At 56.9% G+C, this 57671-nt stretch carries 50 protein-coding genes (2 of these 50 cut by a window edge); 27 read left to right on the top strand and 23 right to left on the bottom strand.

Translation table 11 applies throughout. The features are described from left to right. The 9 genes from metK to HY29_RS01870 all read left to right on the top strand — a co-directional run. Positions 1-656, top strand: the 3' portion of a protein-coding gene (gene metK, locus HY29_RS01910; RefSeq protein ID WP_034791028.1) for a methionine adenosyltransferase. 526 nt of this gene lie to the left of the window's left edge; the window shows 656 of its 1182 coding nt (coding positions 527-1182); its start codon lies off the left edge, out of view; the stop codon is at positions 654-656. A gap of 228 nt (positions 657-884) precedes the next feature. Beyond that, complete coding sequence (locus HY29_RS01905) at positions 885-1679, top strand: ABC transporter permease (RefSeq protein ID WP_034791025.1); 795 nt, start codon at positions 885-887, stop codon at positions 1677-1679. Beyond that, positions 1679-3040 (top strand): ABC transporter ATP-binding protein, encoded by a 1362-nt coding sequence (locus HY29_RS01900; RefSeq protein ID WP_081811181.1) that lies wholly within the window; start codon positions 1679-1681, stop codon positions 3038-3040. The genes HY29_RS01905 and HY29_RS01900 overlap by 1 nt, the downstream gene beginning before the upstream one ends. Beyond that, positions 3037-4608, top strand: coding sequence for an FkbM family methyltransferase (locus HY29_RS18210; RefSeq protein WP_051601041.1), 1572 nt, complete (start codon positions 3037-3039; stop codon positions 4606-4608). The genes HY29_RS01900 and HY29_RS18210 overlap by 4 nt, the downstream gene beginning before the upstream one ends. Then, positions 4605-7529, top strand: coding sequence for a glycosyltransferase family 4 protein (locus HY29_RS01890; RefSeq protein WP_034791022.1), 2925 nt, complete (start codon positions 4605-4607; stop codon positions 7527-7529). Before HY29_RS18210 ends, HY29_RS01890 begins: the two co-directional genes overlap by 4 nt. 188 nt (positions 7530-7717) lie before the next feature. Next, the gene (locus HY29_RS01885) at positions 7718-10024 is read left to right on the top strand and encodes a hypothetical protein (RefSeq protein ID WP_034791019.1); all 2307 of its coding nucleotides are present in this window, start codon (positions 7718-7720) and stop codon (positions 10022-10024) included. Next, a complete protein-coding gene (locus tag HY29_RS01880) occupies positions 10021-10737 on the top strand; it encodes a class I SAM-dependent methyltransferase (RefSeq protein ID WP_081811179.1) in 717 nt (238 codons plus the stop codon). Before HY29_RS01885 ends, HY29_RS01880 begins: the two co-directional genes overlap by 4 nt. Further along, entirely contained in the window at positions 10734-11093 is a 360-nt protein-coding gene (locus tag HY29_RS18205; RefSeq protein WP_051601040.1) for an EamA family transporter, read from the top strand. Before HY29_RS01880 ends, HY29_RS18205 begins: the two co-directional genes overlap by 4 nt. A gap of 4 nt (positions 11094-11097) precedes the next feature. Beyond that, on the top strand, positions 11098-12237 hold the full coding sequence (locus tag HY29_RS01870) for a glycosyltransferase family 4 protein (RefSeq protein ID WP_051601039.1): 1140 nt from the start codon (positions 11098-11100) through the stop codon (positions 12235-12237). A gap of 7 nt (positions 12238-12244) precedes the next feature. Here HY29_RS01870 and HY29_RS01865 read toward each other — a convergent pair whose 3' ends face one another. From HY29_RS01865 to gmd, 4 genes are all read right to left on the bottom strand, one after another. Continuing rightward, positions 12245-13735, bottom strand: a complete 1491-nt coding sequence (locus HY29_RS01865) for a UbiA family prenyltransferase (RefSeq protein ID WP_051601038.1) — start codon at positions 13733-13735, stop codon at positions 12245-12247. Positions 13736-13863: 128 nt separating this feature from the next. Next, positions 13864-14841 (bottom strand): DUF2793 domain-containing protein, encoded by a 978-nt coding sequence (locus tag HY29_RS01860; RefSeq protein WP_051601037.1) that lies wholly within the window; start codon positions 14839-14841, stop codon positions 13864-13866. A 195-nt stretch (positions 14842-15036) separates the two neighbouring features. Next, positions 15037-16011 (bottom strand): GDP-mannose 4,6-dehydratase, encoded by a 975-nt coding sequence (locus tag HY29_RS01855; protein ID WP_034791014.1) that lies wholly within the window; start codon positions 16009-16011, stop codon positions 15037-15039. A gap of 44 nt (positions 16012-16055) precedes the next feature. Beyond that, a complete protein-coding gene (gene gmd / locus HY29_RS01850) occupies positions 16056-17033 on the bottom strand; it encodes a GDP-mannose 4,6-dehydratase (RefSeq protein WP_034791012.1) in 978 nt (325 codons plus the stop codon). Between the two features lie 227 nt (positions 17034-17260). Here gmd and HY29_RS01845 point away from each other — a divergent pair, with 227 nt between their 5' ends. Beyond that, entirely contained in the window at positions 17261-18460 is a 1200-nt protein-coding gene (locus HY29_RS01845; protein ID WP_155838173.1) for a glycosyltransferase family protein, read from the top strand. A gap of 196 nt (positions 18461-18656) precedes the next feature. Next, positions 18657-19727, top strand: coding sequence for a mannose-1-phosphate guanylyltransferase (locus HY29_RS01840; protein WP_034790982.1), 1071 nt, complete (start codon positions 18657-18659; stop codon positions 19725-19727). Between the two features lie 118 nt (positions 19728-19845). Here the strand turns inward: HY29_RS01840 and rfbA are convergent, their stop codons facing one another. From rfbA to glmS, 8 genes are all read right to left on the bottom strand, one after another. Then, positions 19846-20718 (bottom strand): glucose-1-phosphate thymidylyltransferase RfbA, encoded by an 873-nt coding sequence (gene rfbA / locus HY29_RS01835; RefSeq protein WP_034790981.1) that lies wholly within the window; start codon positions 20716-20718, stop codon positions 19846-19848. Continuing rightward, positions 20715-21605, bottom strand: a complete 891-nt coding sequence (gene rfbD / locus HY29_RS01830) for a dTDP-4-dehydrorhamnose reductase (protein ID WP_034790979.1) — start codon at positions 21603-21605, stop codon at positions 20715-20717. The genes rfbA and rfbD overlap by 4 nt, the downstream gene beginning before the upstream one ends. 3 nt (positions 21606-21608) lie before the next feature. Beyond that, positions 21609-22652, bottom strand: a complete 1044-nt coding sequence (gene rfbB, locus HY29_RS01825; RefSeq protein ID WP_034790977.1) for a dTDP-glucose 4,6-dehydratase — start codon at positions 22650-22652, stop codon at positions 21609-21611. After that, on the bottom strand, positions 22649-23236 hold the full coding sequence (gene rfbC, locus HY29_RS01820; RefSeq protein ID WP_034790975.1) for a dTDP-4-dehydrorhamnose 3,5-epimerase: 588 nt from the start codon (positions 23234-23236) through the stop codon (positions 22649-22651). The genes rfbB and rfbC overlap by 4 nt, the downstream gene beginning before the upstream one ends. Positions 23237-23405: 169 nt before the next feature. Continuing rightward, the gene (locus HY29_RS01815) at positions 23406-23717 is read right to left on the bottom strand and encodes a hypothetical protein (protein ID WP_034790973.1); all 312 of its coding nucleotides are present in this window, start codon (positions 23715-23717) and stop codon (positions 23406-23408) included. A 59-nt stretch (positions 23718-23776) separates the two neighbouring features. Then, positions 23777-26275, bottom strand: a complete 2499-nt coding sequence (locus HY29_RS01810) for a S8 family peptidase (RefSeq protein WP_081811178.1) — start codon at positions 26273-26275, stop codon at positions 23777-23779. Between the two features lie 105 nt (positions 26276-26380). Continuing rightward, a complete protein-coding gene (locus HY29_RS01805) occupies positions 26381-27307 on the bottom strand; it encodes a hypothetical protein (RefSeq protein ID WP_034790964.1) in 927 nt (308 codons plus the stop codon). A 119-nt stretch (positions 27308-27426) separates the two neighbouring features. Then, positions 27427-29253, bottom strand: coding sequence for a glutamine--fructose-6-phosphate transaminase (isomerizing) (gene glmS, locus HY29_RS01800; RefSeq protein ID WP_034790962.1), 1827 nt, complete (start codon positions 29251-29253; stop codon positions 27427-27429). A gap of 239 nt (positions 29254-29492) precedes the next feature. Here glmS and cysD point away from each other — a divergent pair, with 239 nt between their 5' ends. From cysD to HY29_RS01785, 3 genes are all read left to right on the top strand, one after another. Beyond that, on the top strand, positions 29493-30398 hold the full coding sequence (gene cysD / locus HY29_RS01795) for a sulfate adenylyltransferase subunit CysD (RefSeq protein WP_034790960.1): 906 nt from the start codon (positions 29493-29495) through the stop codon (positions 30396-30398). Beyond that, complete coding sequence (cysN, locus tag HY29_RS01790; RefSeq protein WP_034790958.1) at positions 30398-32305, top strand: sulfate adenylyltransferase subunit CysN; 1908 nt, start codon at positions 30398-30400, stop codon at positions 32303-32305. Before cysD ends, cysN begins: the two co-directional genes overlap by 1 nt. A 117-nt stretch (positions 32306-32422) precedes the next feature. Continuing rightward, the gene (locus HY29_RS01785; protein WP_034790956.1) at positions 32423-33937 is read left to right on the top strand and encodes an acetyl-CoA acetyltransferase; all 1515 of its coding nucleotides are present in this window, start codon (positions 32423-32425) and stop codon (positions 33935-33937) included. Between the two features lie 6 nt (positions 33938-33943). On the opposite strand, the gene HY29_RS01780 is transcribed toward HY29_RS01785, so the two are convergent. Together HY29_RS01780 and HY29_RS01775 are read right to left on the bottom strand one after the other, a co-directional pair. Then, a complete protein-coding gene (locus tag HY29_RS01780) occupies positions 33944-35152 on the bottom strand; it encodes a PepSY-associated TM helix domain-containing protein (RefSeq protein ID WP_051601036.1) in 1209 nt (402 codons plus the stop codon). A 5-nt stretch (positions 35153-35157) separates the two neighbouring features. Continuing rightward, positions 35158-37302 (bottom strand): TonB-dependent siderophore receptor, encoded by a 2145-nt coding sequence (locus tag HY29_RS01775; RefSeq protein ID WP_034790934.1) that lies wholly within the window; start codon positions 37300-37302, stop codon positions 35158-35160. A 177-nt stretch (positions 37303-37479) separates the two neighbouring features. Here HY29_RS01775 and HY29_RS01770 point away from each other — a divergent pair, with 177 nt between their 5' ends. Both HY29_RS01770 and HY29_RS01765 read left to right on the top strand, forming a co-directional pair. Then, entirely contained in the window at positions 37480-38490 is a 1011-nt protein-coding gene (locus tag HY29_RS01770) for an NAD(P)H-dependent glycerol-3-phosphate dehydrogenase (RefSeq protein WP_034791079.1), read from the top strand. Between the two features lie 2 nt (positions 38491-38492). Further along, positions 38493-39614 carry an NAD(P)/FAD-dependent oxidoreductase gene (locus HY29_RS01765; RefSeq protein WP_034790932.1) on the top strand — a complete coding sequence of 374 codons (1122 nt, stop codon included), beginning with the start codon at positions 38493-38495 and terminating at the stop codon, positions 39612-39614. A 14-nt stretch (positions 39615-39628) separates the two neighbouring features. Here HY29_RS01765 and HY29_RS01760 read toward each other — a convergent pair whose 3' ends face one another. The 3 genes from HY29_RS01760 to HY29_RS01750 form a co-directional block, all read right to left on the bottom strand. Next, entirely contained in the window at positions 39629-40528 is a 900-nt protein-coding gene (locus HY29_RS01760) for an MBL fold metallo-hydrolase (protein ID WP_034790930.1), read from the bottom strand. Positions 40529-40573: 45 nt separating this feature from the next. Beyond that, on the bottom strand, positions 40574-41512 hold the full coding sequence (locus HY29_RS01755) for an ATP-grasp domain-containing protein (protein WP_034790928.1): 939 nt from the start codon (positions 41510-41512) through the stop codon (positions 40574-40576). Between the two features lie 138 nt (positions 41513-41650). Next, the gene (locus tag HY29_RS01750) at positions 41651-42061 is read right to left on the bottom strand and encodes a protein tyrosine phosphatase family protein (RefSeq protein ID WP_034790926.1); all 411 of its coding nucleotides are present in this window, start codon (positions 42059-42061) and stop codon (positions 41651-41653) included. A gap of 134 nt (positions 42062-42195) precedes the next feature. On the opposite strand from HY29_RS01750, the gene HY29_RS01745 reads away from it, so the two are divergent. From HY29_RS01745 to HY29_RS01735, 3 genes are all read left to right on the top strand, one after another. Continuing rightward, entirely contained in the window at positions 42196-43167 is a 972-nt protein-coding gene (locus HY29_RS01745) for an ABC transporter permease (protein WP_277813008.1), read from the top strand. Continuing rightward, complete coding sequence (locus tag HY29_RS01740) at positions 43167-44078, top strand: ABC transporter permease subunit (RefSeq protein ID WP_034790919.1); 912 nt, start codon at positions 43167-43169, stop codon at positions 44076-44078. The genes HY29_RS01745 and HY29_RS01740 overlap by 1 nt, the downstream gene beginning before the upstream one ends. A gap of 190 nt (positions 44079-44268) precedes the next feature. Further along, complete coding sequence (locus HY29_RS01735) at positions 44269-45501, top strand: potassium/proton antiporter (protein WP_034790918.1); 1233 nt, start codon at positions 44269-44271, stop codon at positions 45499-45501. On the opposite strand, the gene HY29_RS01730 is transcribed toward HY29_RS01735, so the two are convergent. Both HY29_RS01730 and HY29_RS01725 read right to left on the bottom strand, forming a co-directional pair. Beyond that, complete coding sequence (locus tag HY29_RS01730) at positions 45498-46370, bottom strand: DUF1499 domain-containing protein (protein ID WP_051601034.1); 873 nt, start codon at positions 46368-46370, stop codon at positions 45498-45500. The genes HY29_RS01735 and HY29_RS01730 overlap by 4 nt on opposite strands. 167 nt (positions 46371-46537) lie before the next feature. After that, a complete protein-coding gene (locus HY29_RS01725) occupies positions 46538-48163 on the bottom strand; it encodes a long-chain-fatty-acid--CoA ligase (RefSeq protein ID WP_034790917.1) in 1626 nt (541 codons plus the stop codon). 101 nt (positions 48164-48264) lie between these two features. On the opposite strand from HY29_RS01725, the gene HY29_RS01720 reads away from it, so the two are divergent. Both HY29_RS01720 and HY29_RS01715 read left to right on the top strand, forming a co-directional pair. After that, the gene (locus tag HY29_RS01720; RefSeq protein ID WP_034790916.1) at positions 48265-49218 is read left to right on the top strand and encodes a glycerophosphodiester phosphodiesterase family protein; all 954 of its coding nucleotides are present in this window, start codon (positions 48265-48267) and stop codon (positions 49216-49218) included. Positions 49219-49418: 200 nt separating this feature from the next. Continuing rightward, entirely contained in the window at positions 49419-49868 is a 450-nt protein-coding gene (locus tag HY29_RS01715; RefSeq protein WP_034791073.1) for a glyoxalase superfamily protein, read from the top strand. Between the two features lie 41 nt (positions 49869-49909). Here the strand turns inward: HY29_RS01715 and pdxH are convergent, their stop codons facing one another. Further along, positions 49910-50575, bottom strand: coding sequence for a pyridoxamine 5'-phosphate oxidase (gene pdxH, locus HY29_RS01710; protein WP_422119908.1), 666 nt, complete (start codon positions 50573-50575; stop codon positions 49910-49912). 167 nt (positions 50576-50742) lie between these two features. Here pdxH and HY29_RS01705 point away from each other — a divergent pair, with 167 nt between their 5' ends. The 3 genes from HY29_RS01705 to HY29_RS01695 all read left to right on the top strand — a co-directional run bounded on the left by HY29_RS01705 (position 50743) and on the right by HY29_RS01695 (position 53610). Continuing rightward, positions 50743-51279, top strand: coding sequence for a hypothetical protein (locus tag HY29_RS01705; protein WP_155838172.1), 537 nt, complete (start codon positions 50743-50745; stop codon positions 51277-51279). Between the two features lie 78 nt (positions 51280-51357). Further along, a complete protein-coding gene (gene aroC / locus HY29_RS01700) occupies positions 51358-52452 on the top strand; it encodes a chorismate synthase (RefSeq protein WP_034790912.1) in 1095 nt (364 codons plus the stop codon). 102 nt (positions 52453-52554) lie between these two features. After that, positions 52555-53610, top strand: a complete 1056-nt coding sequence (locus HY29_RS01695) for a hypothetical protein (protein WP_034790868.1) — start codon at positions 52555-52557, stop codon at positions 53608-53610. Positions 53611-53621: 11 nt separating this feature from the next. Here the strand turns inward: HY29_RS01695 and HY29_RS01690 are convergent, their stop codons facing one another. Continuing rightward, complete coding sequence (locus HY29_RS01690; RefSeq protein ID WP_155838171.1) at positions 53622-53792, bottom strand: hypothetical protein; 171 nt, start codon at positions 53790-53792, stop codon at positions 53622-53624. 160 nt (positions 53793-53952) lie between these two features. Then, on the bottom strand, positions 53953-55020 hold the full coding sequence (locus HY29_RS01685) for a class I SAM-dependent methyltransferase (RefSeq protein WP_034790859.1): 1068 nt from the start codon (positions 55018-55020) through the stop codon (positions 53953-53955). A 119-nt stretch (positions 55021-55139) separates the two neighbouring features. On the opposite strand from HY29_RS01685, the gene HY29_RS01680 reads away from it, so the two are divergent. Beyond that, complete coding sequence (locus tag HY29_RS01680; protein ID WP_034790855.1) at positions 55140-55904, top strand: glycine zipper 2TM domain-containing protein; 765 nt, start codon at positions 55140-55142, stop codon at positions 55902-55904. On the opposite strand, the gene HY29_RS01675 is transcribed toward HY29_RS01680, so the two are convergent. Beyond that, positions 55898-56638, bottom strand: coding sequence for a TlyA family RNA methyltransferase (locus tag HY29_RS01675; protein WP_034790853.1), 741 nt, complete (start codon positions 56636-56638; stop codon positions 55898-55900). The genes HY29_RS01680 and HY29_RS01675 overlap by 7 nt on opposite strands. A gap of 68 nt (positions 56639-56706) precedes the next feature. Here HY29_RS01675 and HY29_RS01670 point away from each other — a divergent pair, with 68 nt between their 5' ends. Both HY29_RS01670 and HY29_RS01665 read left to right on the top strand, forming a co-directional pair. Beyond that, positions 56707-57303 carry a superoxide dismutase family protein gene (locus HY29_RS01670; protein WP_034790844.1) on the top strand — a complete coding sequence of 199 codons (597 nt, stop codon included), beginning with the start codon at positions 56707-56709 and terminating at the stop codon, positions 57301-57303. A gap of 132 nt (positions 57304-57435) precedes the next feature. Then, positions 57436-57671 carry the start of an amidase family protein gene (locus HY29_RS01665; protein WP_034790842.1) on the top strand. 1276 nt of this gene lie beyond the right edge of the window, so only the first 236 of its 1512 coding nucleotides appear in the window; the start codon lies at positions 57436-57438; its stop codon lies beyond the right edge, outside the window.

Raw genomic sequence — 57671 nt, 5'->3', positions numbered from 1 at the left:
TCACGCTGCGCTATGTCGACGAAAAGCCCGTCGGCGTGAACGCCATCGTCGTGTCCACCCAGCACAAGGAGAGCGCAACGCTTGAAGAGCTGCGCGAACTCGTGCGCCCGATCGTGCAGGACGTTCTGCCCGAGGGCTGGTTCCCGCCGGAAGACAAATTCTACGTCAACCCGACCGGCAAGTTCGTCATCGGCGGCCCCGACGGCGATGCAGGCCTCACCGGCCGCAAGATCATCGTCGACACCTATGGCGGCGCAGCGCCCCATGGCGGCGGCGCCTTCTCCGGCAAGGACCCGTCCAAGGTCGACCGCTCCGCGGCTTATGCCACACGCTACCTTGCCAAGAACGTTGTCGCCGCAGGCCTTGCCAAGCGCTGCACGATCCAGGTTTCGTACGCCATCGGCGTGTCGCAGCCCCTGTCGATCTATGTCGACACGCACGGCACAGGCCTGGCTGATGAAGCCCGAATCGCCAAGACTCTGCGGGAACTGTTTGACCTGTCCCCAAAGGGAATCCGCACCCACCTGAAGCTGAATAATCCGATTTATTCAGGCACTGCCGCTTATGGCCATTTCGGCCGCCAGCCGGGCGCGAATGGCACATTTACCTGGGAAAAGACCGATCTCGTCGATGAACTGAAGCGCCTCATCAACTAGGTCCCTTCCAGAAAATTAAATCCAATAGAAACAAAGCACTGTGCGCCGCTGCTTGTCCTGAGACAGGCGGCGGCTCTCGTATGCTTTGCATGTCTGCAAAGCCTGGTGATAATGCTAGCTAAAGGTTGATTTTGACGATGGCGTATTGAATACGTTTGCATGTTGGTTCGCACTTATTCCCGCCTGACAGGCGCTCACAACCAACGGTGGGAGTTTGAAAGGTTTTATATGTTTGAGTTCCTGCGGCCTCTCTGGCGAAATCGTCATTTTGTTCCGGCCGCAATCGGCGGCGAGTTCAAATCCCGCGTCGCACGTTCGAAAATAGGCACACTCTGGTTTGTGCTCCAGCCCCTCGCAATGGCCACGATCTACGCTCTCGTCTTGTCAGAAGTGCTCGGAGCAAAGCTTGGCGGCATCGAACATGCAGGCGCCTATTCGGTCTACCTGCTGGCAGGCATCACGGCCTGGTCCCTGTTCACGGAAATCCTGACACGCTGCATCAACATGTTCCTTGAATATGCGAACGTGCTGAAAAAAATAAGCTTTCCCAAGGTCTATCTGCCGATCGTGGTGCTCGGCGGAGCCTTGATCAATAACGGCCTGCTTTTCTTGACGGTCGCGGTGATCATTGCCCTTTACGGCTTTTTCCCCAGCTTCGCATGGATCAGCCTGATCTTGCCTTTGACTGTCAGCATCATGCTGGCATTTGGAGTGGGCGTCGTACTGGGGGTCATGAACATTTTCACGCGTGACGTTGCCCAGGTCATGACAGTTGTGACCAATCTGTGGTTCTGGCTTACCCCTATCGTGTACACCGATGATCAAGTGGGCTCGTCAGTCGGCAGGCTGCTGGTGTTCAATCCCATGACGCCCGTCGTGAAATTCTATCACGATGTCATCGTGTACCGTGTCACGCCCGATTATGTCTCACTGCTGTATCCGGCCTGTCTCGGCCTCGCGCTGGTGCTTTTATCAGGCTTCGTTTTCTGGCGCGCCAGCCCTGAAATCGTGGATGCCCTGTAATGGACAAGGATATATTGCTGACCGTAAAAGAGCCCAACAGCCCCCCTGCTTATGGCAGCGATGAGGGGGCAAATGGCGAAGACCTCGCGCAATCGGTTGAGGCGCTGGAAAATTCCGTCCGGCCGGTTGTGCTGAGTGTCCAGAACGTCACGAAGAGCTTCACGCTCTACAATTCCGGAATGCACCGCTTCTGGCACTGGATGGGCCTTCCGGTTAAGCCGCGTGAGATTGTTCACATTACAAAGGATGTCTCCTTTGATGTTCGCAAGGGAGAAGCCATTGCGTTGATCGGGCAGAATGGCGCCGGCAAAAGTACCCTCCTGAAACTCATCACGGGGACAATGCGGCCAACCAAGGGCCGTATCGATCATGCCCATTCAATCAGCGCGATCCTTGAACTTGGCCTGGGGTTCAATTCGGAATTTACCGGCCGCGAAAATGTGCGCCTGTCCGGTGGCATGCTGGGCCACTCCCCGTCTGAACTCGAAGCCCTGATGCCGGACATCGAAGCCTTTGCCGAGATCGGCGAATTCTTCGACAAACCTTTAAGAACATATTCCAGCGGCATGCAGGCCCGGCTGGCATTTGCCCTGGCCACGGCCACACAGCCGGACATCCTGATCGTCGATGAAGTCCTCTCTGTCGGGGACGCCTATTTTCAGCACAAGAGCTTCGCCCGGATTCGCGAATTCCGCGACAATGGCTGCACGATCATTCTGGTAACGCACGCCCTGCCCGATGTTCGCGAACTGTGCGACCGGGTCCTTCTTATCGATAAGGGAGTCGTCTTGCGCGACGGCCCACCAGACGAAGTGATCGACTATTACAACGTCCTGATTACAGAAAAGCAAAATGCGATTCTCACTCTCGAACAGCGGCGCAACAAGAATGGTTGGTCTGTTACGCGTTCGGGAGATTTCCGCGCAGTTGTCAATGACATACGGATGTTCTCGGCCCCCAGTGGCAAGGAGATTGCCACCGCACGTGTGGGCGAGAAAGTCTTGCTGAAAACGGAAGTCAACATATTGGACGAAGTGCCTCAACTGGTCCTGGGCCTGATGATACGTGACAGAACCGGGCATGTCGTCTGGGGGACCAATACATGGTTCACGCGCCAGGCGGAGACGGACATATCAGCGGGCGAGAATCTGACCTACACGCTTGAATTTGAATGCAATCTCGGACCCGGATCCTATTCCGTGTCTCCTGCGCTGGTCAGTTCAGATACCCATCTGGAAAACAACTATGAATGGACAGATAATCTATTCGTGTTTGATGTGATCAATGCGGATAAGGATTACTTCATCGGCACCACAATGCTGGATGCCGAGTTCACAGTCAGCCGCGGAAAAGCTGAATGACCGTTTCCTACGCCCAACAATTCGAAGATGTCATTCTATGGCGTGCGCTGAAGCATGTAAGCAACGGCGCATATATTGATATCGGCGCGAACGACCCGGTCGTCGATTCTGTCAGCCTCCTGTTTTATGAAAAGGGCTGGCGCGGCATGCATGTAGAGCCGATGCCGGAATATGCCGAGAAACTGCGCGAGACTCGCGAGGGTGAAGACGTACTTGAAGCGGCAGTTGGTGCATCAGAGGGCGAGATAGAGCTATATTCGTTTGTAGGTACTGGACTGACCACAGGCGTTAGCCAACATGCAAAGCGCCACAAGGAAGATGGCCGCGCAGTAGAGCTTATAAAAGTACCATGCGTTCCCCTATCGAAGATTTTTGAGCGCTTTAACAGGAAGCATATCCATTGGCTCAAGATTGATGTTGAGGGCATGGAGGGTGCTGTGCTCGAAACCTGGGGCGATAGCCAGGTGCGCCCATGGATTGTCGTCGTAGAAAGCACGCTGCCGAATTCACAATCCCCTGCCTATGAGTCGTGGGAGCATGAACTCACTGGGCGAGGATACAGCTTTGTTTATTTCGATGGCTTGAATCGTTTCTATGTACATGAAGACCATCAGGGTCTCGCTGCAGCCTTCAGTCTGCCGCCAAACTTTTTCGACCATTTTTCGCTCAGTGAGCATTCGCCCTTCTCCGCACACGTCGCCGAGAAACTGCATCTTGCGCAGAATGACGTCACGATACTTGAGGCCAGCTTGGCTGATTTGCGCCACCAGCGCGACCATGCCGCAGCCGAGCTCAATGACATAAAGCTCTCGGCCGAAGCGCTTGAGGCTGCGCTGAAGCAACGCGACGGGCACATTGAAAGCATCGAAGCTGTCCTGAAGCAGCGCGACGATCACATTAAAAGCATTGAAGCTGTCCTGAAGCAACGTGACGGACATATTGCCCATATTGAATCCGAACTTGAGGCAGCGAAACACGCAACACTGGTCACCCAACAGCATGTGCAGCATCTGGAAGCAGATCACGACAGAATGCTAAACCAGATTGCGGACCGTGATCGCGAGCTTTCCCAAGTCAGTTCTAGTCTGATCTCCGCACAGTCGATGGCAGCAACAATCCAGACAGCGCTGGAAGTCTCATATTCCGAGAATGCGAAACTCGAGCAGGCTTTGCTCATAAGCCGGAACGATGCAGATCAGGCGCGTGACTGGGCGCACCAAGTGAGGCAGTCGGCATCTTGGCGGCTCTCGGCTCCTATACGGTGGGCTGGCGGACTGGCACGTAGCGGACTCAGAGGCACCAAAGCGCTGCTTCGCCCCCTTCTTGTTGTGGGTCTACGTATCACCCGCAAAGTACCATGGATCAAAAAGCCCGTTCTTGCTGTCGCCAACCTGTCCCCACCGCTGCGGCGAAAAATAGACCACTTTTCACAAGTCAGACGTCCGTCATTTGATGAAAACAGCCTCGTCACACAGCGAAAATGGAACCTGACGCCTGATAAAAGATCCGTGGACGCATGGGAATCGCTGCTCCGCACCACCAAAGGTCACAAGGGACACTCCCTATGAAAATCTGGGTTGATGGCCAATGCCTTCAGACCTCAAGCCGCAATCGTGGTATCGGTCGATATGTATTCGAGTTCCTGCGTGCGCTAGCACAGTCAAAATCTGATATCGACCTGCACGTGTCGCTGAATGCGGTCATGGCAGATGAGGCCATTGCAGCACATCACGAACTGCTCGCCTTCCTGTCTAAGGATCAGATACATGTATGGCATGGCATGGCGTCGACAGGGGAAGCGGAGGCCGGTTACACTGAGGCGCGCGTGAAGAGCCAAATGGCGCTCACGCATCATGTAAACTGTCTTGCCCCGGACATCGCGCTGTGTGCCAGCACATTTGAGGGTTTTTTTGATCCCGCAGTGCCTTTGTTTCCCAATGCCGCGCTCATGCCGCCATTGGCAGCGATCTTCTATGATGCAATTCCGTACAGATACAAGGAGCGGTATCTTCGCAGAAAACTCGAGCTCGACACATATGAGCGCAGGCTGAACCAGCACAGCACATTCGAAAAGCTTCTATCAATCTCAGATTTTTCGCTAAACGAAGCAAAAGAGCTAATTCAAGGATCAAGAGGCACCAATATTTCAGCTGGCGTCTCCTTGCATTTTCTCGATCTGCTTTCCACTGACGCATATGAGCCGAGTGAAGACAGCCGGAAGTCAGTGGTCTATATCGGAGCGCTGGATTGGCGAAAGAATGTTGAGATAATCCCAAAAGCATTCGCATTGCTCAGCAAGCAATTGCGGGATGACACAGACTTCATTCTGGCTGGCGACCATCCTCAGCCTCTCGTCGATGAAATTAGTGCAGCGTGGGCAGATCTGGGATTACCGCCATCATCCCTGAAACAACGCGGGCTAGTCTCTGATCGCGAGTTGATCCGGCTTTACAAGTCAGCCGATATAATACTCCAACCCTCTCATATGGAGGGATTTGGGCTAACCGCACTGGAAGCGCTGATCTGCGGAACTCCTGTCATTGCCTCAAACGCGGGTGCACTACCGGAAGTCGTACAGATTGACGAAATGCTATTCGACCCAAACTCGCCCAAGGAGCTTGCCGAGCGAATTGAGCATATTCTTGCGGGAGCGAACCTGAAGCCTAAAATCGCCCATCTGCGAGACAAACTCTCCCAGACCTTCAGCTGGGAAAAAGTAGCAGACAACGCTGTGCAAGCCCTTAGAGAAATTGCCAGAGAACAAGCTGAACTTCCTGATATTCAAAGCTTGCGTGAACGCATCGCCGTGCAAGTCAAACAGAATCGGCTCGATACCGAGGGGCTCGCTGAAGCGCTCGCCTTGGCCGAGCCATTAACGGATGACAAGAAGCGCCTGTTCATTGATGCAACATCGACGATACAGACACAGTACCGGACAGGGATACAGAGAGTCGTCAGGCAAATTTGCTCGAATTTCAGTGAGCAGAACATTCATGGCGAGACATCTCTGATCACCACCTATTCAGACGATTCCGAGGGATGGTATCGCGCGGACACTTCGCTTGCCAGTAAACCCGACAAAACGACGAGTGACCCAATAATCTTTGGTCCGTCCGATACGGTTTTCATGCTTGATAGCTCTTGGGACAGCGCGAAGGTGCATAAACGTCACCTGATTGAGGCACGCCTTCGGGGCGCTGAAGTTATATCCTGCCTATATGATCTGGTGCCGCTGAAGACGCCTGCGTTCTGTGATGCGGGAATGCCTCCAGTTTTCCGCGACTGGCTTATTTCCGCACTGGAAGTCTCCACGGGATTCGTGTGTATTTCAAAAGCAGTCGCCGATGAACTGTACGAGCTTCTCAAGTCAATCCAGTATCCTCATAGCATGAAAATAGGATACTGGCGGCTCGGGGCCGACTTCTCCCATCTTAATGATCTCGATACCTCAGCTAGCCAGGAGAGGAATCCGCACCCCTCTTTCCTGATGGTCGGAACATTGGAACCTCGCAAGGGTCACAATATCGTTCTTGATGCGTTTGATGCTGGTTGGGCCTCTGGGCTGGATGCAGACCTAACAATCGTAGGCAAGTTTGGTTGGGGCGCCGACGCCATTGCAGAGCGAATCAAAACGCATCCCGAGTTTGGCAATCGTCTTCATTGGCGTAGTACAGTCGATGATGCAGAATTGGTTGAACTCTACAACGCATCTGATGCGTTGATAGCAGCCTCATACGCAGAGGGATTTGGATTACCAATTGTGGAGGCTGGCAGATTTGGCATCCCAGTCATCGCAAGTGATATTCCTGTCTTTAGAGAAGTCTCTGCTGGGGCAGCCCATACGCGCTTTTTTAACACCGGCTCCTCTGATTCTTTGCTGGATACGCTACGTCTCTTTTGTGAGGAGGACTGGGAAGAAGCGGCACTGGAAACTCGCGTGTCACAGCCCATTTGGCCAAATTGGTCTGAGAGCGCAGAAGAGCTTCTAGGGGTTATTGTAGACCAGACCTGGTACAAATCCTACGAGCCGGAATCCGATCATCGTTTCCGTTCCCCCTCTGATCTCGGCTGCCTGCACCATGCGCAGCCTGTCGCGCCATCAGGCCAGGCACATAAATTATTAATCTTGCCAGGTTCCATGTCCAAACTGGAAGATGGTTCAAAAAAATTCACTGTCGCGGTTACCAATAAGTCCGAAGAAACCTGGTTCGGTCAGGGGCTAAATGACGGTCGCTTTGGGGTCGCCCTAGGCTACAGGCTCTATGATGCAGGCGGAAACCTTCTCTTTAGCGAAAATCTGCGCAGTAGAATCGTTATGGCTCTTGCACCGGGTGATACGCATCTACTGCCTGTCACTATTGAGAAAAACTGGATAGAAGAAGGCGCCGCATCAATAGAAGTTGAATTGGTGCAGGATGGCGCAGCCTGGTGGGGATCTCCGCTGGAGCTTCAACTTGGCATGGCGGAACACATTGTTCGTGTGGCCTGAAAACATGGGGGCTTATTCAGAGCACGAACCAACATCCTTCAATGACCACAAGGTCAGCGGTTCAGGCACTAAAGCACGCCAGCATGTCGAGGTGAAAACGACCTGTTTGGCTGGCATGGAGCGAGAGATAACGTTATCAGGTTTAAAAATGCCCCCGCATTGGAATTCGTTTCGAAAGTTATCCTCTTATGTTTGAAGTGATATCGTTAACGAGCCAAGTTTGCGCCGTTGTACTCATTGTTGCGCTCGCCTCACGGTTCCACACAGGCTTGTTGACGTTCTCGCCAAAATGGATCCAGTTTCTGCGCACTGACGACAGTGAGAAGCCGCAATCTGATCGCAGCATAGTACTCATTGTTTTGGGCATGTGCCTGTCAATGGGCACCATTTTGACGCTGAACCAGTTTGTCGGCATTCATATCTTCGCTGTGACACTGGTGCTCTTGCTGGCGTTTTCATGGCACAAGCTGACGTGGCCAAGCTGGCCCGTTTTGGCATCATTTGCTCTTGCCGCAACTATATCTGTTCTATTTGTTGCCTTTGCATTTCACTTGCATGGCATCTGGATGCGCGAGGGCGTCAATCACGATCTCATATTGTACACACGAGGCGGGGAATGGGCGCTTGAGCATGGAACACTCGCGCAAAATTCAATTGTAGAGCGCGCTTACCAGACGGGATCGGGCTATGGTCATTGCCTGTTCTGGATAGGAGATGCCTGTCCATTGAACCGCAGCGGGACACATACTTTTGTTGGACTGATGAGCCTGCTGCGAGATCGCGTTATACCGGTTTCAACGTTTCTGTTGACCCTTCCATTGGCGCTTCTGACAACTGCATCCCTCTGGATGAACGTTCCTCAGTCGCAACGCGACAGGCTCGGCGTCCGCTTTGCTGTCATATCGCTGTTTGGCATTCTCTTGTCGGTTTCGGCTCCCATTTTAGGTGCTTTGTGGAATGGCAATGTCGCAACGGCCTGCGGAGCTCTGGTCCTGGCAAATGCTGTCCTTGTTTTTGTCAGTCCCGCGGCGAGAAACTACAAGGCAGAGACCACAATCATCCTTGGCTGCCTGACAGGCCTGGCAGCGCATTTCTACTCGGAATCCATGTGGTTTGTCGGCCTCATAACGGCTGTGCATGTAGGACTTTGTTCCCTTGATGGACGCAGCCTCTCAACGGGCAAGCGCTTTCTCAAGCTGAGTGTCATGGCCGTGGGATCGTGGGTCCTCGTTGGCAACGCAGCCATTCTCATGGCGTTGGCCAGCCTGCTCACCGTGAGTAATGAAGTTGGCAGAGACCTTCCCTGGCAGAACTACTTCCTGGAAGTCGAAAACTGGCGTTGGCTGTCTATACCCTTCTCCGGACACCTCTACTCCTGGAATGACAAGTATCCATCCATTGTTGGCGCGATTGGAACGGTCCTGATTTGCCTTTTAACCTTGGCATCCCCAAACAGATTTCGGATGTGGATCTCGCTCTCGGTGGTCGCCTTGGCCGTGATCGTGATTGAACGAACTGACTATGAATACGGCGTCCACAAGATCGTGCAAATGTTTGGTCCGATCGTATTAGCCGTCGGCCTAGCTGCCATCATTCAGCAAATACCCTCAAAGCGCAAAAGCAGCACGAAAGTTGGTACAGCTTTCGCAGCGCTGTCTGTTGCGGTAGTTGGCATTCAAATCCATTCCGATTTGAATTTCGCACACCGCAGCCGCGAAGCTGCAAATGCCTTTGCCGCCAAAACCATTAGAATGGGAGACATCGATAAATTCGAACTAATCGGCCCAAATGAAACAGTTGTTCTGAATGATTTAAGTATTCCTCCAAGCGATAGATTCTCCAAAACCAACTGGATCGACTTACTCGTTGCGAGGGAAGGTGCTCATGTGTCCATGGGAAATGTAGAGAACGACCCCTATCGGGGCGCTTATGTCCAGTTCAACATGATCGACAGAATGCAAGGGGAAGACAGGGCAGACTGGGTCATTCAGGGGGCAGAAACAGCCGGACAAACGCCCATCATTGTGTATGAGAATTTGCAGCCTTACGAGGCTGGAAGCCTCAGGCTTTACAATTTGCGAAACGCACATCTACCCGCAGTATTTCAATCGACAGGCTGGTGGGAGCGAGAACCGGGACACGTTTGGACAAGCGGCGCTTTCACACTGGATGTGCTGGGGGAGACGGGATACACGGGCGCGCCAGCGGGGCAGGTTCCTGTTATCGATCTGGAGCTTGGCTTCTACAGCCCACCGCCGGACGGCAGAGTATCCGTCTTACGCAATGGCGAACTGCTGGAAACGTTACCGGCCAGCGTTTCGCAAATCCGGTTGCCAGTTATTGGCGGCTATCAAGTGTTTGAGATCCGGCCTTCGTGGGAAGTTCAATCCCCTGCGGACCTAGGCCATTCGGGTGATACACGAAAACTCTTCGCCGCTATTTCTCGCATAACCAGCCGTTTCGCCTCACCGAATCAAAGCATGCAAACGCAATGACAAAGTCCAGCTCTTCAGACGATACTTATAATGCTGCGTACTACGCCGATAACGGACAGTCCGGAGACCGCCCTGCCCTCTGGATGTATGAACGTTTCTGGAAGCGCTACTGTGACAAGCGCGGACCTGTTCTGGAGTTTGGCGGCGGCGTCGGCTGGTTTGCCAGGCGTCTGACACGGCATGCGAAAGTTTTCGAATGTGAATCGAATGCCTTTGCACGCGAGAGCCTTGCTCAAATTGCTCCTGAAGCGATCGCCGTTGAGGACCTGTCGACGATGGAGACAGACAGCGTTTCAAGCATTGTCGCGCTGCATGTGCTGGAACATATTCCAGATGACGCCCTGTCCGCAATTTTTGCTGAATTTGATCGCATTGCCCGGCCGGGAGCCCGCTTCATGTTTGTCATGCCGGATCTCGATGGCGCGGCCCATCGGGCAAAGGGCGAAGGCTGGAGTGCCTTCACCGATCCGACCCATATAAACCTGAAGGGCCATGACGCCTGGCAGGCATTCTTCAGGTCCGTAGGGCTGAAGCCCGTGCAGACCTTTGCTGATGGTTTCTATGACTTTCCCTATGCGCAGACCTTGGCAGGACGTGCGGTATTTGACTCGCTTCGCCTCGCGCGCACCGGTATCCAATTTCTGCTCGCCCGGCCGCTTCTGAAGTCAGGGGACGGTGAAAACATTGTATTTATTTTGGAGCGAGCCGAATGACCGCTTGGACATATCTTCTAATACTTTTTGGGTCGACGCTCACAGCCTTTGGGGGCATCTGGCTGAAGCGCGGCGCATCCGCAGTTGTGCTGGATCAGGGCCTATGGCCGATGGCACGGACAGCCGCCTTCAACCTGCAGCTGCTGTTCGGCCTGATATGCTATATTCTGCCGATCGGTATCTGGATTTACCTGCTGCGTGCCCATGACTTGAGCAAGATTCAGCCCCTTCTTGCCGTCGTCTATGTCATCACACCCATATTTGCGATCTTCTTTCTTCACGAATCCGTCAGCCTAATGCGCTGGGGGGGAATCTTCTTCATCATCATTGGAGTAGCGCTGGTTTCCCAGTCATAACACAATGCGCATACTGATTGTTCTGAATTATTTCTATCCCTATGTCAGCGGCGTCAGTGAGTATGCGCGCTCGCTTGCGGAGGATCTGGCTGAGGAGCATGAAGTTACAGTCCTGACCGGACAGCACGAATCCGACCTGCCGAAACAGGAAGTGGTGGATGGCTACACGATCGTTCGGGCCCCGATCCTGTTCCGGCTCGACAAAGGGTATCTGTCACCCGGGCTGTTGAAAGAATTCAGACGTCTCCAAAAGCAGGCTGATGTCGTGAACCTGCACTTGCCGATGCTGGAATCCTCACTTCTGGCGGCGCTCACCTCCAAGCCGCTGGCTCTGACCTATCAGTGCGACATGGCTTATGAAGGCTCGCTCCTGTCGAAACTCGCCGTGTGGGGTGTGCGCCGTTCGTGTGCGATGGCTCTGAAGCAAGCCGACCAGGTGGCAACGCTCAGCCTGGATTATGCCGAATCGTCGCCTTTCCTGCGGCCTCACACCGCCAAAACTGTCGAAGTCTGGCCCCCGAACCGCTTTGGCAAACGCGCGCTGAAATCCGTAGACAGCTTGCCGGATGAACCGGGAAGCGTTGCACCGGGCGAGATACGGATCGGTTTTGTCGGACGCTTCGTAAAGGAAAAGGGCATTGATGTCCTGCTTGATTCCATCACGCACCTGTCTGACCTGCCGGTGAAACTCATGCTGGTCGGGGATTTTGCAGGGGTTGCCGGCGGCTCGATCTATGACGAGGTGAAGTCAAAGATCGACGGGCTGGGCAATCGGGTCGAGCTTTTGGGCAAGCTCGACGACGATGCGCTTGAGGCATTTTACGGCAATATCGATATTCTTGCCCTGCCCAGTGTGAACCGGTTTGAGGCCTTCGGCATGGTACAGGTCGAGGCCATGGGCTTTGGCGCCATTCCGGTCGCTTCCGATATGCCTGGTGTGAGGGCGACGGTCCGCACCACAGGGATTGGGTTCCTCGCCAAGCCGGGTGATGCCCAGGCACTCGCCGACGCCTTCCGCAGCGCCATTGAGCAGCGAAACACCCTGTCCCGTAAAACGGTAGCCGAGCGCACTCTGGACATGCAGGCGCGCAGTTTTGGAGAAGCCTATGAGGCGGTCTTCAAAGCGGCCCAGGCTGCCAACTAACGAACGATCACACGATCACAAGCATCAGCAGGATCGCGCCCAGCACAACGCTGAGCCAATCCTTGACGGCGAAATAGATCGGATCGTCGTGCATATCCCCGCGCACTGCCAAATACCACATGCGAAGTAGCCAGAAGGCAAGCACAACGCCGGCCAGCATGGCGAGCCAGGGTGAGGAAAAGAGCGTGAGGTTGGACAGCAGTGAATAGATGAAAAACACATTCAACGACAGCGCAGCCGTTGCCAGTCCGCCGCTGATCACAAAGTCCCGGTCATTGACCGAGTAGCCCCTGCCGGCAAGTGTTTCACCCCATTGTGCTACGGGCACCGTATCCCGCTTCCTGTTCAGTTCGACCACCCGCTTTGCCAGCGCCAGGGACAGGAAGAAAAAGAACATGAATGACAATAGCCAGGGGCTTGGCGCCACCGCGATGATCGCGCCACCCGCAATCACGCGTAACGAGAAAAGCGAAGCCAGGCAGAAGACGTCGACGATTGCGAAGCGCTTCAATATGAACGAATAGCACAATGTGAGCGCGCAATAACCGGCAATGACGAGACAGAAAAGCGGCGCAATAAAATACGCCGCAACGTGCGCAATCACGATCAGGCTGAGTGCCAGTGCAAGCGCTACAGGCACAGCAAGCGCGCCTGAGGCAAGGGCCCTGTCTCGCTTCGTGGCGTGGCGCCTGTCCGCTTCAATATCGAGCAGGTCATTGATGACATAGGTTCCGCTCGCCACCATACCCAGCAGCACGAAACCGATGCCCGTTTCCAGCAGCGGCCCCAAACCATAGGCGGGATAGGTGATCGCAAAAATAGTGAAGATGAGAAGGTTCTTGGCCCATTGGTGCAGCCGCAGCGCCTTGATCATCGGCTTCAGCATTCTCTCTGGCGGCGTCAGACGTTCAAGCGTCATGCCTTTGCTGATAACACGGCGTTCGAGGCCGCCTGATACACCTGCGCCATAGCGCACGCCTGCAGCCTTCCAGACAGCGATATCCGCTGATGAATTGCCGATATAGTCAAATCCATTAGGAAAGGATCTCACCAGCCTCTCCGCCTTGCGCGAGGATGTCAGATTTACGCCGACTGAAGATCCAAAGTGTGGCCCTTCCAGCTCCAAATGTTTCGCCACGCTGTCGACAAAACGGGCATCAGAGCCGGAGGCCAGAATGATGGGGCGCCCTGCTTGCGCTGCCTGCTCAATGAAACTGCGAACTTCAGGGCGATAAGGCAGGAAATCAGGGCTGACATATTCGCCGCCATATTCGTACAGCCGCGATTTGAGATAAGCCTTGCCGCGGAGAACCCAGAAGATCAGCGCCAGGATCGTCCATGGCTTGTGCTTAACGCACTGAAGCAGGCACTCATAGAAGAAATCAGACCGTATGAGCGTGCCGTCTATATCGACCACGAGAGGACGGAGCTTTTCCTCGACGGGTGAGCTGACGTCATGGGAAGACTGCATGGAATGCTCATCAGCGGTTTTTGTCATGCCAGCGCTCCGGTCATATTCTCAATCGGTAATTGCCAACAACACTGAAGCATACCCGTCAACCAGAAGAGGCTTAACACGTGGCCGTCAGTCACAATAGCCATCATATGCCAGTGGCGATGCCCACCTCAGGCCGCGTCACGCGCGCGCAGTAGAAGAAACCTGTAAGCACTGGCTCCCCCGGTCGTATTCGTGAAAACATAGCGGTTTGGCGAGCTTGCAAAGCTGAGCGTCCCGGGCAGGCTGGTCACTGAAGCCACCGTCTCGGTCATTCCGCCGCCGCATATATACTGGGCGAGCCCGCCGGTCGTCATGTTGACCACGAAGATCAGCCCACTGAAGTCGAGTATGTCGATAGATTCGCCCGGTCCCAGAATGGTATCACTGTCTGCATTGGTCAGGTGCGGCTGACCGGCTGGGCTGGCTGAGCGTATGGTTCCATTTACGTCAAGCCGCACGGATGGCGCCGTGGTCCCTACTCCGACAAACCCTGAAGCAGACGAGACGCATATTCCGCTGGTCCAGTCGCTGCCATCAGGACTGACCTTGATCTGGAAATCATCACTACCTGCCAGACCAAGCTCGGCGCGTCCGGAGTACCCCGTCTGGAACAGCTGGGAAGCTGTCTGGCTGGCCGCTTCCTTGTTCAACTTCAGCTGCACATTCCCGGCCTCGGGCGTTCCGCTGTCATAGGAGAACAGCACGCCGTCGCTGTGGACCGTAAGCCGGTTTGAGGAATCCGGGGCGCCATTGATACCCAGTCGACGCAGTGGGCCCCACTGCCCTGCTTCGAAGACGATAATTTCCTCAGCATCGACAACATAGGCCAGCCAGCCCGGTGTGGGGGTGTGACCAATCCAGACGCCGTCATTGAAACTGACGACGGAACCAGCAGCGAACTCATCCCAGGACATGCCACTCGCGCCAAAGGGAAGGATATAGCGGTCCCCCTCCCCAGGCGATGTTGGCTGCGTGCCGACCGAGGCCGACAAAACGGCCAGCTGGATCAGAGAATCGAGCCGCCGGGTATTTTCGTTGACGGTCACATGTCGCTGGGCTTGATTTGGCAGGAGATAATCAAGCTGAAGATTTGGCGTGTAGTCCATGGTTCGGGCTTCCTTGTCGGTTCAAGGTCAGCCTAATCCTCATGACATTCACGTCGGATTCCCGCACTTCCCCTGGCCACAGCAAAGCCCTGCACCACCAGCTATTACTGGGGCACAGTATGGTCCCCAGCATGACCCGGCGCGTTGAAGATGGAGGATAAGGGCGGCTATTTTCGACAGACGGCGCGTCAATACCTAGGAAACAAACTGCTCTCGCCAGAATGTCAGGGTGTCGCGCAGGGTTTCCTCAAAATCATGCGCAGGCGTCCAACCGATTTCCTTGCGGATACGCACATTACTCCCCGCAGCATATGGCACATCGCTCGGGCGCAGCCTGTTCGGGTCCGTCTCCACATCTATCTGCTGATTGCTCATGCCAATCAGCGCATCCAGAATGGACTGGATAGAGCGAGCCTCTCCGGAGGCCAGATTGAAGACCGATCCATCTATATCGGCTGCAGGATCAGCCGCACGCGCATAGGCGGCGGCCACGTCTCTCACGTCCAGAAAGTCACGTTTGGCTTCCAGATTGCCGACATTCACGACAGGTGGCTGAAGCCCCGCCTCGATACGGGCAATCTGTTCGGCAAAAGCTGGCACGACATAAGCAGGCGCCTGCCCCGGCCCGGTATGATTGAACGCCCGAAAGCGAACAGCCCGCAGGCCGTCTTGCGCCATCTGCCCCAGCAGCATATCCGCCGCCGCCTTGGTTGCACCATACGTCGTCGCGGGCCGCAGGGGGACAAACTCATCAATGGGGCCGGACGAATCGTTGAACGAAGCGCCATAGGCCTCGGCACTGCCGGAAAAGATCAGCCGCGTCTTGGGCGATACATCCAGGATCGTCTCTGCGAGATGCCTGACGCTGTCAAAATTAACTGCCCATGCGCCATCATGATCAGCGCGCGCTTTTGCAGGCTCAGCGATCGCAGCCAGATGGATGATCGCACAGGGCTGCAATTCGGAAATGATGTCGCGCATGCCCGCGCGATCAAGGATGTCACCTTTCACAGAATTGACGCCGTGCGCGGCCGCCTGCTCATTATGCCGGCTTAGCCCAAAGATCTGGTCAGGATGGCAACCATCCTGCAGCAGGGCATTGATGCAGACTTTGCCAACAAAGCCTGCAGCGCCGGTCACCAGAATTTTGTCCTGACTGCTAAATGCCATGCCTTGCCCGCCTACAACTTACTGGTTCAAGCGCAAAGATCGCTTTAGCCAAGACGTTTCAAGTCGGCCTCGACCATTTCTACGATCATCTGATCGAGCGTGATTTCCGGCTCCCACCCCAGCGCAGCTTTCGCTTTAGCGGGGTTACCGAGCAGCACGTCCACTTCTGCAGGACGGAAAAGGTCCGGATCGATCACGAGATGGTCTTCAAGGTTGAGGCCAACATGTTCGAAGGCAATACGGCACATGTCCCGAACGGTTGTGGTCACGCCTGTAGCGATCACGTAATCGTCGGCAACATCCTGCTGCAGCATCAGCCACATGGCGCGGACATAGTCCTTGGAGTGTCCCCAGTCGCGCTTTGCATCGATATTGCCGAGACGCAATTCATTCTCCAGGCCGAGCTTGATACGCGCCACACCGTCGGTCACCTTGCGTGTGACGAACTCGATCCCGCGCAGCGGTGATTCGTGGTTGAAGAGGATTCCGCTCGAAGCATGCAGGTTGAAGCTTTCACGATAGTTGATCGTGATCCAATGCCCATACAGCTTTGCGACAGCATAAGGCGAGCGCGGATAGAAAGGGGTCGTCTCAGACTGCATGTCTTCCTGGATCAGTCCGTACATCTCGGAGGACGAGGCCTGATAGAAACGCGCTTCAGGTGCCTCGATCCGCATGGCTTCCAGGATATTCGTCACACCGATAGCGGTGACCTGTCCCGTCAGCAGGGGCTGCTGCCATGAAGATTTCACGAATGACTGCGCGGCAAGGTTGTATATCTCGTCTGGGCGAATGTCCTTGATCGTGCGGATCAGGCCGGACAGATCGGTCAGATCACCATCAATCAGTTCCACGTCCTTCTCGACGCCGAGCCATTTCAGGCGAAGGTCATTTATTTCCGCTGTGCTGGAGCGCCGCACCAGGCCCGTGACGCGATATCCCTTCTCAAGCAAGAGCTGCGCAAGATAGGCACCATCCTGGCCTGTAATACCGGTAATAAAGGCCGTTTTCCGATCTGCCATTCTGACGAGCTCCTGTAGCAGTTGTATTTTGTGGTGCCCTTGTCCTGACAACCTTCGTCCTTGTCAATGGTCCGGAAAGGGCAGCAGGCAGTGAGCGACGGGACACTGAATTCCCCGATAGTCAATTGCTTGACGAGAACAGACCATTCGCCCAATAAGGTCCTACCTTCAAACGTATGTTTCCTGTAAGGCGAGTTCGCCTGTAGCGTAAAAATAGAAAGCGAATCATGGTGTTCCGCAGCGCCCGAAAAATAGCCGGACGCTTTCCTCCCGCTGCTGCTGCAGCACGTGACATCAGGATAGCCATGTTGCCGAGAGGCAATGCCAAGCGAGCAGGTTTCAACCCATCCGAGCCCCTCGTCGTCGCGGGTATGTTTCGAACGGCTAATGGATTGGGACAGGCGGCACGCCTCGGCATCCGGGCGCTCAAACAACAGGGATATAACCCTGTCGCCGTCGACCTCAGCGGAACCCTCAACCAGATCGACGGCCACAGCGAAGACACGCTGCAACAGATGCCTGACGCAAGCAGCGGAACCCTTGTCCTGCATACCAATGCGCCTGAAACGCGGACCGCGCTTCGTGCCCTCGGTCTACGCCGCTGGCATAATTGGCGGATCATCGGATACTGGGCCTGGGAGTTGAGCGAACCCCCAAAGGAGTGGTTGTCGATTGCCGAACATCTTGATGAAATCTGGACGCCCAGCCGATTTGTAACGGAGGCCTTTCGTCCGTTCATCGACATACCGATCCGCACCGTTGCCCTGCCGGTTCGTGCGCCTGAGTTCACCCCTGATGATACACCCGCCCGATTTGACACAGGGCCATTGCGGTGCCTAATCATGGCTGATGGGCGGTCCTCTTTTCATCGCAAGAACGTGCTGTCAGCTGTGCGAATTTACAGGAACGCTTTCTCGCAAAAAGATGACACGTCCCTGACGGTCAAGTTGCGCAATGTAACGGAATATCCCGAATTTTCCCGAGATCTGACAGAGGCGGTGCGCGGCGACGATTCGATCACGATCATCGACGAATCACTTTCCGATGAAAGCAGATGGAATCTGATCGCTTCACATCATGTGATGTTGTCGGCGCACCGTTCCGAGGGCTTTGGCCTCCACCTCGCCGAAGCCATGTCGGTCGGCCGTGTTGCCATGGCTACGGGATGGTCTGGGAATATGGAATTCATGAACGCCGAGAATTCAGTCCCTCTCCCGTACAAGTTGGAGGCGGTCAAAGACCCCTACGGAGTCTACAAGGCCCCAAAGGGGTCCATCTGGGCAAGGGTTGATGAGGACGCGAGCATTGAAGCGATTAGACAGCTGAACAAGGATCGGGAGTCCGCAGGCCGTATTGGTCAGGCTGCCGCTGATTATATATCAGCCAATCTCGATGGCGCGGGGTATGTGAGCGCTCTTGATTCATAGTGTGTGGCCGGACAGTTGCCTCAAACCCAGGACTGAGCTCACCTCACTTTCAGAATTGGGCACATGGCAAGGGCACGGGCGACAGGGCGACGCGCGGGACAAGGCTAGCCTTCCTTCGATAGCTCTGAAATAAGGACCGCTCTCGTGATTTCATCGCGGGACTTCACTAACGACATCTGCAGGAGTGGCGCAGATCATGACTATTTATCCCGTCATCATGTGCGGCGGATCCGGCACACGACTCTGGCCGGTTTCAACATCGCGTACGCCGAAGCAATTTGTTGATCTCCTCTCCGGCGAATCGCTTTTCCGCCAAACCGTGAGACGGGTGGCTAAGGCGGATGACGGTCTCAGCCTTGCAGAGCCGGTCATCATCAGTAATGCGAACTATGTTGACCTTGTGCAGAGCCAGCTTGCAGACGCGGGCATATCGCCGCTTGCAATCCTGCTGGAGCCGTGCGCCCGCAATACAGCCGCCGTCGCTGCCATCGCTACGGAATATATCAGCAGGATAGACCCTGACGGCCTGATCCTTCTCCTCCCGGCCGACCACTTCATCGGCATGCCGTCAGCGTTTCGCAAGTCGGTCGCCGATGCGGTCGAAATTGCTCAGAACGGACGTATTGTAACGTTTGGCATCTCGCCCAGCGGCCCCGAAACCGGCTTTGGCTACATCAAGGCCGGCGAAGCCATTGGTACGTCAGCCTATGCCGTAGATGCGTTCCGCGAAAAGCCGGATCAGGCGACAGCCATGACCTATCTGGCGGATGGGAATTATTCCTGGAACGCAGGCATCTTTCTATTCCCCGCAAGCCTGATGCAGACAGAGCTGAAGGCCCATGCACCTGACGTGCTGGCAGGCGCAGCTGAAGCGCTCGATGCAACTCTGGCGACCGATTCCGTTCTACATATTGATGAACCGCTCTTCTCGAAGATACGCGACATTTCGATCGATTATGCCGTCATGGAGCATACGCAAAAGGCTGCTGTTGTCGGTCCGATATCTTGCGCCTGGAGCGATGTGGGCACTTGGCCGGCCTTTGGAGAATTGCATCTCGAACCCAAGGAATCCGGTCCGGTATTGATCGATGCAAAGAACTGCATCGTACATACGGATGATGACACACTCGTCGCAGCTTTGGGCGTCGAGGATCTGGTGATCGCAGCCCATGATGGCGCGGTTCTCGTAATGCCGAAATCCAGAGCGCAGGATGTGAAGCTTGTCATCGAAGCCCTGAAAAAACGCGGCCGCACAGATCTCCTCTGACAAGATGAGAGAAAACTTCGCGCGGTCCTGAAAACTATGGAATTGGGATCGCGTCTCATCGCTGGAGACTTTGATTCATCTCAGCAGGACGTGTTCAGCCAGCTGGATGTTACCGCCCCTATGGGGTGAATTTATCCAGCAAGGCCAGCAGGTAAGCTTTGTAATCATTATTATAGCCCATCGCCAAAGCTTCCAGCTTAGCCGAGTCGATAAACCCTTTGCGCCAGGCAATTTCTTCCAGACAGGCTATCTTCAGGCCCTGGCGCTTTTCGAGCGCCTGCACAAAATGAGAAGCCTCAAGCAGGCTGTCGAATGTGCCCGCATCAAGCCAGGTCGAGCCGCGCGGTAGTTTGGTCACGGATAGATCACCGCGGTCGAGATAGACTTGGTTCACACATGTAATCTCAACCTCGCCACGCGGCGACGGCTTGACCGCTTTGGCAATCTCAACAACGTCAGCATCATAAAAATACAGGCCTGTTATCGCATTGTTGCTGCGCGGCTCGGTCGGCTTTTCCTCGATTGAGATCGGCTCGCCTTCCGGCGACAATTCGACAATGCCGAACCTGCAGGGATCCTGAACCTGGTACGCAAATACGCGAGCGCCTTTTTGTAACGCTGAGGCTTCCTGTAATTGACCCGACAGCCCTGCCCCATAGTAAATATTGTCGCCAAGCGCGAGCGCCGAGGTGCCTCCATTGATGAACTGCTCCCCCAGGATAAACGCTTCAGCAAGCCCTCGGGGCTGGTCCTGTATCTGGTACTGGAACTCGACGCCCCATTGCGAACCATCGCCCAGCAGCGCCTTGTAGGCCTCTGCATGCTCAGCTGTCGTGATGATCAGCATTTCCCGTATGCCAGCCAGCATCAGCGTTGAAATCGGGTAATAGATCAGCGGCTTGTCATAAATCGGAAGGAGCTGTTTCGAGACACCTCGAGTGACGGGATACAATCGAGAGCCAAGGCCTCCTGCGAGCACAATACCTTTCATGCGCCTGCAATCTCCTTAATCAGTGCCGGGACAGTCTTGGCCAGGCCATCTTGCCAATCCGGCATTTGGATTCCGAACACGTCCGTCGTTCTTTCCATGTCGAGTCGTGCATTCAACGGGCGTCTCGCGGGCGTTGGATATTCTGCTGTCGACACGCCTTCGACCTCGGCTTTGGGGCCATCATGGCGCGCGCTTTCGGCAAAGATATGCCGCGCGAGGCTGGCCCGATCGGTTTCGCCCGCGCCGGCCAGATGATACGTGCCCCACGCTGAGAAATCAGGCTCGGCAGCCTGTCTGGCCATCTCCAGCAACGCTTCCGCCAATGCCGGGGCATATGTTGGACATCCGACCTGATCTGACACAACAGACAAACGCTCACGCGTCTGGGCTAGTCGCAGCATGGTGCGCACAAAGTTGTGCCCGAACTGCGAGAATATCCACGATACGCGGACAATAAGATGCTGAGCGCAGGCATCGGCGACAGCCCGTTCTCCATCCAGCTTTGTCTCGCCATATATGCAGATCGGGCCGGTATTGTCGTCCGGGCGGTAGGCACGGGGCATAGAGCCATCAAACACGCAGTCGGTCGACAGGTGAACCAGGGGGACACCTGCGGCCTCACAGGCCGAGGCGAGCGCAGCCGGTCCATCCACATTCAGGAGGCGGGCTTCGTCAGGCTCCATCTCGGCCTGGTCCACAAGCGTGAACCCACCCGCATTGATGACCGCAACAGGCTGGTGAAGCTCAAGTGCGCGCACAAGGGTTTCAGGCTGCTTCAAGTCTGCATCGGGACGCCCCAGGCAAACCACCTGCGCACCACCGACATGCGCCAGCGCCTGCGCGACCTGCCCCGTCCGGCCAATTACGAGAATGACACTACTCGCCATGCTTCAGGCTCTGACCTTGCCGAGCCGGTCGCCCGCATAGACTGCGTCGCGCAGCGGCCGCCACCAGGCCTCATTGGCAAGATACCAGTCGATTGTATCGGCAAGTCCCTTTGCGAAATCGCGCCTCGGCGTCCAGCCCAGATCCTGGCGAATCTTGCTCGCATCAATCGCATATCGCTGGTCATGGCCCGGCCGGTCTTCAACAAATTCGATCAGGCGGGAATGAGGTGCATCGCCAGGACGCCGCGCATCCAGCAGCTCACAGACCAATGTAACGATTTCCATATTGGTCTTCTCACTATCGCCGCCGACAGCATAGCATTCCCCAGCGAGACCCGCCTCGGCAATGCGAACCAGCGCATTGGCATGGTCTTCAACATGCAACCAGTCTCGCACGTTCGAACCATCACCATAAACCGGCAAAGTCTGGCCTTCGAGCGCGTTGAGGACCATCAGCGGAATCAGTTTTTCCGGAAACTGGCGCGGTCCGTAATTGTTTGAGCAATTGGAGACGAGCACAGGCAATCCATAGGTACGGTGCCAGGCCCGCGCGAGATGATCGGCACCGGCCTTGGTCGCCGAATATGGCGACGAGGGATCATAGGCGGTTGTTTCGTCAAAGCGCCCCTCAGGCCCCAGAGACCCAAACACTTCATCGGTGGAAACATGCACAAAACGAAAGCCTGGCTTGTCCCCCCGTTCATATAACGCCCGCGCAGCCTGAAGCATGGCAAACGTACCTATGAGGTTTGTTTGCACAAAGGCTTCCGCCCCATCGATTGATCGGTCCACATGGGTTTCGGCAGCGAGATGGAAGATCACATCGGGCGCTTCATGGAGAACAAGTTCAAGCATGCGGGACAAGTCGCATATATCCGCCTTCACCAAACAGAAACGGCTGTCACCCGCGAATGCCTCAAGCGAGGCCGGATTGGCCGCATAAGTCATCTTGTCGACAACTGTGACATGCGCGTCGGGCGCTTGCATCAGACGGTGGCATAGCGCCGAGCCGATGAATCCAGCGCCGCCTGTGACGAGATACTTCATCTCGCCGCTCCTGCCGTAGCCAGCGGAAATACGTCACCAAGCTCCGAGAGACGCGGATGCCTGCGGTCACGATCAGAGAGAACCATGTCCCGGGACGGGAACGGCCATTCGATCCCCAGGGCCGGGTCATCAAAGGCCAGACCGCGGTCATACTCCGGCGCGTAATATGCTGTCACCTTGTAGGAAATCTCACAATCGGGCTCTAGCGTGCAGAAACCATGCGCGAAGCCAGCCGGGACATAAAGCTGCTCGCCATTCTCAGCCGTAAGTTCAACACTTGTATGACGACCGAAAGTCGGAGACCCCTGCCTGATATCCACGACAACGTCGAGTATGCGGCCATGCGTACAACGTACCAGCTTCGCCTGAGCGTGGGGCGGCAACTGGAAATGCAGGCCGCGCAGCGTGCCCATGGTTTCAGAGCGGGATTCATTGTCCTGGACGAAATCATCCGGAATGCCAGCCTTGGCATAGAGGCGCGCATTGTAGGTTTCTGAAAACCAGCCCCGCGCATCCCCGATCCGGGCGGGCTTGATCAGGATCACGTCCTTCAGGACAATATCAGATCTGAACTCAGGCTTCATAAGGTTGCTCTTCAGCAATTGCAGCAGGCGTCTTCCTTCAGCCGACCGCTATAACATGAACCGCAGCACCCGCAACGCGCGAACCTCACTCCACCATGACGGACATGGCCATATTGTGTGCCTGGCCCCTATATGCGGCAAACACAACAGAGGCGAACCAGCCCGCCTCTTAGAACGCAGTCATGATCTCTTCAATGAATGCCACGGTTTCGCCGTGGCATTCTATTTTTATCCGCTCAGGCATTGGCGCGCTTTTTTGCTGATAGGCTGCCGTTCCGGGCACGGAAGGCCCGCCGGGCGACAGGGACAGACGCAAAATGTCTGCCTCATCAGACACGACCGGGCTGAGCATCCATGACTGGTCATCGGAAACCCGCACAAGAACGTGCAGCTTCGCTGGGCGGTCATCCGGCCCAGGCATGCGGTTCACCCATGCAGACACGTCTGTGACATCCGGACAGGATGTTGAGGCATCAGGCATTGCGGTGCAAGAGGACAAGAGGGCCGTCATCGCACAGGCAGCCAAAACCAACCCCGACCTTACCATTGCGTTGACAGGCGCAGCCATAGCGCCCCCTGCTGCTCTGCTCCCTCGATATGGTTCGGTGATGTCGACATGACGGCTGCGGCTTCACCAGACCAACTGTCTGTCAAACCAAATGCGTAGCGGGTTTCGAAGTCGATTTGACGCCCGCTCGGGGTCAGGTCTGCATTGATGAATTCACGTATCAGGCCGCCATTCAGATCCACACCGACCGGTGCATTCAGCCGCAAGGAGCCAGTTTCTGCCCGGCGCGGCTGGGCCATGATGAAGTGCAAACGTCCCTGCCCGACCGGACGGCTTGCGCCGACGGACCAGCGGCTTGTCCACACATCCTGCGTATCTAGCCCAGGCAGCTCGACACTCGCGAGTTCCAGACCAGTAGAAATCATCCAGGCCTCACCTGCCAGCATCGCCCCTTCTATGGAATAGGCCGTCATGCTGGTCTGGTCTTCTTCGCCAAAACGTCTTTGGAGCGTGCCGCCAAGCGCTGTTTCTTCGTCCTTCACAAAGGAAGCCCCTGCTCGGACGGACCAGGTATAGGCGTCCCGTCCAAACATGAAGCCGGATTGGGAACGGCCTTCCTGCTCAGCCGAGAAGATATCCATCACAAGGTCAGGTCCGAAAGCATGGCTGAATTTCGCCCAGGTTCCGGAGGTGGAAAATGCATTGCCCATGCCGGGTTCATTCAGCAGCGAGATATCCGGCGCGAGGTGGGTGAGAGACCCGCCTCTGCCCAGCTCGACCTGGCTATCTCCCAGGCTGTAACGCATCTGGAAGGTGGATTGCGGGTCATCCTGATAGGGCGCCGTCGGATCATCCCAGACACGTGCCTGCGTCCAGTTCAGGCTGACATTGCCCGCACGGATCGACCGGCTTTCGCCATTGGCCCAGTCCGCCCGTGTCCCGAAATTTGTCAGACGCGAGCCGAGCGCGTCCTTGGGAATGCGCGCTGTGATCGCGCTGGCATTCACGCGGAAGCCACGCTCATATTTGTCCTGAAAGGTAAGCCCGTCAAAGGCCCCGGAATTGGCGGCCCAGTCCCCAAACGCTCCGCCACTCGGTGCGAAGACCTCGCCCAGGCTGACCCGTTCGATTCCGAAATCAAGGTTCTGCTGACCTTGCGGCTTGAAGGCCTCTTCAAGGTTAAGAACGCCGACACCGGAGACATTATCAACCCCCTCCCCTGCAACCTGGCCCGTAATAGGGTCGGGATTCGGATCAACATAGTCTGTCGCCGTATCAAGAAGAATCTGAAGAGCAAGCTCCGGCTTTGATTTCAAATTGGGAAACGCATCCAGCAACAAGGCAAGCGACCCGGCCACATAAGGCGCGGCAAAGGACGTGCCGGAAATCCGATAATAGTCGCCCTCATCATCCGCATCATTACAATTGTCCGCGACAGTCTGGGAGCAGTTCGGAGCATCCGGGAAGACGATATTATCATCCGGCCCGGTGGAAACAATGTCCTCGCCAGGAGCAAGAATATAATAATTCCGCGCTGAAGCCCCAGCGCGATTGGAGAAATCGGATATCCGGCCTGCAGGATCTATTGACCCCACAGCAACAACCCGTCCCTGCGAAGAACTTTGACCTGCAATATAGGCTGGTTCTGTCGGTATATCTCCAACCGCATCTGTCGGATTTCCGTTCTCGTCCGTTCCCGCAGGTTCGGCCTCATTACCGGCAGAGATAACCACGAGAACGCCCGATGCCACCGCAGACCGCACGGCATTCTCAAGCGTCGGGTCATTATCAACTTCTCCGCCCAAGGACATATTGATGATGCTGGCACCCTGATCGACCGCGTACTGGATGGCGCGCGCCAGATCCCCGTCGCTGAACACACAGTCTTCATCTTCGCCACTACGCCCGCAGCTGCCGGGCGAGTCCGCGCGAATCCCAAGGATGGAGGATTCATAGGCCGCACCCTGAATCCCGTTAGGCGTATTATTGTCCGCACTCGTGCGATAGTCATCCTGCCGGCGCGCAGCGATCACACCGCTGACGAGCGTGCCATGACCTTCCGTATCAGTGTCACCCGGTTGGCGTTTAATGGTGGTGCGATTGCCATTGCTGTCGAAGCCCCGGCAGGCCGTATCTGCACAAACATCATACATGCCGACGACAGCACCCTGCAGATCAGGATGATCTGAAATAACGCCGGTATCAATTACAGCGATCGTGATGTCCTTGCCGGTGGCGCCGATCGCATAGGCAGCGGACGCCCCGATAAGCGGCAGGCCAACGGTCGCATTATACTCACGGGTCTCAAACGCAGAAGGCGGCGCGATCTGTTCCGGGAATGGATTTGAGGCCGGCGGGGGCGGAGGAGGCGGCGGCGGAGGTGGTGGTAACGGGGTTACGGCAGAACTGCTACCGCCGCCCCCTCCCCCGGCACATGCCGTGAGCGCCAATACCGAAACACCCAGCATAGCTGCGGCGCAAAGCGAACGAGGGAAATGCCTGCGAGGCGTCTCAGATTGGGGCAGATACATGCACGTTTCCTGTCTCAACGGCACCGTTCTCTATACGTGCCTTACGCTTGGAAACTAGAACTCCACAATAAAGATCAAGTAGTGGCAATCACTTAGAGCAGTATATCACGAAAACTCTACTCGCTCCTGCGAGAAGTAGAACAGAGAGCGTGTTTCATCATCAATCATGTCGCTACGGGCTTCCAGCAGGCGTTGCATGGCATGTTTGCGATCCTTAAGGGCATGCTCGAAATCTGCTTCGATAAGACGGTCCACGCCTGTGCGAACCATAGCATCCCGTACTTCCATATACAGCGTCAGCGATCCGCCAAGGAACATGGATTCATATGCAATCTTGCTGGCAATCTTGTCGTGTATGTCGCTGTACTGGAATTGCCGCTCCATGACAGATTTGCGTTTGCAGATAAAATCGATCTCGTGGCGATATTCAGGGTGACGAAGATAATAATTCTTCAGTGCGGTCATTTCCGTATCGATCCGTTCCTGCACATCTTCCGGCAGGGCTTCACTCAGGATGATGATGATATCGATATCAGAGCCCTTCACCATTTCTCCAGAGGCCATGTGCTCACGTGGTTCATTATGGGCCAGATAGTAGGCCAGATCCCCGGCAATAAAGGCACACAACTGACTGCGAATTTCGCGCCCCAATGTCACAAACACCTGCTTCATGACGGATTGCGCGACAGACAGTTTCTCACGACTGATCTCGCGGTGCATGTTTGAGAGGGTGCCCTGCCGCTCAATCATCTTGTCTCTCTGGCCTGGTAGACCGAACAGAGTGAAGGACAGAAAATCCCGCAGGATTGACGGGCTGAGCCGGACTTGATCCTCACGGGTAATATCGAAGCGCAGATAATAGCTGGCAAAATGCGACACGTGCAGCTTGCGGCTCTGATAGCAGGCTTGCCAAAGGGCCAGCTGAGGCACATCGCGCATGTCCTCTGCAAGCTCCTTTCCAAGACGGGGCCCCTTCTCCGCCAGCATGGCTTCGATACGGGCCTCAATGTCTTTCAGGTCATATTTGGACAAACCAAAATCCTTTCACAGATCACATGCGCGTGATTGATGGCGAGCCGCTCCGGCTGCCATCTTTAAGAAGGGACAAGAACACATCCCTGCACGGAAGGCACCGTCTCCTGCAAGGAAGCTTATTCCACCGTAACAGATTTCGCCAGATTGCGCGGCTGATCAACATCCGTGCCTTTCGCAACGGCGACATAATAGGCCAGCAGCTGCAGTGGAACGGCCGCCAGGATCGGCAGGCTGATATCATCGCCTTCCGGAATGGCGATCGCATGGTCTGCGCGATTTCCGGCCATTTTGATACCAGCCTCATCAGAGATCAGGATCACCCGCGCGCCGCGTGCCCGGATTTCCTCGACATTTGAGATCGTCTTCTCGAACAACTCATCCTTCGGTGCAACAACGACCACCGGAAGGCCCTTCTCGATCAACGCAATGGGACCATGCTTAAGCTCACCCGCGGCGTAACCTTCGGCATGAATGTAAGATACTTCCTTCAGCTTCAGCGCGCCTTCCAGGGCCAGCGGATAGTAACGTCCACGCCCCAGAAACAGGACATCCTTGCTCTGCGTCAGGGTCTGCGCAATCTCGCGGATCTGGTCTTGAGACTTCAATGCTTCCGTCACCTTGCGCGGAAGGGCCAGCAGTGTCTTCACGGCATTAACCTCATCCCCCGGCAGTAGATGACCGCGCGCCTTGGCCGCGCTGAGCGCAAGAACGGCCAACACGGAAAGCTGGGCGGTGAAAGCCTTGGTAGAGGCGACCCCGATTTCCGGCCCGGCATGCGTCGGCACAATGGCTTCGGCGTCGCGTGCAATAGAGCTTTCCGGCACATTGACCACAGCCACAGCCTGCGTGCCATTCTGGCGGCAATATCGCAGCGCCGCGAGCGTATCTGCTGTCTCACCGGACTGGCTTACGAATATGGCAGGCCCGGTCTGCGGCAGAACTGGCTCACGATAGCGAAACTCGGACGCAATATCCGTCTCAAAGGCCAGACGAGCCCTCTGTTCAAACCAGTATTTGGCTGTGTGGGCGGCATAATAGGCCGTCCCGCAGGCGATCGCGACCGCGCGGTCTGCCTTTGTGAACATCTTGTCGGCCACGGCGTCCAGGTTGAGGGCCTGCGCAGCCTGGTCGATGTATGGAAGAATGGAGCGCGCAAGGGATTCCGGCTGCTCGTGGATCTCTTTCAGCATGAAGTGATCATACTCGCCCCGCTCAATCAGGGCGTCATTCACGGCAGACTTCACACGGGGCCGGTTCACACGTTCGCCGGCGGCATTGCGGATGTCTGTGCTGTCCCGGGTCAGGACCACCCAGTCCCCCTCTTCCAGATAAGTTACATCGCGGGTCAGCGGTGCCAGGGCGATAGCATCTGAGCCGAGATACATCTCTCCATTGCCGTAACCGAGCACAAGCGGGCTGCCCTTGCGGGCGCCGATCAGCAGGTCCGGATCATCAGAGAAGATTGCCGCAATCGCGAAGGCTCCAGACAGCTCTTTCAGAGCAGCTTCAAACGCATCTACCGCGTCCATGCCCTCATCCATGTTCTGGGCAATCAGCTGGGCGATGACTTCACTGTCTGTTTCAGATTCGAATGTACGGCCCTTGGCCTGCAGGCTGTCGCGCAACTCGCGGAAATTCTCGATGATGCCATTATGCACAATCGCGACATTGCCTGATACGTGCGGGTGGGCATTCACCTCATTGGGCTGTCCATGGGTTGCCCAGCGCGTGTGGGCGATACCCGTCAGGCCCTCAACGGGCTCTTCCGCGATGGCGGCTTCAAGATTGACGATCTTGCCCTTGGCCCGGCGGCGTTTCAGGCTGCCATGGTCAACCACGGCCACGCCGGCACTGTCATAACCACGATACTCAAGCCGCTTCAGCCCATCCACCAGACGCGAAGGGACTGGCTCTTTACCCGCGATCGCAACAATTCCGCACATACTCTACCTCCATGGATTGTCAGCAGAGATAGACCTGACAAATCCGGCAAACCAATGACACTTTATGTACGATTACAACAACAGGCGAAGATGTGCTCAAAGTGGCCTGAGTGTGGCCGAGTTTAGCAGGACTGAACCGTGAAGTTATCAGGATGACTCACATTGAGGGGCTGCAAGCCTTTAATAGATCGAAGAAAAACAGTACCTGACCAGCGCCCGCCGTAAGGAAGTAAGACGTTTTGACCAGAACTTTGACCCATCTTGATCGCCTCGAAGCCGAAAGCCTGCATATCATGCGGGAAGTCGCTGCCGAATGCGAAAATCCGGTAATGCTCTATTCCGTGGGAAAGGACTCGGCCGTGATGCTGCATCTGGCGATGAAGGCGTTTTATCCGTCTCGTCCGCCTTTCCCATTGATGCATGTCGACACGACGTGGAAATTCCGGGAAATGATCGAATTCCGCGACCGCAAGGCTAAAGAACTGGGCTTTGACCTTCTGGTGCATATCAATGAAGACGGCGTGCGCCAGGGCGTTGGCCCCTTCACCCACGGATCTGCTGTCCACACCGATGTGATGAAGACACAGGCCCTGAAGCAGGCGCTCAACAAATACAAGTTTGATGCAGCCTTTGGCGGAGCCCGCCGTGACGAGGAAAAATCACGCGCCAAGGAACGCATCTTCTCATTTCGCTCTGCCGAGCATCGCTGGGACCCCAAACGCCAGCGCCCCGAGCCGTGGAACGTCTACAATACACGCATCAATCAGGGCGAAAGCGTCCGCGTCTTCCCGCTGTCGAACTGGACCGAGCTGGACATCTGGCAATACATCCGACGCGAGAATATCGAGATTGTTCCGCTCTATTTTGCAGCGCCGCGCCCGGTTGTGAACTGGAATGGCGTCGACATCATGGTCGACGACGACCGAATGCCGGAAGAGCTGGCCAAGACCGCTGTCACCAAATCCGTCCGCTTCCGCACACTCGGCTGTTACCCGCTGACTGGCGCGGTCGAAAGCACGGCTGACACGCTGGAAGCGATCATCCAGGAAATGCTGCTGACGACGACATCTGAACGTCAGGGGCGCGTCATTGATGTGGACCAGTCCGCATCGATGGAGAAGAAAAAGCAGGAGGGCTATTTCTAATGCGCCTGACCGACGATCTCATTGCGACAGACATTGCCGCCTATCTGGAAAAGCATGAGCACAAATCGCTGCTGCGTTTCATCACCTGCGGCTCCGTTGATGATGGCAAGTCTACGCTGATTGGCCGCCTGCTCTACGATTCCAAGATGATCTTTGAAGATCAGCTGGCGACGCTGGAAAGCGACTCCAAGAAAGTTGGAACACAGGGCGAGAATATCGATTTCGCCCTGCTGGTAGACGGCCTCGCAGCAGAACGTGAACAGGGCATCACGATTGATGTTGCGTACCGGTTCTTCGCCACCGACAAGCGCAAGTTCATCGTGGCCGATACACCCGGACACGAACAATATACCCGCAACATGGCAACAGGTGCGTCTACGGCAGATGTCGCCATTCTGATGGTTGACGCGCGCAAGGGCATCCTGACCCAGACGCGCCGCCACAGCTTCATCACCACCCTGCTCGGCATCCGCAAGCTGGTCGTCGCCGTCAACAAGATGGATCTCGTTGGCTATAGCGAGCAGGTCTATGAAGACATTATCGAAGACTTCTACGCCTTCGCTGATGAGCTGGCGACAGATCTGGAGATCCAGCCGATTCCGATGTCGGCGCTGGAAGGCGTGAACATCACCAGCCGCTCAAACGAGACGGACTGGTATGAAGGTCCCAGCCTGATGGAATATCTGGAAAACGTGCCGGTGGGCAACAAGCGCCTGAACGCCTCCTTCCGGATGCCCGTGCAATGGGTGAACCGCCCGAATCTCGATTTCCGCGGTTTCTCCGGCCAGATCACAGCCGGAACAATCAAGCCCGGTGACCGGGTAAAATCCATGCCATCGGGCAAGCAATCGACCATTGACCGGATCGTCACCGCAACGGGCGACCTTGAAGAAGGCGTTGCAGGCCAGTCAATTACGCTGACCCTGGCAGACGAAATCGACTGCTCACGCGGGGATGTCATTGTCTCTGCCGATGACCCGACCGAAGTGTCTGATCAGTTCCAGGCTCGTATCCTGTGGATGAGTGAGTCGCCGCTTCTGCCTGGCCGCCGCTATCTTCTGAAGATCGGCTCCAAAACGGTCACCGCGACAGTCAACGCCCCGAAATACGGGATCGACGTCAACACATTGTCCGATATACCTGCCAAGACACTGGAGCTGAACCAGATCGGCGTAACCACACTGTCTCTGGATCAGGCCATTCCTTATGATCCCTATGATGTGAACCGTGAGATGGGCGGCTTCATCCTGATCGACCGGATGACAAATGATACGGTCGGCCTCGGCCTGATCGACTTTGCCCTGCGCCGTGCCTCCAATATTCACTGGCAAGCCATGGACATGGACCGTGCGACCCTGGCTGAGCAGAAAGGCCAGAAACCGGCTGTGCTGTGGTTCACCGGCCTGTCCGGCTCCGGCAAATCGACCATCGCCAACGCCCTTCAGAAGCTGCTGTTTGCTCAAGGCAAGCATACATTCACGCTGGATGGCGACAATGTGCGTCACGGCCTGAACCGTGACCTTGGCTTCACTGATGCTGACCGTGTGGAGAACATCCGCCGCGTGGCAAATGTGGCGCGTCTCATGTCGGACGCCGGGCTGATCACGCTCGTCTCCTTCATCTCTCCCTTCCGGTCCGAGCGCCAGATGGCGCGCAACCTGATGGCTGAAGGCGAGTTCATCGAGGTCTATGTCGACACACCCCTGGATGTAGCTGAGAAACGCGACGTCAAAGGCCTCTACAAGAAGGCCCGCGCTGGCGAGATCAAGAACTTCACCGGCATCGACAGCCCTTACGAACCTCCGCAAAACCCTGAGATCACGATTGATACGGTCAATCATACCCCCGAAGAGGCTGCACAGACGATTCTGGACTACCTCAAGGAAAAGGGCATGTTTGAAATCTGATCCAGCCCTTCTCTCTGTTCCATCCGCTACGTTGGGCCCTTCCCCGACGTAGCGGGTCGATCTGCTTCTCTCGACGCTGTAAATCTCTCTCAGACAAAATCTGAGGGAGAGATCGAGATGGCAAAAGGCGACATGCCGGTACTGGTTGGCGTTGGGCAAAGCCTCAGCCAATGGGACGGAACGGATGGTGCTGCCGGGGCGCCCTCCCCGCTTTCGCTAATGGTCGATGCGTCAAAAGCCGCCATATCAGACAGTGGCGCCGCAGACCTTGCCAAAGCCATCGACACGATTGCGGTTGTGCGCATCTTTGAGGACTCCGTTGGCGGCGCGCCCCACCCTCATGGCCACAACACGAACTTGCCCGGCACACTGGCGCGCGATCTCGGCGCGGTGCCGGACACGCTGATCTATGAAACCGTCGGCGGGCAGAGCCCCCAGGCGCTCGTCAATGAGATGGCCGCAAAGATCCATGCGGGGGACATAGAGTGCGCGCTCATTTCAGGCTCAGAAGCAAACCGCGCCTCCAAGGGGGCGCGTCGCAATGGCGTTGAGATTAACTGGGCCGATGGGGCAGACGCGGAGTATGAAGATCGCGGCATGGGCCCGATGATGCTGTCACGCGAAGAGATCAAGCATGGCATTGTGGCGCCAGCCTATTTCTATGCCCTGTTTGAGAATGCGATCGCCGCGCGCGAAGGCGAAAGCCGCAGCGAGCATCGCACGTCCATGGCGAAGCTGTTCCAACCCTTCACGAAAGTGGCGGCCAGCAATCCCTATTCTCAGTTCCCGGAGGAACACTCCGTCGACTTTCTCTCAACGCCTTCCAAAGCCAATTACGAATATGCCGACCCATTTCTGAAATGGTTTATTGCACAGGACGCCGTAAACCAGGGCGCTGCCGCCATCCTGATGAGCGAGTCAAAGGCAGATGCACTGGGTATTCCCGCAGACAAGCGCATCTACCTACATGGCGCTGGCGAAGCGGCGGATGATCTGATTTCCGTTCGCCCTCGCCTTGATGGCTCCTGGGCCATGGAGAAAGCGATCAGCCGCGCATTGCATCAGGCGGAAAAGACAACTGCAGACATCAAGCATTTCGACCTCTATTCCTGTTTCCCCTGCGCAGTATTCTCCTCCACCGCAGCGCTTGGCATTGACTGGAAGAAGGATCCGAGACCGCTGACCCTGACAGGTGGCCTGCCCTTCTTTGGCGGCCCCGGAAACAATTATTCCCTGCACGGTATTGCAGAAATGGCGAAAACCCTGCGCGAAGATACCGGCAGCTACGGCCTTGTGCTTGCCAATGGCGGGTGGATGACCAAGGAAGCGGTTGGCATCTATTCCACGCACAAGCCGGCCCGCTTCGTCGCTGCAGAGCCCTATGCAACACCGAGCGATCAGGTCGAGCTATGCAAGGAAGATTGTAAAGGCACGCTGGAAACCTTCACCGTGACGCATGGCAAGGAAGGTCCGAATAACGGGATCGCCTTCATACGCTTGGAAGATGGCCGCCGTGCCCTGGCCAATGCCTCCCCTGCCGCACTCGGCGTGCTTCGGGAAGATGCGTCCCCAGTTGGCCGGAAGGTAAGCGTAAAGGTGGAAGGCGAAAAGGGTATCTTCGACTTCACCTGATGCGGGCTACAGCAGGATAGGCGCAAGCACAAAAGGCAAGATGCAAAGGCCAAGTGCCACCCAGCGCGTCTTGCCCATGGCCCGCCATCCATCCCGTATGCCCCGGCGCCAGCCAGGGGTAGCCCGCTCACTCTTGGCGATCCGCAGGCTGTAGATTGCCACACCGGTCAGGGAGAGCCCCGTCAGCGCAAGGCCGAAGACAAACCAGATCGTCTTCGTCCAATAGCCCCCGAATGTCCCGAAGTGTAGCGGATCTGCAGCTTCGGAAATCCGCTGATGCAGAGTCAGACTGCGCGGATCGATGCCGCCCAGCACAGAGCCGGTGCCGGTATCCACCCAGACCGAATCCACGCGCGGCCTCACCAGAATGGCGCGGCCTGTATGCCCCTGCACCATGAAGGCGGTATACTTCTTGCGGGGCCATATGATGGCCTTGACCTGAAATTCGGGCATATCCCGTTGAGCCGCCTGAATACCCTTGTCGAGCACAGCGGCCACATCGTCTGTATTCGACATGCTGCCTGCATTCTGGACTTGCGGGCGATCCGGCAGAGGCGCGCCGCCGCCCCAAACCTCAATCAGATACCAGAATCCGGTACAGATCAGCAGCAGAATGAACCACATCGACCAGAGCCCGGCCAGCCGGTGCACATCCCCCACCAAGGCACGAAGGGTTCGCCCCTTCGGCCAGCGCAGGAAACCGCGCCACCAATTCTTGTAGACAACAAAGGATGTGACGAGCGACACCAACAGCAAGACAGCGGCCATGGCCACAATGGAAACGCCCCATTTGACCGGCAGCATCAAATGGCGGTGCGTATTTCGCAGGAACCGCTGAAAACCCAGCCAGCCGCCCGTACCGGTCACCTCTCCAGTGCCGGGATGCACATATACATGGTGCGGCGTCGCCTCACCCGGAGAGCGGACGACCACGTCAATCGCGGCGGCCTTGTTGATGGGGGAATTGATGCTGACAATATCTGCCTCAGGATCAAATGCCATGACGGCCGCGCTGACAGTTCCCCAACTGACAGGCTGGCTCACCTCCCCCGGATTCACCCACATGGCAGGCCGCGACAGCCAGTCAAATTCGTAGGAAAAGACGGCGAGCGTTCCTGTTAGAAACACAAAGGACAGAAACAGCGAAATCTGAAGGCCCGCCCATTGGTGTATTTTCCACCAGAGGCGAGCCTTGGGTTTCTTTCGCCGGCGCATTCCAGTTACCATTTACGGGTGACTTCAAGAAACACAGACCGCGGATCCCCCGGGAAGTGTCCCGTCCGGTCAATAAAGCCGCTGGACGCGTAGGTTTCATCGAACAGATTGTCTACGCGCAACAGGGCTTTCCAGTCCTCGATCTCGTAAATGATCGAGGCATCGAACACCGTATAGGGGCGCACTTTCTGTCCGCTGCGGCTGACGCGCACATCAACATAATCCCCGCCGAAAGCGAAAGCCGTGTTCCAGGCTGGCACCTGATAGCGTGTCCAGAATCCCAGCGTATTCTTGGGCGCATTCGGGAACCGGTCACCCACATTCGCATCGATACTTGTCAGGCCATTCGACTTCGTTATGCGCGCATCATTATAGGCGTAGGATACGGTGCCTACCCAGTTCTCGGTAATGTCAGCCGTGACATCCGCTTCGAAGCCATCACTGGTCACTTCCCCGAAAGCTACCAAGTCATCCACGCCATCCGCATCCAAATCGCCACGAGGGTCAGCCTGCAAGACATTGTTTTTGACGATGCGATAGATGGAGGCAGATGATTGCACCTTGCCATTCATCAGTTCGGTCTTGATGCCGCCTTCGACAATCTCGCCCTCGGTCGGGTCGAATGGCCCGCCAGCGAGCGGCGTCTGGGCGCTTATGCTCTGAGGTTCAAAACTAGTCGCCCACTGCCCGAACAGTGAAACATCCTCCCGCACGCGATAGACAAGGCCTGCGCGCCAGGTTGTGGCATCGTCCTCATAGCTGTCGCCGCCAACGCGATCTTCATCCTCAAAGGTGTCGTGACGCACCCCGACGACGGCAACGACAGGCCCCAGAGTTGCTTCGTTCAGGGCATAGAAGCCGTAACGTGTCTGCACCGAATCCGTCACACGTGCCGGAAGGTCATTATATGTGGACGGATCTGTCTCGCCATATACCGGGTTTTCCAGGCTGAGAGGGGATGGCAAGCCGGGCGTTACGCTTTTCTTGCCGCGAATGGTAACACCCGAAAAATAAGAATCATTGCGATACCAGTCCGCCCCCAGCAGCACGCGATTGTCGATGGCTCCGAACTGTCGCGACCAGACCGCATTGGTTCCCATGGAGACACCTTCATTGCGGCGCTTTTGATCACGGAACTCACGGATGGACATGTCCACGTCTCCATCCCCGTTCGAGTCAAACAGGCCACGTGGTTCGTGGTATTTCTGTCTTTCTGTGCCATCCATATAGCGGATACCCGCATCCAGGGTGAGGCCTTCCATCGGCTCCGCATACAGCTTTGCCTGCAGAACATTTGAGGCAAGATCCAGGAAGTCTGTCGGCTCATTGTGGTTCCAGCGGCGATCCGCGATGAAATTCCCAAGATCGTCCGTAGGCACACCGCGCAGGCGGTTGCCGTCCAGCTTCTGCTCATAGCGTGTGGCCTGCAACACCAGATCCGCCAGGCCGAGATCAAAGCTGAGGCCCGCGTCATAAATGTCGGTCTCAGACCCGGTATTCCAGCGCGGTCCGTTCTGGTCTTCATAGAAGACACCCAACCGCCCGGCCGTTCCATCAACCGGCAGCGCTCCCGTCACTTCGAATGATGCGCCTTTGCGCCCTTCCGTCCCGTAGACGGCAGAGACATTTGCCGCAAAGTCCTCGCTTGGCGTCTTGGTGATATAGTTGAACAAGCCGCCCGGCGCGCCCGCACCGTACAACATGCCCGCCGGGCCTTTCAGAAACTCCACGCGTTCAACATTAAACAGCTGGGGCACAGAAAATCCGGCATAGGGGTCCCCACGCAATCCGTCGAAGAAGTTCTCTTCCTGACGAAACCCGCGCGCCGTCACGCCCGCATAGCTGTATACGGTTACACCGGATATATTGCGGTACAGATCCTGCGCATCCCGCGCGCCCTGATCTTCAATCAGCTGGGAATTGATTACCGTGATTGCTTGCGTGGACAATAGCGGTTCGGTCGGCAGTTTGCCGGAACTTGTCTCATGCACCCTGTAAAGCTCTTGCGCACGGGAGGTCACAATCACCGTATCCTGGCGCAGCTCATCCCCCTCGTCCTGCTCAACAATTTGCGCCTGTGAAACCAGGGCTGAGGCGGCAGCGCCCGCGAGAAGAATGCCAAGACGCGGGCCGGATAGTTGCTGAATCATGAGACTTCCCAGTGCTGAATAGATGGATCAGCGCCCGCCTAACAGTTCTGAGAATAATTCGCAACAATTCTGCGAATGATTTTCACATTCAATGTATGTCTCACCCAATGCCTGCAGTAAATTGATGGCTGCGAAGCAATGCTTGCCCCTCCCCGTGACATGCCGCAATCTGCTGGCATGACGAGACATTTTCACCGGATAGGCGTGATCGGCGGCGGCGCATGGGGCACGGCAATTGCCCAGATGCTAACCCGGGATACACAGGACGTAACGATCTGGTGCCGCGAGGAAGAGGTCGCAGAGGCGATCAATACGCGGCACGAGAACACCGTTTTTCTGCCCGGCGTTCCGCTCAACCCGGCCCTCAGGGCCACCAGCGACCTGACAGAGCTGCACCTGATGGATGCACTGTTTTCTGTTGCGCCAGCCCAGCACACACGCACCACGCTGCGCGCCCTGAAGGGCCATATTCGCCCTGACACCCCTGTCGTGCTCTGTTCCAAGGGCATTGAGCTGTCGAGTGCGGAGTTCATGACGCAAGTTCTGGCGGATGAATTGCCTGAGGCCATACCGGCGGTGATGTCCGGGCCCAGCTTTGCCATTGATGTGGCGCGCGGCCTGCCAACGGCAGTGACCTTTGCCATCGAGGATGAAAACCTCGGCACAGATCTGATTGCAGCCATCTCCACCCCCACTTTCCGCCCCTATCTGGCGCATGACCTGCTCGGCGCAGAGATTGGAGGCGCGGTGAAGAATGTGCTGGCCATTGCGTGCGGCATCGCGCTCGGCAAGGGCCTCGGCCGCTCCGCCCATGCGGCCCTCATCGCACGCGGAAGCGCAGAGATGACCCGATTGGCGCTCGCGCTCGGCGCAGACCGGGAAACGATGGCAGGCCTCTCCGGCCTCGGCGACCTTGTGCTCACCTGCTCGTCAGAGACCAGCCGCAATATGAGCTGTGGCATGGCACTCGGCAAAGGCGAGTCACTTGAGGCGATCCTAGGCGCGCGCAATGCCGTGACCGAAGGGGTTGCCACAGCGCCTGTCCTGAAAAAGCTCGCAGCCAGCAAGTCTGTCGACATGCCGATCTGCGATGCGGTGGCCGATGTGATCGAGGGGACAATCAATGTGGATGAAGCCATCCATCGCCTGTTGATGCGTCCGAACCGCGCCGAAAGCGTTATTGCCTGATCATGCTGGAAGCGGATGTCGCGGTGATCGGGGCTGGGGTGATTGGCCTCGCCTGCGCCGCTGAACTCGCCCGGCGCGGACGCGATGTCGTCATACTGGAAAAAACCAGCGCCATCGGAACCGGCATTTCCTCCCGCAACAGCGAAGTCATCCATGCTGGTCTCTACTATCCCACCGGCTCCCTAAAGCACAGCTTGTGCGTGGAAGGACGACGTCGACTCTATGACTGGCTGGAAAGCCGGAAGGTCGCCCATCGCAAATGCGGCAAGCTGGTTGTTGCCACCTCTGAAGAAGACCTCCCTATCCTTAATGCCATCAATCTGCAGGCCGAGGCCAATGGCGTCGAAGGTATCACCCGCCTTACAGATAAGGATGCGGTAGCATTAGAGCCCGCGCTCGCCTGCAAGGCGGCGCTTCACTCACCGGAAACAGGTATTCTGGATACCCATGGGTACATGCTGTCTCTTCAAGGCGCGCTGGAAGACCATGGCGGTGCCATAGCCTTCGGCACACCTGTTCTGGGCGGCAAGCTCTTGCCGGATGAACAAATCGCTCTCTCCCTAGGCGGGCCAGATCCACAGGTTTTGCACGCGCGCACCATCATAAATGCAGCAGGCCTCTACGCTGTGCCGCTCGCCCGCGCCATTGAAGGTGTGCCTGAAACGGCCCTGCCCCAAATGACCCTGGCCAAGGGCAGTTATTTCAGCTGTCAGGCCCCGCCCGCATTTCAGCGCCTGATCTATCCTGTGCCAGTGAATGGCGGGCTCGGCGTGCACTTGACGCTGGATCTTGGCGGCCAGATGCGGTTTGGCCCGGATGTTGAGTGGCTGGATTACAATGATCCCGATGCGGTAGATTACAGCATTGCACCGGATCACGCGAATTCATTCTATGCCGCTATCCGGAAATACTGGCCGGGCCTGCCTGATGACAGTCTCGCCCCAGCCTATTCTGGTTGCCGCCCGAAACTTTCCCGCGCCGGAGAACCTTCAATTGACTTCCGCATTGATGGCCCAGCACAACATGGTGTCCCTGGCCTAATCAACCTTTTCGGAATTGAATCCCCCGGCCTGACTGCCAGCCTGGCGATTGCAAATCTTGTCGCGGAAATGACTGAAGCCTGATTTCGCTCGCCGTCTCAGGCCAATTCGAAATGTGAGCGTACGGTCGGGTTCTCATCTGGCGACTGCACGGCGCCTGTTTTGATAAGCGCAATCATGTGCCCCAGCACAGACATCGCAGCAGCAGGATGCAGGCGCGTATCAACATCTGCATACATCACTTTCACCATTTCCGGGATCGACGTCTCGCCAGAGCGCAGCTGTTCCAGAATGGCAGCCTCGCGAGCACGGCGATGGCTAGCATATTCCGAAATGAACTCATCCACAAAGGCCTGCCCTTTCACCGGGCTGCCATGGGTTGGCCAGAGCGTTTCAAACTTCCTGGCCTGTATCTTGTCCAGACTGTTCATATAGTCTGCCATATCGCCATCAGGCGGCGCGACCACCGTCGTTGACCAGCCCATGATATGGTCTCCGGAGAAGCAAGCATTCTCCTCACGCAGACCAAAGCAAAGATGGTTGCAGGTATGGCCTGGTGTCTCGATGACATCCAGCGTCCAGCCGGGTCCGGAAATCACGTCCCCGTCGCCCACTTTCACATCCGGCATAAAGCCCAGATCGTCCGCACTGCCGAGTTCGCCCTTGGCGGTCGGGATGCCGCAATTCTTCGCATAGGTCTTGCAGCCCGCCCATTCGGCCAGGGGCTGTGCCAGTGGGGAATGGTCTGAATGGCCATGGCTAACCAGAACATGGGTAACCGTGTCACCTTCGAGCGCTTTTTTCAGGGCCTCGAAATGTACTGCGTCCTCAGGCCCCGGATCAATCACCGCGACATCTCCATGGCCGATAATGTAGACACCTGTGCCGACATAGGTGAACGGGCCGGGATTGTTGGCAATGACACGCCGGATCAGCGGAGAGACCTGCTCTACCACGCCATACTCAAACTCAATCTCGCGAATGTAGGGTATGGCCATGGACGTCTAAATCTCTTGCAGCGTTTTCATAACGTGCCGGAGGAATCAGCGTTTCTTCGGTGCAAAAGCGACGGCAAAGGCCTGCGCCATGCGGCGTGTGGCACGGAGCTTGGAGGCAAGCTTCAGGGCCACAGGCGGGCCCATATCCGTCTTGTTCGCATCGACGATGTAGATTCGTCCGGTCATCCGATCACGTAAGACGTCTACGCCGCCCCAGTCCAGACCGATTTCGGCAGCAAACCGCTCAATCACCTGAATTTCATCGGCCGTGTAGCAATTACGCGGCTCATCGAGCAAAACTTCGACATTCTCATTCAGGAATCGGCGCTCCAGCGGCCGACGCTTGCGGAAGACGACGGTCGGCGAGCCATTCACGATGCAGCAACGCAGATCCTCGACCAGACCGCCTTCAATCTCATTGTCGACAAGGCGCTGGTAGGTCTTGCCGGGAACCGGCTCGTCGAGCGGGCCTTCCAAGATGCGGCCATCATGGGCTGCGTTCAGCTCTGATTTCTCGACCATGCGCCCGGCATGAGTGGTCGGGTCCACGCTCAGGGAATAGCCGGATGCCCGCTCGAAAGCCGCCGCGACAGTGGATTTCGAAATGTCATCGCAGTCGAAATTCACCAGAATGGCACCGTCTCTTACGGTTGGTATGGAATTGTCTGTTTCAGTGGAATCGTCAAATTGCATGACAATATCAGCCGTCGCGACATCATCGATGAGCTTGGCCCCGGAGACATGCATGACCGGCCAGATAAAATACCAGGGACGCGGCTTGTCCGGATAAAACGCGATTGTCGGACGTTTATGGCCCGTAACACGGCGCGACGTGCGCCAAGTCTGGGCAAAGAAATAGAAGCAGAACCACGTAAATACGTCGTGCAGCAAAGAAAAAGTCAGCGGAATCCGATGACCCGTCTTTTTTACAAGCACGGCCCGATCATCATATTTGAAATCGGTGATCCAGAGACGATCGCTCATCCTATCCACTCCTGTTGCGCCAAAGGCGTTAAACCCGCGCTCTCCCGCAAATCGCTTGGCACGCGGCTAGACACCTGACAACACACTTAATGCGGCGACAATGTGAATAATTGCTCACAACGTAGTGTATGGCAACCCCTATAGCAGGCTTTCGAGGCTAGAAAGATCATAGCCCGCATCTGCTGCAGCGTCGATGATTTCGCGCGACGTGCCCTGCCCCGCATGTGTCAGCGCCCAAGCCGTGATGCAGCGTGTGCCTGTGCGGCAATAGGCCAGGACAGGCTGCGGTGCCTCATTCAGGATATTGCTCATGCGTTCAACGATTTCAGGCGTCGGTGCGCCAGAGAAAGGCAAAGCGGCAAATGCCAGGCCCAGTGATTCGGCTTTGGCGCGGATAGGGCCCATTCTGGGCTGGTCAACGCCTCCTTCCCCATCAGGCCTGTTCACGACAATCGTCTTGAATCCGGCCGCAGCAATTTCTGCGACATCTTCCTCTGAAATCTGGGGGGCAACGGCAAAAGCGTCCGTTACGCGGCGAATATCAGCCATATTGAATAGTCCCTGCCTGAGTCTGCCGTCTTGATCGGCTGCGTCTACAAGCTAAGGATTGTGATGCGATCTGCCAAGCGTTGGTGTCGGTCGCTCCGGGAATTCCTTTCAACAGCAATGGAATAGCAGATAACGTGTCGACACTGCAGAGAGCCTTTAGCCGTATTCCTTGGGCTTATACATTCAGGCGGCTGCTGATAGCGATCCCAACTATGCTGGCCATCATCACCATGGCCTTCTTCATGATGCGCGCCGCGCCGGGCGGTCCGTTCGACGGAGAACGAAAGCTGCCGCCAGCCACCGAAGCTGCCGTGGCCGCCAAATTTGGCTTCGACAAGCCGCTATATGAGCAATATTTCAACTATGTCGGCGGCGTCCTGACCGGGGATTTCGGCCCCTCCTACAAGACACTCGGCAAAAGCGTGAATGATCTCATCGCCGACGGCCTGCCCCTATCGCTCACCATTGGTGTTCTGGCGATGATATTGGGCATTACCGTGGGCACCTTCCTCGGCGTATTCGCGGGGCTCAGGCAAAACACAGCGGCAGACTACAGTGTGATGGGGCTGGCCATGGCCGGGATTTCCATTCCTACCTTTGTGACAGGCCCCATTCTGATCCTCATCTTCGCCCTTGGCGCCGGCATCTTTGCCGTAGGCGGCCTCGGCACCTATCCCAATATCGGCATGAGCTGGCACAATATGACCCTTCCGGTCGTCACGCTGGCCTTGCCACAGATCGCGATCATTTCACGCCTGATGCGCGCCTCCATCATTGAGACCATGCGCTCCAACCATATTCGTACCGCCCGCTCCAAAGGCCTGTCGGAACGACAGGTAATTGCACGTCACGCGCTTCCTGCCGCCCTTCTGCCCCTGATTTCCTATGCCGGCCCGGCCATGGCGCGTGTCATGACCGGCTCTGTGGTGATTGAGAAAATCTTCGGCCTGCCAGGGCTTGGCTCATATTTTGTCGATGGCGCCCTGAACCGGGACTACACCCTCGTGATGGGGGCCATCATTGTCTATGCGGGCTTCATCGTCATTCTGAACCTCGTTGCGGACATTCTTTACGCAATGCTCGATCCGAAAGTGAAATACGACTGATGACAGACGTGGATCCCCTTCTCGACCCGACGGGCCGTATCGAGCCAGTTGAAAAAGCCATCGTCGGCGGACGCTCTCTCTGGGAAGACGCCCGCACACGCCTGCTGCGTAACCGCGCGGCCGTGATTTCCATGTGGATCCTTGGCGTGCTGGTGGTTATCGCCGTCTTCGGGCCTATGGTCTGGGTGCATGATTATCGCACGATTTCTGACCTGCGCATGATTGCCCCCACCTTTGACGGCATGCACCCGCTGGGAACAGACCTGCAGGGCCGAGACTTGCTGGCACGTCTCATGATCGGCCTGCGCATCTCTCTGATGGTCGGCATCGTGGCAACCGCCGTCAGTCTCGTCATTGGTGTCAGCTGGGGGGCCACCGCAGGCTATCTCGGCGGCCGCATCGACAATTTCATGATGCGGATCGTGGACGTACTCTACGCCCTGCCGTTCATCTTCTTTGTGATCCTGTTGCTGACCGTGTTCGAGCGCAACATCGTGCTCATCTTCGCCGCTATCGGTGCCATCGAATGGCTGACCATGGCGCGGATCGTGCGCGGGCAGACCCTGGCCATCAAGGGCAAGGAATTTATCGAGGCCGCCCGGGCGTCCGGCGTGAACCGCCGGGACATTATCATCCGCCACATCCTGCCAAACGTGATCGGTCCCGTTGCCGTCTATGTGACGCTGACCATTCCCGTGGTGATCCTGGCTGAAAGCTTCCTGTCCTTTCTTGGCCTCGGCGTGAACGAACCGCTGACCTCTCTGGGCGTGCTGATTTCTGATGGCGCGGACCGGATGGAAGAAAAACCCTGGATGCTGCTCGCGCCCGCCATCACCATGGCGGTTACCCTGCTCTGCCTGAACTTCATTGGCGACGGCCTGCGCGACGCGCTGGACCCGAAAGACCGGTAAGCCTCAACCACATCAAGAGCATACACATACAAAGCAAATACTTAGGGCGACTGAGCTTCACACAGTCACGCGCCCTGACTGCTTTATATGACGACATGACTATATGATTGCGTCTTCGCGCCTTGCACTCATGTGTGTGGCATAACTATCTGCAAAACATACGAAATTCGAGACGAGAGGACGCGTACGGTTGGAGCTGTTCGTATTTTTCTGCAGCCTGATCATCTTTGGCGGTTTCGCCATGATGCCCCTGGCCCGCCGTGCCGGGGCGCCTTTCCTCCTCATCGCACTCATCATCGGCATGTTCCTGGGTGAAGACGGCCCGGGCGGTATCCTGTTCAACAATTTTGGACTGGCCTTTGATCTGGGCAGCATCGCACTCGCCGTCATCCTGTTTGCAGGCGGCCTGGAAGCCAATCGCGCCATTTTCCGCAATGCCGGCGCCCCCGCCACCAGCCTAGCAACCATTGGTGTACTGATCACAGCTGCGATTACCGGCATCGCCAGCTGCGTTCTGCTGGATGTGCCATGGCTGGTCGGCCTGCTGCTGGGCGCCACCGTTGCCTCGACAGATGCCGCCGCTACCTTTTTGCTGGTGCAGCAAAGCGGCATCGCCCTACGCCAGCGGCTGAAAGACGCCCTGCTTCTGGAATCCGGGCTGAATGATCCAATGGCCATCTTCCTGACCGTCTCGCTCACCACCCTGGTTGCCTCTGTGCAACAGGATGTTACCGGAGACCTCCTCTCACTCAGCATCTTTCTGCTGAAGCAGGCGGGCATTGGATTGGTGGGCGGCATTCTTGGCGGGCGTCTTCTGGCGCTGATCCTGGATAAGCTCTTTCTGCCGCTAGGAACCTATCCCGTCATGTCGCTGACCGGAGCGATGGTGATATTTGCGGGCGTCAGCCTGCTGGGCGGCAGTGGCTTCCTGGCAGCCTATCTTGCCGGCTTTACCCTCAAGGCGCGCCTTCACCGTCCGATTGATCGCATTCTGGATTTCAACGAGGCCTTTCAGTGGCTCTGCCAGATGGTGCTTTTCCTGATGCTCGGCCTGCTGGTCACGCCAAGTGCGCTAATGCATGGCTTCTGGCCTGCCCTGGGTTGCGCCGCCGTGCTGATGCTGGTGGCCCGCCCCATCGCCGTCTTCGCAAGTGTGGGCTGGATGGGCTTCACGATGAAGGAAAATGTCTTCCTCAGCTGGGTCGGTCTGCGCGGCGCGGTGCCCGTGCTGCTGGCCATCTATCCGGTCATATCGCCGGGACCGATATCCGTCGGGTTTTTCAACGTCGTCTTTGTAATCGTTGCCGTGTCGCTGACGGTACAAGGCTGGACCATAGCGCCTGCGGCCAAGCTGCTGGGCCTGCAACCGGAAAAGCAGCCTGTCGCTGAAAAGAAAGCCCAAGCCGAGAACAGTCCGGCCTAGTGCAGCGCCACTTCAATATCGTCCAGCAAGTTACGCACGCGCTTTGCGTTTGCACCAAGATCTGACAAGCCAACCCGGCTGGTCGAGCGGATATCGATACGGCTCCCCCCCGCTTCCATCGGAAGCACGCGGATCATCACGTCATCCTTGAAGCCAAACCAGAAGCTGGTCTCGGTCGCCTCGATACGGCCTTCTGCGGCATCGGCCGTCACGATCTTCCAGCCGCGATCCTTTATCAGTTCGACGATCGTGGCGAAGGCATCAGGCTGCGCAACCGGGGCTTCATACGTTGCAAGCTTTGGATATGGGGCAACTTTTGGAGAGTCCTGCTCTTCCGGGCGGAATTCGGCCTCTTCCTGAACCTCGGACACAAGCCGTCCCGGCGTTCCGGGCCAGCGGCCTTCTGCGGACTCTGGCACCACAGGCGCATCCTCGATCGGGTTCATGGCGCCATCGGCCTTGCGTTCCGCCAGCAGTTTCGGGCTGGGCTCGATAGGATCTGACCAGTCAGTCTGCACGTCATGGATTGGCGGAAGACGTGTCGCCTGCCCGCCAAAGGCCGCAACCCGGCCGAAGCTGAGACCAGCAACCAGCAAGGCCGCTAGGGACAGGATAAAGGCTCGCTTGCGCGGCGCCTTGATCAGCGACAGGACCATGGCGATGACAGACACACCCAGCGCCAGGAAGATCAGCTTCAAGCCCCAGTTCAGTGTCATTGTGCCCAGGCCGAACTGCCAGCTCCAGGCACCAAACCGCGCACCTACTGCCGCGATAACGAACCAGAGAACGGCAAAGATCGACAGACCCAGAGAGGCTCTCGCCACGGTGCCGCGCCAACCGGCATCCTGCGTTGTGTCCACTGAACTCATGTCGTGCACCTTCCCTTCAAGCCCTTTGAGGGAAAGACATAGGTCACTCCCCCCTTATGGGCCAGTACCATGCAATCACAAATCCGTTTGCATGTCTGGCAAAAACGGGAACGGCGGCCACATTCGGACCGCCGCCCTTATTCTGGTCGAAATACGGCTCGAAAGCCTCAAGCCGTTGGCAGTTTATAGTCCTTGAACTGCTCACGCAGAGCCAGCTTGTTGATCTTGCCTGTGGCACCCAGCGGAATTTCGCTGACGAAGACAACATCATCCGGCGTCCACCATTTGGCGATCTTGCCGTCCAGTTGAGCCAGCACCTCTTCCTTGGTCGGATTTTCGCCCTGTGCGGGCTGAACCACCAGCAGCGGGCGCTCATCCCATTTCGGGTGATAGATGCCAATCGCTGCGGCGTTAGCCACTTTCGGATGGCCAACGGCAATATTTTCGATGTCGATGGAAGAGATCCACTCCCCCCCTGACTTGATCACATCCTTGGCGCGATCAGTGATGGTCATCGTGCCATATTCATCAATGTGCGCCACGTCGCCGGTATCGAAGAAGCCATTATCGTCCAGCACATTGCCGCCGACGCCTTTGAAGTAGCCGGCCGCAATGGCTGCGCCGCGCACCATCAGGCGACCGGTTGTGTCGCCATCATTCGGCAGGTCATTGCCTTCATCGTCAACAATCTTCAGTTCGACGCCGAATGGCGGACGGCCCTGCTTCAGCTTCTGCTCGAGACGCTCTTCGATTGGCGCATCCAGCATGTGCGGCGGCAGCGTACCAAGCGTACCAAGCGGAGAGGTCTCGGTCATGCCCCAGGCATGGACCACGTCCACCTCATAATCTTCCTCAAACGCGCGTAGGATTTTCTCCGGCACGGCAGACCCGCCAATGATCACCTTGTTCAGGTGCGGCAGTTTGAGATTGTTCTCCTGCAAGTGGTTGAGCAGCATCAACCAGACGGTCGGCACGGCGGCTGTGATGGTCACCTTCTCAGTGTCCAGCAGCTCATAGATGGACGCGCCATCCATTTGCGCGCCGGGCATCACCATGTTCGCACCTGTTGCCGGGCAGGACAGAGCCAGCCCCCAGGCATTGGCGTGGAACATCGGCACCACCGGCAGCACAACATCATTTGCGCCCATGCCGATGGCATCTTTCTGCATCGTGATCATGGTGTGCAGCACATTCGAGCGGTGCGAATACAAAACGCCCTTCGGATTGCCCGTCGTGCCGGATGTATAGCAAAGGCCACAGGCGGTATCTTCCGGGAAGTCGCCCCAGCGGCACTCGTCAGAGCGGCCATCAATCCAGATGTCGAACGGGATCGCGCCGAGAGAGTTTTCCGGCATCGTGTCGGCATCCGCATAGATGACGAAAGTCTTCACCGTTTCCAGATGGTCCTTGATCGCTTCGACGATCGGCAGGAAGGTTTTGTCAAAGATCAGCACCTTGTCTTCGGCGTGATTGGCAATCCAGGCGATCTGCTCGGGGTGCAGACGCGGATTGATTGTGTGAAGCACAGCGCCAATCCCCATAGCACCATACCAAGAGGCCATATGACGCTCAGAGTTCCAGCCCAGTGTCGCAACCCGGTCGCTCATGCCAATGCCATGATCCTTCAGGGCATTGGAGACCTGTTTGGACATGGTGAACAGCTCGGCATAAGTCGTCCTGGAAATATTGCCCTCGACACGGCGCGTAATGATCTCGCGCGTCGGATTGATCCGATTGGCGTGTTCAAGAATCTTGTTAACCGTCAGCGGCCAATCCTGCATGATGCCCAGCATCGCTGTCCTCCCGTAGACAAAATGATATCAAGCAATAATAGCTTGAATTAGAACTCGTTTATTCGTGCCGCTGCGGCAGTGCAAGAACAGGAACTGCTTGTATGAAATATTTTGCAATCCTACTTCCGGCCCTTCTGCTGCTGGCGGGCTGTGGTCCCGTAGACACCGAGAATAGCGGTTCATCCTCTCAAAACACGAAAGGCACGGAAAACGCGCAGGTCCGGCGCATGCCCCTTCCCGCCTATTTCGATTGCCTGCGCGAGAATAAAGGCGTCGTCATTGCCGCCCACCGTGGGGGCCCAGCCACAGGCTATCCCGAAAACGCAATCGAGACCATGCAATACAATTTCGACCATGGTGTCCGCGTCTTCGAAATCGATATCGCCGAGACGCGCGACGGCGTGCTGACCCTGATGCATGATGACCGGCTGAACCGCACAAGCACGGGGCGTGGTTACGTTTCCGATATCAGCTGGAGCAATATGTCCGGCCTCAAACTGGTCGACAATGACGGCCAGCAGACAGACTTCTCCCCACCCAAACTGACCGATGCCCTGCTCTGGGCAAAAGAAACCGGCGCGATCCTCGAGCTCGACCGCAAGAAGACCACCAGCTTCGGCAACATTGCCAAAGCGGTGTATGCCGCCGATGCCGCGCAGAATGTCATCTTCATCTCCTACACCGATGACGAAGCCGCCGAGATCGCCTCTATCGACCGCGACTTCATGATGACCGCTTCGGTGCGCGGGGGACGTGACATCGCTGCGCTCGAAGACCGCGGCGTTGATCCTGAGCATCTGATCGGCTGGACAGGCACCGACCGGCCAGATGACGCCGCATGGCATCGCAACGCCCTCAATGATGTGGAGTCCGCCTTCGGAACACTTGGGCGCGCGGGAGAGCGTCTTGATGACCAATACATGGCAGACGGCAATGGCTCGGAATATCAGGACCTCGCCGATAAGGGCCTTGTCATGCTGGCCACAGACCGCCCTCTGGATGCCGCCGAGGCCATGACGTCTGATGACATGGCCCGCTCCGCCTGCGAACGTTGACCTTTGCCCAGTTCAGTCGTATTTGGCGCGCAGGTTTGAGCCACCTGCCGCTCGCCGGGATATCCCGTCGGTGAAGCGCTCACAGCCGCCCGAAACGGCTGTTCAAAAAGGATGCTGACGCTTTCTCCACAGCGGTCCAGCGGCAAGGCGAGCCCCGCAGAACAAGACCGCGATTGGATGAAGACGAAAGGATCCTCATCATGTCGCTAAATATCATGACGCGTGACGGGGCGAAGGCCCGTGCGAAGCAATTGCGGGCGGAAGCCGCTGCTGCAGGTACCTCCCTGTCCCATTCGAAAGCTCTTGAGCAGGTCGCGGCCGAGCTCGGCTATCGGGACTGGAACACCGCCTCGGCGCGCCTCTCGAACAAACCGGAAGCGCCCTGCCAATTGGGCGACCGGGTCAGCGGACTGTACCTGAAACAAGCCTTTGAAGGCCGCGTCCACGCCATCCGCGAACTGGCGGGCGGTATGGGCTATGAAGTTACCCTGCACTTCGACACGCCTGTCGATGTGGTGGAATTCGACAGCTTTTCTGCCCTGCGCCAGCGCGTTACGGCCACATTGGACGCCAATGGCATCTCCTGGGGCAAGACAAGTGACGGTCATCCGCATCTTGTCCTGCGGGACGTGCTGAATGGCATTGTCTGAAGCGCCGGTCCCTTCCAAGGGGCCGACTCAGCCATAATGGATCAGGGGTAGAGCCTGCCCTTGGTCCAGCCCTCTCCATCCCGTGTAAACTTCACACGATCATGCATGCGGAAGGCCTGATCCTGCCAGAATTCGATCTCGGCCGGTGTCACCCGGAAGCCTCCCCAGAATTCAGGGCGCGGGATATCCGGTCCGTCGCCATAAATCTCTGACAATTCGGCGACGCGTTGTTCAAATGCAGCCCGGTCTTCCAGAGGGCGGGACTGATCGGAGGCAATCGCGCTAATCCGGCTCTGAGCCGCTCGGGTGGCAAAATATGCGTCGGCTTCAGCCTCAGTCACCTGCTCTACCGTGCCACGGATGCGCACCTGGCGGCGCAGGCTTTTCCAGTGGAAGCCAAGCGCCGCCTTGGCGGTATTGGCAAGCTGCTGGCCCTTGGCACTTTCCAGATTGGTAAAGAACACAAAGCCTGCGGGCGTCACTTCCTTAAGCAGTACGATGCGTACATCCGGCATGCCGGAAGCATCCACGGTGGCAAGTGACATTGCATTGGAATCGTTCAGCTCCTTCTCGCGGGCTTCGGCCATCCAGGCCTGAAACAGGGCGATCGGGTCCTGAGTATCAGGGATCAGGGGCTTGCCCGTCGGGTCTGTCGCATACTCTGCGGCGCTCGGGCTGGGCGGTATGACAGATGAACTCATCCGAATGATCTCCTGCTTGCAAACACGGGCTACTTATCAGGCCGGTTTCGCCCCTGACATACGTGCCTGTCCTGAGCCCGTCCACACCTTCCGGCTGGCAGACTTATCGCTTCCCCGCTAAGAATGAGAAAATCACCCTCGATGTGACTTGTGATGGGGATATGGAGTTCGAAATGAAATACCTGACAGTGCTGGCATTCGTTGCCGCAATGAGCGCAATGCCAGCTGTAGCTCAAGAAATTTCTGAAACGACCAGCAATATTGTCGACTGCAGGGAAATCGAGGCAGCAGAAGCTCGCCTTGCCTGCTATGACGAGGCAACCGTTGCTCTGGAAAAGCAGGTCGAGTCTGTAAAAGCCGCAGAAGCCGCTCTTGCTGCAGACCCGGAACGCGCCTTGCCGCAATGGGCCCGCATTGACCCCAGCGCTGACAAGAAACAAGTGAAGCGCGAAAAGAAGAAGAAGGAAAAGAAAGACCAGCGCGACGAAGAATTGGAAGTGACTGTCGTGAAAGTCTTCCAGAACAATGCCGGCCGCTATTTCATCCGACTAGATAATGGTCAGCTTTGGAGCCAGGTCGTTATCGAACGCATTGATGAACCCGATAGCCTGCCCGCCAAAGGCCGGATCTGGAAATCCTTCTACGGCTCTCCATGGTTTGAATTCGAAGACAAGTCCTACCAGGACTTCAAGATCAAGCGCGTCAAATAAGTCTTCGGAACGATTTGGCATCAGCCGGGATAAAGTCAGGGCTGTTCAAAGAGCAGCATTTGCGCTTGAAGGCATGTCATGTCGCATAACACGTTCGGTCATCTCTTCCGCGTCACCACTTGGGGTGAAAGTCATGGGCCCGCGCTCGGCTGTGTCGTCGATGGCTGCCCCCCCGGCCTGCCTCTCGACGCAGCCTTCATCCAGCAATTCCTGGACAAGCGCCGCCCTGGCACGTCCCGCTTTGTCACGCAGAGGCAAGAGCCTGATCAGGTGAAGATCCTGTCCGGGGTGTTCGAGGATGACCGTACAGATGGCCCGGTCACCACCGGCACGCCCATCTCCCTTATGATCGAGAATACCGATCAACGCTCCAAGGATTACCGCGAAATCCGCGACCGGTACCGCCCCGGCCATGCCGACTATACCTATGATCAGAAATATGGTGTGCGCGACTATCGCGGGGGCGGACGTTCCTCTGCTCGGGAAACCGCTGCACGCGTGGCGGCTGGCGCTGTAGCACGCCAGGTTCTTGGTAAAGACATCCAGATTCGCGGCGCCGTGGTTCAGATCGGCCCGCATGCGGTTGATCGTGCGCGCCTTGACTGGAGCACAACGGAATCAAACCCTTTCTGGTGCCCGGACCCGGACATGGTGCCCGTCTGGGAAGAGTTTCTGGACACGACCCGCAAGGCGGGAAGTTCCACCGGGGCAATCGTCGAGATCCAGGCAAGCGGTCTTCCGGCAGGCTGGGGCGCGCCGATCTACGGAAAACTGGATTCCGAACTCGCCAGCGCCATGATGGGAATCAATGCCGCGAAAGGTGTTGAAATCGGCGCAGGCTTTGCCGCCGCCGCTATGTCTGGCGAGGAAAACGCAGACCGCATGCGCATGGGCGAAGAGGGTAAACCCGTTTTCGGAGCAAACAATAATGGCGGTGTTGCGGGCGGCCTGTCGACCGGTCAGCCGCTGGTTGTGCGCGTTGCCATCAAGCCGACGTCTTCAATTCTGACACCCGTCGAGAGCATTACCCGCGATGGGGAGGAAGTGGACGTGCGCACGATTGGACGTCATGATCCCTGTGTAGGCATACGCGCCGTACCCGTCGCCGAGGCCATGATGGCCTGCGTACTGGCGGATGCAAAGCTGAGGCACAGGGGTCAAACCGGCCGATGAGCGAGAGTGGGAGTGTCACAGTATCTTCACATACCTGGTATCGGCAACTCAGACCGAACCTGCTAACGGGGTTCGGAATTGAACGAACAGTAGGTGACTGGCATGGGTGGCGTTGAAATTTTCGGGGTCATAGGCTTCGTCTTGGCATCATATGCCGTGGTCGCAAACGACTCGATCCAGACCCTCGGGACATTTCTATCATCGAACTCAAAGCGCCCTTGGTGGGTTCTCTGGCTTTTTGCCAGTGCCATTCTACTGGTTGTTTTGTTCTATGGTTACTTCCATGGTCACGGCGACGTTGCCTATGATCGTCTGGACAAGCTGTCTGTACTACCTGGAGAAGGCGACCGCAGCGGCCTGCTAATGCCGAATATCCAGTGGTGGCATGCCCTGCCCCCCCTGGTTCTGCTGCTGCTAACGCGCTGGGGCATTCCGGTTTCCACCACCTTCCTCGTGCTGACCCTGTTTGCCCTGTCCGGTGGCTCAGCCAGTGACGGCATCCTGGAGAAAATGATCATCAAGTCCGCGATGGGCTATGTGGTCGCCTTTGGATGTGGCATCGCGCTATGGGTCGTCATCTCACGCACATTCGAGCGTTGGGTCTACCATACGCGGGACGAGATGCCCTGGCCGTACTGGGTGACCTTTCAGTGGCTGACGACGACCTTTCTGTGGTCGCAATGGCTGATGCAGGATCTGGCGAACATCTTCGTTTACCTGCCGCGCGAAGTTACTGTCGTGAATGGTGAGACCCATGTCAGCTTCGCATTCGGCTATGTGATCTTCGGCGCCATCCTTTTGATCGCCATCCAAGCCTATATCTTCGCGACCAAGGGCGGCCAGATCCAGCGTATCGTTGAGCGCAAGATCAACACTGTGGACGTACGCGCCGCGACGATTGTGGACCTGATTTACGGGATTATTCTGTTTATCTTCAAGGAAGTCAGCAATGTGCCGATGAGCACGACCTGGGTGTTCCTGGGCCTGCTGGCGGGTCGCGAGCTGGCAATTTCCTATGTCGCGCACCTGCGCGATAAGAATGAGGCCGTGAAAGACGTTCTCGGCGATGCCGGACGTGCCTTCCTCGGCCTCATTATTTCGATAATCCTGGCTTTCGCCATGCCGCTGCTCGGCACAGGGAAACTACCCAGTTTCTAAACTTACGCAGCTTATGCGAAAATGTTCACGATCGGGTCGAGCGCAATTGAAAGGCTCACACCGACAACGCCAGCCAAAACCAACATGGTTCCCCTCAACACACTAAGGACAGCCTCATTTTGGGCGATATCCTTGTGCGCCAGCCAGGAAACATGATTATCATTGTGATCTAGGACAGCCATGAGAGCCTCCTCCTTTTCCTGGTGAAAATTACTGTCATGCGACTGTAATCTAACTGTCATATTACTGTCATGTTCCGCGCTTGCAAATCAAATTTTTTTCATCGGGGCTTAACCCTGATGGCGCGGGGAACTTAATTCCCTGAAAAATAAGGATTTATACCTATTTTCGATAGGTGCTGACTTTTGTCAGGAATGCCAGCGCCTGTCTTTCAGGCAGAAGGCCGACATGGTCGCACGCCTTTGCGGCATCCCAGGAGAGGTATTCCGCATAATATGGCTCATGAAAGCCGTGCGGAAAGTATTCCAGCAAGCCATCCATCTCCGGATAATCCCCAAACTGGACGCTATCGGCCAGAATAAAGAGCCCGCCGGGCTTCAGGATACGCGCCACTTCCGCCAGAACCTTCGGCCGCACATCAGCGGGCAGTTCATGAAACAGGAAGATCGACACCACCATGTCGAGACTATCGTCTTCCAATGGCATGGCCTCTGCCGCCTCATGCAGGATGTCCACATGCGGCCAGCGGTTCAGCCGTACTCCCGCCGCCTCGGTATAGCTCGGCGACAGGTCCAGACCTGACGCCCTGAGACGCGGATAAACCTGCATCACCTGCGACAGAAACCGGCCATTGCCGCACGCCATATCAAGCAGGCGAACACCGCGCTGGTCCCTGCCCTTCAGTTCCCGCGAGATCTCTGCCAGCGCCGCGCGTCGCATGGCATCGGCGGTGCCTGTGAACAGCGCCTCTACCTGTGTATCATAAAGGTCTGCGCTGTCTTCGGTGAACCAGCCGCCGGACTGGTAGTGGAAGTTCTGGAGGTAATAGTCGGGATAACGATTATGGCCGTCCGTTACCTGCTGGCGGATCTCGGTGCCGTCGCGCGTCACACGCCGACGGTCCACCTCACTGGCATCCTCCCGGAAAGCACGGGCTGATTGCAAGGCGCGGGGAAGATCCTTCAGGCGCACATCCTTCGGCGCAGGATACAGTCCTCTTTCCACATTGAGCCGGTCCTGCAGGAACAATTGGAAATACGCACGCCGAAGCACCGCCATGTCCGGCTTGCCGCGGCTCGGCTGAAAAGCGGGCTCACCCGGTCGGCTCAGCCCGCCGGTCTGCTGCCGGACCGCCCGCATCTGCACGCCATACCAGGCAGAACGCAGCCCTTGCGCGGCCGCATACCGGGCGCGTCCAGCTGTCCGCGTTGCAAGATCAAACAGGCTCATGCCTCTGAATATGTGGCGCGGCGGGACCAACGTCCAGCCTTCAGCTCTTGTTCAGCTTGGGGCCGTCACATTGCGCAAGTGAGACTCGCGGCATTACGACCGCAACAAGGAGTAATGCGATGAAGAAACACTCTCTGGTGATTGGGGCGCTTGGATTGTTAACCCTCGCCATACCTGCAACGGCAGCGGCGCAAGGCGCCTACGGATATGGCTACAATGCGCCTGCACGCAACACAGCCTGCGAGCAGCAGCGCAAGGATGACAAGGTCGCCGGTACGGTCATCGGGGCCATTGGGGGCGCACTGATTGGTGGAGCCATCGGCAACAATGTCGAAGATGGTGACAAGCATTGGCATCGCGGACGCAGGGGCTATCGCGGTCACCGTCGGCATCGCGGCTATTATCATGGTAACGGCAATTCCGATGAGGTTGCCACAGGCGCCATTCTGGGCGCGGTGATCGGTGGTATTGCCGGCAACTCCATGGCTGGCAGTACCAGCAAACCCTGCGCGGTGGCCACGCCCTACAATTACCAGACAGGCAGATACCCACAGGGCGCAATCCCGCGCACAACTGATGGGCTTTACGGCGGCCCGCAGAGCGCAGGCAGCTATCCTGCCTATCCGAACACACCCCCGCCGAGTCGCACCTATCCAGCCTCAACCCGGCCCGGGCCTGCCTACCCGTCATATCCTCAGCCGCAGACGGATGCGCGCGAATGCCAGACAATCACCCGTGAGACCCGTCTTCCGGATGGCCGCATCATCCGCGATCCGGTCACGACCTGTCGCGATCCATATGATGGCACATGGGTGATAGAAGACGGCTCAACCGGATATGACGATTACGATGGCTATAATGACTCTGGCTATGACGGCTATTGATCAGCTGGCGCCCTGACCGCGTGGAACAGGCGTTCGGCATTGCCGTCGCCTCCTGAAATCGGGCTGGCTGTCCAGGATCGGATGGGCCAGCCTTTTTCTGTCATCCATTCAGCAAACCTCTCGGCCGCCTGGTCGGCGGCCTCAATATCCGTTACCAGGCCGCCCTTGCCGATATTCTCCCGGCCGACCTGAAATTGCGGTTTGAAGAGGCCGACAAACTCTGCTTCTCGCGCGGCCAGCGATAGTGGCACCTCCAGCAGTTTCTCCAGAGAAATGAAGCTCGCATCGCAAACCAGCAAAGTTGGCGGGCCACCCAACATGTCAGGCGTCAGCGTCCTGGCATCCTGCGCCTCAAGGCTGGTGACGCGGGTATCTCCGGCCAGGGACGCATGAAACTGCTCCCTCCCGACATCGACCGCCACGACATGTTCTGCCCCGCGCCGCAACAGCACATCGGTAAAGCCACCAGTCGATGCGCCAATGTCGAGACAACGCCGCCCGGACGGGTCAACACCGAACACGTCCAGCCCCTGCGCCAGCTTCAAGCCACCTCGCGACACATACGGATGCGCCGCAGACGCTTCAATATCCTCATCGCCAGACAGCATTTGGGATGGCTTGGTTACGGGCAGTCCATTGGCGGTCACACGGCCTGCCTCAATTGCGGCACGCGCACTTGCCCGGCTTTCAAAAAAGCCAAGACTTACGAGGATTTTATCTGCGCGATCCTTCACCGTTTGGAGCCTTCCTGCAACATTCGCGTTATGTCCTATATCAGAGGCAAGCAAACAGGAGACTCTTCATGATCACCCGTACAGCGATTGCGACCGCCGCCTTGGTCCTGGCAGCGGCCTGCGGACAGGAAAGCGCCCAGCCGCAGGAACTTCCCGAAACTGCAGGCCCCCTGCCCTCTCCCTCTGAAATGCCCGGCCCCGATGAAGGCGTCTACCCATCAATGATGCGCGCCACAGCCTCCATCATTGGTGCAGAAGGCACAGAGATCGGCACCGCGAACTTCCTTGACGGTCCGAATGGAGAACTGATCCGCGTGGAATTGTCAAAAGGCGCGCTTGAGCCAGGCTGGCATGGCATCCACTTACATGCCGTGGGCACGTGTGAGGATGTTGGTGAATTCAAGGAATCCGGCGGACATCAGGGCAAGCATGAAGGCGGCCATGGTCTGCTGAACCCAAAAGGTCCTGAAGCGGGCGACCTGCCGAATATCTGGGTCGCAGCAGATGGCTCGGCCGGGTACGAAGCGTTCACACGCCTTACGGGCCTTGATGCCCTGCTGGATGATGACGGCTCGGCCATCATCATTCACGAAGACGAAGATGATCATATGACTCAGCCTATTGGCGGTGCGGGCGCCCGCGTCGCTTGTGGTGTTATCGAGTAGGGCCATCACGCCCAACTCCTAATAAAAGCTGCAGCCGGCCACGTTTTGCGACGTGGCCGGTTTCATATGCACTTGCGAAAATCATCGGCGCGATACAGGTTGACGACAGAGAAAAAAGGGAGGGTTCCGACTTTGACGAAATTGACACGACGCGGCGCGCTATTGGGTGGCGCAGCCATCACTACTCTGGCTGCCTGTGGGCAGAAAACAGCTACGGCGCTGCCGCCGCCAACAGGACCAGCAGCCGCCAAGGCCCTTCCGCCAGAAGGCTGGGAAAGCGGTCTGACCATTGCGCACCGCATCGCCACCGGTGACACCACCTCTCTGGAAGAAGTGAATGCCGCCATCACCCGCGCCGAAGCCGTGAA

Origin of the sequence: Hyphomonas beringensis, assembly GCF_000682755.1 — a bacterium.
Lineage (GTDB): Bacteria > Pseudomonadota > Alphaproteobacteria > Caulobacterales > Hyphomonadaceae > Hyphomonas > Hyphomonas beringensis.
Note: the sequence above shows the minus strand (reverse complement) of the source record. Positions and strands in the feature narration are given on the sequence as shown.

What these genes read in the sequence shown, in the direction of transcription:
- HY29_RS01905 (WP_034791025.1), top strand. Translation starts at nt 885, where the DNA reads ATGTTTGAGTTCCTGCGGCCTCTCTGGCGAAATCGTCATTTTGTTCCG.
- HY29_RS01900 (WP_081811181.1), top strand. Translation starts at nt 1,679, where the DNA reads ATGGACAAGGATATATTGCTGACCGTAAAAGAGCCCAACAGCCCCCCT.
- HY29_RS18210 (WP_051601041.1), top strand. Translation starts at nt 3,037, where the DNA reads ATGACCGTTTCCTACGCCCAACAATTCGAAGATGTCATTCTATGGCGT.
- HY29_RS01890 (WP_034791022.1), top strand. Translation starts at nt 4,605, where the DNA reads ATGAAAATCTGGGTTGATGGCCAATGCCTTCAGACCTCAAGCCGCAAT.
- HY29_RS01885 (WP_034791019.1), top strand. Translation starts at nt 7,718, where the DNA reads ATGTTTGAAGTGATATCGTTAACGAGCCAAGTTTGCGCCGTTGTACTC.
- HY29_RS01880 (WP_081811179.1), top strand. Translation starts at nt 10,021, where the DNA reads ATGACAAAGTCCAGCTCTTCAGACGATACTTATAATGCTGCGTACTAC.
- HY29_RS18205 (WP_051601040.1), top strand. Translation starts at nt 10,734, where the DNA reads ATGACCGCTTGGACATATCTTCTAATACTTTTTGGGTCGACGCTCACA.
- HY29_RS01870 (WP_051601039.1), top strand. Translation starts at nt 11,098, where the DNA reads ATGCGCATACTGATTGTTCTGAATTATTTCTATCCCTATGTCAGCGGC.
- HY29_RS01865 (WP_051601038.1), bottom strand. Translation starts at nt 13,735, where the DNA reads ATGACAAAAACCGCTGATGAGCATTCCATGCAGTCTTCCCATGACGTC.
- HY29_RS01860 (WP_051601037.1), bottom strand. Translation starts at nt 14,841, where the DNA reads ATGGACTACACGCCAAATCTTCAGCTTGATTATCTCCTGCCAAATCAA.
- HY29_RS01855 (WP_034791014.1), bottom strand. Translation starts at nt 16,011, where the DNA reads ATGGCATTTAGCAGTCAGGACAAAATTCTGGTGACCGGCGCTGCAGGC.
- gmd (WP_034791012.1), bottom strand. Translation starts at nt 17,033, where the DNA reads ATGGCAGATCGGAAAACGGCCTTTATTACCGGTATTACAGGCCAGGAT.
- HY29_RS01845 (WP_155838173.1), top strand. Translation starts at nt 17,261, where the DNA reads ATGGTGTTCCGCAGCGCCCGAAAAATAGCCGGACGCTTTCCTCCCGCT.
- HY29_RS01840 (WP_034790982.1), top strand. Translation starts at nt 18,657, where the DNA reads ATGACTATTTATCCCGTCATCATGTGCGGCGGATCCGGCACACGACTC.
- rfbA (WP_034790981.1), bottom strand. Translation starts at nt 20,718, where the DNA reads ATGAAAGGTATTGTGCTCGCAGGAGGCCTTGGCTCTCGATTGTATCCC.
- rfbD (WP_034790979.1), bottom strand. Translation starts at nt 21,605, where the DNA reads ATGGCGAGTAGTGTCATTCTCGTAATTGGCCGGACGGGGCAGGTCGCG.
- rfbB (WP_034790977.1), bottom strand. Translation starts at nt 22,652, where the DNA reads ATGAAGTATCTCGTCACAGGCGGCGCTGGATTCATCGGCTCGGCGCTA.
- rfbC (WP_034790975.1), bottom strand. Translation starts at nt 23,236, where the DNA reads ATGAAGCCTGAGTTCAGATCTGATATTGTCCTGAAGGACGTGATCCTG.
- HY29_RS01815 (WP_034790973.1), bottom strand. Translation starts at nt 23,717, where the DNA reads ATGCCTGATGCCTCAACATCCTGTCCGGATGTCACAGACGTGTCTGCA.
- HY29_RS01810 (WP_081811178.1), bottom strand. Translation starts at nt 26,275, where the DNA reads ATGTATCTGCCCCAATCTGAGACGCCTCGCAGGCATTTCCCTCGTTCG.
- glmS (WP_034790962.1), bottom strand. Translation starts at nt 29,253, where the DNA reads ATGTGCGGAATTGTTGCGATCGCGGGTAAAGAGCCAGTCCCTTCGCGT.
- cysN (WP_034790958.1), top strand. Translation starts at nt 30,398, where the DNA reads ATGCGCCTGACCGACGATCTCATTGCGACAGACATTGCCGCCTATCTG.
- HY29_RS01785 (WP_034790956.1), top strand. Translation starts at nt 32,423, where the DNA reads ATGGCAAAAGGCGACATGCCGGTACTGGTTGGCGTTGGGCAAAGCCTC.
- HY29_RS01780 (WP_051601036.1), bottom strand. Translation starts at nt 35,152, where the DNA reads ATGCGCCGGCGAAAGAAACCCAAGGCTCGCCTCTGGTGGAAAATACAC.
- HY29_RS01775 (WP_034790934.1), bottom strand. Translation starts at nt 37,302, where the DNA reads ATGATTCAGCAACTATCCGGCCCGCGTCTTGGCATTCTTCTCGCGGGC.
- HY29_RS01770 (WP_034791079.1), top strand. Translation starts at nt 37,480, where the DNA reads ATGACGAGACATTTTCACCGGATAGGCGTGATCGGCGGCGGCGCATGG.
- HY29_RS01765 (WP_034790932.1), top strand. Translation starts at nt 38,493, where the DNA reads ATGCTGGAAGCGGATGTCGCGGTGATCGGGGCTGGGGTGATTGGCCTC.
- HY29_RS01760 (WP_034790930.1), bottom strand. Translation starts at nt 40,528, where the DNA reads ATGGCCATACCCTACATTCGCGAGATTGAGTTTGAGTATGGCGTGGTA.
- HY29_RS01755 (WP_034790928.1), bottom strand. Translation starts at nt 41,512, where the DNA reads ATGAGCGATCGTCTCTGGATCACCGATTTCAAATATGATGATCGGGCC.
- HY29_RS01750 (WP_034790926.1), bottom strand. Translation starts at nt 42,061, where the DNA reads ATGGCTGATATTCGCCGCGTAACGGACGCTTTTGCCGTTGCCCCCCAG.
- HY29_RS01740 (WP_034790919.1), top strand. Translation starts at nt 43,167, where the DNA reads ATGACAGACGTGGATCCCCTTCTCGACCCGACGGGCCGTATCGAGCCA.
- HY29_RS01730 (WP_051601034.1), bottom strand. Translation starts at nt 46,370, where the DNA reads ATGAGTTCAGTGGACACAACGCAGGATGCCGGTTGGCGCGGCACCGTG.
- HY29_RS01725 (WP_034790917.1), bottom strand. Translation starts at nt 48,163, where the DNA reads ATGCTGGGCATCATGCAGGATTGGCCGCTGACGGTTAACAAGATTCTT.
- HY29_RS01720 (WP_034790916.1), top strand. Translation starts at nt 48,265, where the DNA reads ATGAAATATTTTGCAATCCTACTTCCGGCCCTTCTGCTGCTGGCGGGC.
- HY29_RS01715 (WP_034791073.1), top strand. Translation starts at nt 49,419, where the DNA reads ATGTCGCTAAATATCATGACGCGTGACGGGGCGAAGGCCCGTGCGAAG.
- HY29_RS01705 (WP_155838172.1), top strand. Translation starts at nt 50,743, where the DNA reads ATGAAATACCTGACAGTGCTGGCATTCGTTGCCGCAATGAGCGCAATG.
- aroC (WP_034790912.1), top strand. Translation starts at nt 51,358, where the DNA reads ATGTCGCATAACACGTTCGGTCATCTCTTCCGCGTCACCACTTGGGGT.
- HY29_RS01695 (WP_034790868.1), top strand. Translation starts at nt 52,555, where the DNA reads ATGGGTGGCGTTGAAATTTTCGGGGTCATAGGCTTCGTCTTGGCATCA.
- HY29_RS01690 (WP_155838171.1), bottom strand. Translation starts at nt 53,792, where the DNA reads ATGGCTGTCCTAGATCACAATGATAATCATGTTTCCTGGCTGGCGCAC.
- HY29_RS01685 (WP_034790859.1), bottom strand. Translation starts at nt 55,020, where the DNA reads ATGAGCCTGTTTGATCTTGCAACGCGGACAGCTGGACGCGCCCGGTAT.
- HY29_RS01680 (WP_034790855.1), top strand. Translation starts at nt 55,140, where the DNA reads ATGAAGAAACACTCTCTGGTGATTGGGGCGCTTGGATTGTTAACCCTC.
- HY29_RS01670 (WP_034790844.1), top strand. Translation starts at nt 56,707, where the DNA reads ATGATCACCCGTACAGCGATTGCGACCGCCGCCTTGGTCCTGGCAGCG.